The following is a 57,671-nucleotide window of genomic DNA, read 5'->3' as shown; positions in this document are numbered from 1 at the left end:
GCGGGCGATCATCCTCGAGGCAGCAAAGCTGGAGATGATGTCCGAGGCCGAACTGCGGGCGGCGCTCGAACTCGAGGCCGCCGTGAATGCGAGCATCCTGTCGGAGCGCGAAGGATGATCGCCAAGCGCGTGAAGCGCGGCGTTGCGTCGAGCTATACGGGCCTTGCGACCTACATCCTCGGTCCGAAGGGCGCGCGCCGGAAAGAGGTGATCGAGCGATTGTCCGATTACATCCTCGACAAGGCAGGCGCCGGCGGCCGCGTCGGCGGCATCAGGATCACAAATTGCGGCACCGACGAACCCGACTGGGCGCTGTCCGACATTATCGCGACGCAAAAGCGGAACACGCGCGCCAGCGCCGACAAGACCTATCACCTCGTCGTCAGCTTCGCCGACAATGAGCGGCCCAGCGATGAGGTGCTGGAAAAGGTCGAGCAGCGGCTCGTTTCCGCCATCGGGCTCGAAGCGCATCAACGCATGTCGGCGGTCCACATCGATACCGACCACCTCCACATGCACACCGCCATCAACAAGATCCACCCGACGACGTTTCGGATGCACGAGCCCTATTTCGATCAGCGAAAGCTCATGACGGAGTGCGAACGGCTGGAAAAAGAGTTCGGTCTCCTTCGCACGAACCATGGCAGATCGACCGATCCGCAGCCGATCGAGGTTACGCGCGCCTTCCGGGCGGACCTTCAGAAATCGGGCGTCGGGATCGCGATGCTCGAGGGCGCGGCGGACTGGCTGGAGGTGCATCGTCGCTTCGAGGCGAGAAAGCTCGCCCTCAGGCAGCGCGGCGCGGGCTTATGCATCGAAGATGAAAACGGTCGCCGCGTCCGCGCCAGCACCGTCGACCGCGCCTTCGGCATCGGCCAGTTCGTGAAACGCTTCGGGCCATTTCAGGGCGACGGGCAGACCGTGGCTCAGACCTTCACGCGTTCAACCTCCAGGCGCGATCCGGTCTACGACCGCCTCTGGACGCAATACCACCTCGACCGCATCAGGAAGCGCAGGGCGCGCGAGAAGGAACTCCAGCGCATCAGAAAGGAAGCCAACGGCGCCTTTCAGCCGGTGATCGACACCTACAAGCGCTTGCGATCAAGGAGCGCCAACAAGAAACCGCCGAAAGGTCGGCTCGACCATCAAAAAAGACTTCGCGAGGAGATGACGCGACGGGCGAGAGAGATCGCGCACCAGATGTCCGACAAGCAGGATGCCGTCAGCCGCGCCTGGCCGCGCTGGAGCTTCGACCAGTATCTGGCGCACGTTGCGCAGCAGGGCGACGGGCAGGCGCTCGCGCTTCTTCAGCGCCGCAACAGGGAGCAGGACGCGCTGAATGCCGCATTCATCTCGGCCCCGAGCGGCGCGGATGCGCGGCGGATCGTCTACAGCCACCTGAAGCCCTATGTGCTGAAGAACGGGTCATCGATCTACTACCTGCGCGACGGCGGCAAGGCGATCGACAGTGCCGACAGGATTTATGTGCCCGAGGTTTCGCTTCAGGCGGCCTATCTCGCCATCGATCTTGGGGCGACGCGGTTCGGAGGCCAACCGCTCAGGATCGATGGATCTGCGGAATTCAAGGCGGCGGTCGTCAAGGCGGCGGCAGTTTCCGGCCTTCAAATTACGCTCGAAGACAGGAGTCTGGAGGCGCAGAGGCAGGCGGCGCTTGCTGAGCGAGAGGACATTCTTAACGACTACGTCGTGCGGCGCAACGAGCGGGCCGCGCGCAACCCGGGCTTTCCGCCGCATCGGCTTTTTTCGCCGACAGATCGCGGTCCCTTCGTCTATCGCGGCCGGAGAACGCTGAGGGACGGTCGCCCGGTGGTCGTGCTCGAACAGGGCGATTGCTATATCGTTAAGACCGTCACCCTGCAGGACGCAGAGGTGTTCGCGAACGTTGCGCGCAGAACTACTTTGCACACGCTCGAACACGTGGCCGACAGGGAACGAGGAAGGGGGCGATCATGATGGTGGCCTCGCCTTGTCATTTTCGTAGCCTCGCGCTATGTATATCCCAATTGCATATCACGCACGGGATAAGCCATGACAAGTTCGACCGTCTTTACCAGCAACCGCAGCCAGGCTGTTCGCCTTCCCAAGGCCGTCGCCTTTCCCGAGGACGTGCATCATGTCGATATTCTCAAGATCGGCCGCAGCCGCGTGATCGTGCCACAAGGCAAGAGATGGGACGATCTATTCCAGAGCGGCCCGCGTGTCAGCGAGGATTTCATGGTCGAGCGCGAGCAGCCGACCGCGGAAGAGCGCGAGGCATTCTGATGCTTGCCTACATGCTCGATACCAATATCTGCATCTACGTGATGAAGATTTACCCGCCTGCTGTGCGGGACAAATTCAATGCGCTGGCCGAACAGCTTTGCATATCGAGCATCACCCTTGGCGAATTGCATTATGGGGCGCAGAAGTCAGCCCGCCGTGTCGAGAACCTGACCGCGATCGAACATTTCGTGGCGCGGCTGGAGGTGCTGCCGTTCGGCAACAAGGGCGCCGCTCATTATGGGCAGGTCCGGGCTGAACTGGAGCGAGCGGGAACGCCTTGCGGCCCCCACGATATGCAGATCGGCGGTCACGCCCGCAGCGAAGGATTGATCGTTGTGACGAATAACATGCGCGAGTTTGCCAGGATGCCCGGCGTCAGAGCCGAGAACTGGCTTTAGTAGTTCTCGGAGGTCGGTTGAATAGCCCGAGCGATCATCATTTATTCGATGAAAGTCGTAAGCGCACTTAACGAGGTGCTCTCAATTATTTCTACCGTAATCCACGCACAGGCGCGGCGGGTTTCCACGACTTCTTCTCGTCCGGTATGATGGTTGTCGGCCGAAGCGGGGAGCGATCAGCAAAGCGACATGCGCAAGTTAGACGATATTTGCCTACCTAACTGTACAAAATTTTTGGTGCTTTTGAAATCAAGCGTTATACCTTGAAGAGGTGATAAGCTTTGCCGGTCTGTTGCTGGTCTGCTCGGTGCAGTGCGCAATCCATTGCGCTGCACCCAAGATGTATCAGCCCATCGGAAGAAGACACGTTGGTGCCACTGCTTCACCGCAAGGTTGTGGCATCATTGAAGATGTTGCAATATTGCCGCAAAAGCGGGGCAAGAATGGACGAGGCGATCATAGTCTTCTCTCGAAAAGGGGTCTTTCGAACTACAATCGCCGCGCGCGATGTTCGCAGCCGGGAACATGCGCGCAAGCTGTGGCCCTTGGTGTCGCCCGGCCCATCCCGGCAAATGGTTACATGGGTCAGCCCCACCTTCGAGAGCGGGAAATTGCGTCGGCGATCCCATTTCCGACTGCTTCCTGCCCAGCACACCTTGAATCCTAAAGCGCTCTTTGATGATGAAGAAGCCAGCCGGTGGCGCACCGTGCAAGAAAGCCCCGAACACCGGCGCGCGAAAGAACTTGTCGCGGCCGAAATCTCCCGACGCTTGAATGCCGGGCTTGCGATGCCGTGGGCGTTCAAGGATATGGATGCGTCGGACTACGCGCTGGAAGGCAACTTGTTGCTTGGCGCCGACCAGGTGTCAACCGAGCATCCGCTTGAGACGCCTTTTGGCTGCAAATTCCGGCTCGACGTTGCCGTGCTTGGGCCGCCAGTCCAAGCCGAGCCGATGGTGCTGGGCGGTGTTGAAATCGAACTCGGCCACGCCTTCGACGGACGCAAGGCGCTGATTGGAAAGTCGCTCGGATTTCCGCTCATTTCGATCGACATCACCGAGATGACGCTGGCCGAACTCACACCGGAGTGGGCAAAGTTGGTTTTGACCGCAACCACGCGGAGCCACGAGCAAGGGCGCCGGCAGACCTACATTTATCTTCATAGTCTGCTGTACCCCCTCTATGCGCAATTGCCGGCATTTCTTGACGATGAGCAGCGGCATCAGTTTCTTTTGTTTGCCGACGATAAGACACTGAACAAGCTAGTGCTCTGGATGACCCTCTTGTCCGAAAAGCTGGAGTACAGAAAGGGTACCGTCGCCGTTGCCCTGGTCAACGGCAGGAGCGAACAATCGCGCAAGGTGCTGGAACGTGCGGGACAGGTCGTTGGCCCCGACTGGAGGGAGTTCAACGGCCAGCGATGCCTACGGCTGACGCTACCGCGTCCCAAAGGCCCGGCGGACCTCCAGGCCCATCGCTTCCACATGACGATGGCGCGCATATTGCTTTCGCACACAGACACGCTCGTTGGATATAAGTATTGCAACGCCTTGGACAACTACCACCCGGAAGAAGACGTGTGGGTTGCGCGTTGCTGGAGCGTCGACCTGAAAACTTATGCCCAGCACCGCGTATTGCCGAAACGGCTTGCTGAACCGATCAACAGGTTGTTTGCGGTGATTTCGGACCTGCATCGCAATCATGCGACAACAAACCAAGAAACGTGACCAACTTGACTCCTTGTGCGGTCTTGGCGGACCGATCGCAGCAGGCGACGAGGCGAGAGCACTTACAGAGCAGCGCGATGACTTATCTGGCTAATGCACTCGTTTCGTTGGATCCGGCTGGTGCACCTTGCACGCCCGATCCTGCGGCAAGCCCGGCCTTGCGTTTCTTGGCTGTCTCTTCTGATCGTTTTTGAACCCGCGCACGCCAGTTTTCCAGTGCACAGATGTCTGTGAGCAATTCGTCCGGTTCAGGGACAGCAACGCCACCCATCATCGCTTTGTCATGGGCGTAGTTGGAGCACTTGCTCATCCCGGCATTGACCTCTGCGTAGTCGTCATTGTCCACACTCACACCGATGAGCCGCTGTGTCTCCACGCCCTTGCGGAAGCGGAGAATAACTTCGCGCAGGAGGACTTCTTCCACAGCTCGTTCCCATGCCATACGTAGGCGGAAGTAGGCATCAACCGTCTGCCTGTGATGCTCCTGCTCGTTGCCTTCTTTGTGCAATTTGGCAATGGTCTGTTGCTGCGCTTTCAGCGCACCGATCCGCTTGCTGGCGTTCTTTCCCTCGAATGGCAATTCCGGGTCCGCTATGCCGAAGCCTTCGGCGCGCCGTGTCAGGCTTTGCGTGACTACCGCGGCGCCCACTTGCTTCGCCTCCTCGGCTAACAAGCAGAGGAAATAGATGTCGTGGGTGAAGATGATGACCTGCCGCTGCACAGCCTCAGAGGCAAGACGCTTGGCCACGCGTTCGCGGCGACGGTGATCGAGAGATGACACCGGATCGTCAAAGACAATCCCTCCTTTGCCACCGCTCAATCCCACTTCAGCGAGGAACGAACTGATCGCAATGGCGCGTTGCTCACCTTCGCTCAAAATTTCGCCGGGGCTACGGAGTTGCGGTAGCTGTAGCTTCAGCTTGTGCAGCGCTTTTCCTTTGTCGGCACGGCTTTGCAGGGAAACGCTCAGGCTTCCTACTCCAAGGGCCCTGAATTCCCGGTTTAGCGCATCAGCCAGCTCCTTGGAGACGACTTTTTCCGCCAATTCCGACGCCTTGAGGGATATGGCGTTTGTCCTCACGGCGGCCAGGCAGTTCTTTAGCTTCCCTTGGTGTTCCAGCTTCGCTACCGCCGCAACCACAGCGTCCTTGACTTGGCTAAGTCTTACGCGGGCATCCAATTCGCCAAGTTGCTTCTGCAACGCAGCGCGAGCCTCTGCATTCGAGGCTTTCTCCAGAGCCTCCGCTTCGGCGCTTAGGTTGTCAGCGAGCGCCTGCAACCGTTTGGCCGGGCTGACCAGCGCCTGATCCAATCCAGTCCAGTCATTGGATACGATCGCAGCCTTGATTGCTTCATGCCGAACGGTTAGTGCGGCCTCGAAAGTCTTGGCGTCGGCCGCCAGAGATGGGTCGATTTCTTCTATCTCTGCCTGCGTCGCCTCATCGAGGTTCAACGCCATGACCGAGCCAGCAAATGGACGGTACTCGGCAGCGAGGGCCTGGCGCCTCGCTTGGGCCGTCTTTTCCGCTTCCGCTTGTATGAACGCTTCGAATCGCTGCAACCGTCCCGCGCCTGCAGCCAGCGGCTGCTGACAGAGCGGGCATGCGGTGTCTGCTCCTAAATCCGGGAACTGTTTGCCTGGATAAGCTTCTAGCGCGAACTTCCGGGCTGCGTCGAACAGTTCCCGCCACGCTTCTCCGCCAGTCTCTGGCAGCAGGTTTTCCCCTTCTTTGAAATTCTTCGCCGCGAGGGCTGCAGCAGCCTGCGCGGCCCGAAAACCATCGGCCAGCAACTTTAACTTGGCGATGGCCTCCGGGCCAACCACGAGCTCTTTGTCGACAGAATTTTTGGCGATTGCCGTGACACGGCGCGCGCGCAAGCGCAAGAGATTTGCCTTTTCCTTCGGGTTGTTCTCTTTGAGGCTCTTCTCCAGTGTTTCCCGCTGTTCAAGTTCTTCTGGCTTGAGCGCGGCGAGTGTTTCAATCTGTGCAGTGCTGGTTTTCGCAGAGAGCGCCGTGATCAGCTTGCCAACGGCGGTATCCCCCTGCAAGTGCGCAAATGCAGAGCGATCCACCGCCGACTGCTTTTGCTCGGTTTCAATGTCCGTTTTTAGCCGTTGGCAAACCTTAGCGAGTGCCTCGAATACGTCTAGACCATACGGCACGTAGGAGAAGTCATCCTCGGTGTCCAGGTAGGCGCGCGCGCAATGCGCATCGAAGATGGCGAAGGACGAAAGCTCTGGAGGCGCCTCTTTCCCTTGCTGCCACACCACCTCTTGGGCTGCGCCGTCAATCGCTATCTCAAAGGACGCTTGAGCATTGCCGGCCTCGGCTCCCGGCAAATTCGCATTGGGGTAAATGGGTTCTGATTGATCGCGCGCCCGACAGGCACGCTTGAGAACCCGCGAGTACCCCGATTTGCCAGAGCCGTTGTCACCGTAGATGACAGTCATCCCCACCGTACCGACCGCCAGTTGCTGGTTTTCGGCAATTGCATTGACGTTGCGCAGATTCTTTATGGCGCGAAGCTCGATATGCGTAGTCGCCTTGACCTGTGCTGGAATTTGATTGGCAGTTAGCGGTCGGGGCTGGCGATTCTTGGGGTCTGGAATTCCGTGGGCCATCTTGAGCAAGGCATATAAATCCTCATGATCCTGCAGCGTCAGCGCTTGTTTCGCCAGCAAGCGAGAAACCGCATCACTCTGCCACGCCGGAAGTCCCTGCGCCCAACCCAAGATTTCCTGCAATATCGCCATGAGCCGCTCTATCCCTATTGGTTCCTTTGATGAGTTAGTTAACTATATTCATCGAGGGGTGAATTCAAAGCAAGGAAGCCTCGGCATTCCGCTCTGCGTCTCACCGCTCATGCGCTGAAGTCGAGGTCACCTCGCGAAGCGGCGAGAGCACGTAATCGAGGGCGCGGCGCTGCCCGGTCAGCACTTCGACGGTGACCGCCATGCCGGGCGAGAGCGGGATTTCCTTGCCATCGACATTGATGGTCTTCTTCGCAAGAGCAACCGTTGCCGGAAACACGAGGTTCTGGTTTTTCGACAGATCGTTCGAGGCGGTCGAGGACTGAGGCTTGCTCGTCGATTTCGGATCGGCAAGCGCGCTCGCCTCACGCTCATCGACGGCATCGCGGCTGACCTTGATTACGGTGCCGTCGACCGTGCCGTAGCGCGTGAAGGGGAACGATTCGATCTTGATGACCGCGGGCTGTCCCGGTTCCACAAAGCCAATGTCCTGGTTCTGAATCAGCGCCTCGATCTCGATCGGCGATTCGAAAGGCACGATCGTCATCAGCGACTGGCCGGGGCTCACCACTTGGCCGACGGTGGTGACAGCCAGTTGCTGTACCGTTCCTGCGATCGGCGCGGTGAGGCGCGTCCGCTCGTTCTTGGTGGCGGCCTTGATGAGCTCACCTTGGAGATGGTCGGCTTTGCGCTCCGCCTCGGCGCGTTTTTGCGTCTGATCGGCGACGAATTGAGTTGTGGTTTCTTCGAGCTTCTTCTCAAGCGTGACGAGCGCCGCTTCGTTCTCGGCAAACTGGCCATCTTCGCCGGCCTGCGTGGTGACCTGCGCCTCATACTGCTGGAGCGTTTCGATAACCTGGGCGCGCGACGCGGCTTTCGTCTGGTTCAGGGTTTCGCGCATGTCGACATGCTCCTTGTCGACCGCGATGAGTCTTGCGCGGGCGGTGAGGCTTGCCTTCAGGCGCTCGCGGGTCGCGAGCTTCTCGGCGCGTTGGGCAAGGATGCTCGCGCGATTTGCGGAAAGCTGTGCCAGATCCGCAGCAAGGACGCCGTTTTCGCGCGTTCGGATGTCTTCCGTGGTTCCTTGGGGATAAGCAACGGGCGGAATATCATTGTCGCCTGATCGCGCGGCGGCTATCGCAACAGTGCGCCTCGCCGTCTCGGCCATGGCCGATTCCAGGTCCCGTTCCTGTTCTTCGCGATCTGCCCTTGTTTCGCGGGGATCGAGTTCTATGAGAAGGTCGCCCGCCGAAACCTTGCTGCCGTTCTCGACGGCAATGGCGACGACCTTGCCGGGGTCTAGCGGCTGCACGACTTTGGAGCGCCCGCTCGGCTGAATGCGCCCCTGCGCGACCGCATAGATTTCGAGCCAGCCGAAATAGGACCAGGCAAGCGCGCTTCCAAAAATGAGGCAAATGATCCAGATCGCGATGATGCTGATGGGAGAGGGGGGCGTCTCGTAAAGTTCGAGCGCCGCGGGCAGGAATTCGCGGTCAACGTCGTCCATACGCACCGCGGGCACGGGCGCAGTTCTGGATGTCCCTCTCGCCCTGATGCGCCAGATTGCGACGGCGACCAGACCAAGGACAAGAGCCGTCACCCCAAGGCTTATCAGCGTTTCTCTCGTTAGCGCGGCTCCGGATGGCGCTGCGAGAGCCGATAGTGGTGAGAAAGCCACCGACGAGAGCGCAAGCGGCATGACATGCATTCTTCGCAACATCGGTCTACCCTACGTTTTCGGACTGCATGCGCCAAAGCCTCGCATAGAGGCCCTCGGGGTTCGACAGGAGCGTATTGTGGGAACCGTCTTCGACGATGCGCCCGTCCTTGATTGAAATGATGCGGTCGCAATTGCGCACGGCCGCCAGACGGTGAGCGATGATAATCACCGTCCGGCCCTTGCATATGCTGCGCATGTTGGTCTGGATGATGCGCTCGCTTTCATAATCGAGCGCGCTCGTCGCCTCGTCGAAGATAAGGATGCGAGGCCGCGTGGCGAGCGCGCGTGCGATCGCGATGCGCTGGCGCTGCCCGCCCGAAAGGTTCGCGCCTCGTTCCTCGATCATCGTGTCGTAGCCAAGCGGCATGCGGGAGATGAATTCGTCGGCGCCGGCAAGACGCGCGGCGGCGAGCACGACCGCTCGCGGCATGGCAGGGTCGGCAAGGGCGATGTTGTCATGAATGGTGCGATTGAAGAGCATATTCTCTTGCAGAACGACGCCGATCTGCCGCCGAAGCCAAGCCGTGTCGACCTGAGAAATATCGATGCCGTCGAGAAGGATTTGGCCGCGTTCGGGGCGATAGAGCCGCTGAATGAGTTTGGTCAGCGTCGATTTGCCGGAGCCCGACGGCCCGACGATGCCGATCACTTGGCCTTCGGGAATGTCGAGAGAAATGCCTTTCAAAATCTCCGGCTCGTCGATCCGGTAGCGGAAGTCGAGATTGACGATCTTGATGCGTCCTTTCGCCGGTGGCAGGGCGGCGGTGCCGAGTTGGCGGGTTTCCGGCGGCGCATTTAAAATATCGCCGAGGCGGTCGACGGAGATCTGGACCTGCTGAAAATCCTGCCAAAGCTGGGAAAGCCTCAGGATCGGCGCCGTGGCCTGCCCCATGATCATGTTGAACGCGATGAGGGCTCCGACCGAAAGCTCCCCGTCGATCACAGCCAAAGCCCCGAAATAGAGCACGAGCGCCGTCGTCGCCTTGCTCACATACTGGATGGCGTTCTGACCGAGCGTCGCCAGCATCACAGCGTGGAACGAGGTCTTCACGTAGGAAGCAAGTTTCTCCTCCCACTGGTTCTTCAACATCGGTTCGACCGCGGCAGCCTTGAGAGTCTGGACGCCGACCACCGATTCCACGAGAAACTGCTGGCTCAAGGCGCTTCGGTTGAAGCGTTCATTGATGCGTGTCCGAAGCGCGGGTCGGATCAGCGCTGCGATCAAGATATAGCAAGGGATCGAAATCAGCACGATGAGCGTCAGCGTCGTGGAATACAGGAACAGGACGCCGATAGCGATGATCGCGAAGACGAGATCGATAACCGCTGAAAGCCCCTGGCCGGTGAGAAAGGCGCGCACCGTTTCGAGTTCGCGGATGCGGGCCACGGTCTGTCCCGTGGCTCGCATCTCGAAATAGGACAAGGGCAGCCGCAAGAGATGGTCGAACAGGCGGCTGCCGAGTTCGACGTCGATGCGGCTTGTCGTGTGGTTGAGCGTGTACGAGCGAAGATACTGGAGCGTCACATCGAACAGCCCGATCAGGAGAAGACCGACGACGATGACGACAAGCGTTGAGCCGCCCTTATGGACGAGCACCTTGTCAACGACGACCTGGAAAAAAAGCGGCGTGACGAGCGCGAACAGCTGAATGAAGAGCGACGCGAACAGAAGGTGGCCGAAGGGCTTTCTGTAGCGCCACAAGGACGGGAGAAACCAGGCGAAGTCGAACCGGACCTGATCGACACCGGCACCGCCAAGACGGCGTGTGACGAGCACGATTTCTCCCGCCCATGCGTCGGAAAGAGCCTCCGGCCTTTCGAGTGACTGCGACCGTTCCATCGGCGAAACGATCCTGAGCCGCCCGTCTTCGAGACGGTGGGTCAGAATGACAAAACTCCCGTCACGCATGCGAAGAATGGCAGGGAGCGGGGCCGATAACAGCCTTTGCAAAGGCTGATCGCTCAATTCTCGCGCCTTCAGGCCCAGCCGACGGGCGCCGCGAACGATATCCTCGGGCGTAGCTGCTCGATGACCGAGCCCCAATTCATGGGCAATTTGCGCGGGATCGCAAGCGATGCGGTAATGAGCGGCGACGAGAGCCAGCGAAACAAGCCCGCCGTCGAGTGCCGACATGCCGTCGGCATCGCGTGCGGGCTGCCTCTCTTCCATCACGGGAGCGGAAGGGTGCGCCAAGAGCGAACTCCAAAAACTTTACGTGCCCCGGCGATGCAAGGCGCTTTGAAACGACGTTTTTCGAAAAGGAAGGAAGACAGCGCCAAAGGGCGCTGTCCTCTTGGCCGGCTACTGCACTCTGAAATCCGCCGCAGACAAGCTCGACAGGGCCACATTGTTCAGGGTGACGCTGTTGGCGCCGTTCGCAATGACGACATTCGCGCCCACCTGCTGGGATGCTGCGAGCGCCGCGGACGGCGTCGCGAACGCTCCGACATCAAATTGAAGGACGTCGTGGTTCGCGCCCGTTGCCTTGAAGTCGGTGACGGTATCGTTGCCGAACGCGCCGTGGAAGATGAAGCTGTTCGTTCCGCCGCCTCCCGTCAGCACGTTGTTCGCGGAATTGCCGGCGATGTTGTCGTTGCCGATGCCACCAACCGCGTTCTGGATGTTGGCGATGTGATCGACATTGCCGTTCGCAAGCGTCGCCAAACCCGTCGAGAGGTCGACGCTGACGCCGGGCTGCGAAAGCAGACTGAAGTCGAGCGTATTGATGCCCGCGCCGCCGTCAATCGTGTCGACACGGTCCGGCGCGTAGATGATGTCGTTACCAGCGCCGCCGGTCGAATAACCGGTTCCCATGATCGCCAGATGATCGCTGCTTTCGGCGATGCCGACAACGAAATCGGCGCGAGACACCGACCCGGCGTTGAGAGCATTGGTCCAGAAGGTCGATTCGGCCGATGTCGGCGCGCGCCCAACGGCGTTCTGAAACATCTGGGTGACGAAGGCGCTGTTCGAGAGAGAGCCGTATTTCGATGTGAATTCGCTCGATGTAATGAGCGCATTCGCGACCTGAACTTCCGTCTTCGACCCGTTAAGAATGGCGGTGGAGTATGTCGACAGCCCCGAGGCGTCCGCCGAGCGAGCCAGCGTCGTATCGTAGAGACGCCGCACCATGTCGCTGGCCGTCTGGCTGTCGGCCGTATGATCGAGCGCATAGGCACCGGTTGCACCGATGTCGGTGTTGTTCGTCACCTGATGGACATTCCCGACGAGCACATGTTCTTCGCCTTGCGACACCGCAATCAAAACGGCTGCTCGGGTGGCGGTGTTCGCATTCAACTGGCCGACCCAAGTGTTGAGTTCGGCAAGCGTCGGCGCACGATTGAGGGCATTTTCGTAGATGCGCTCGACGAATTCAAGGTTCGTCAGCGTGCCGTATTTCGTGGTGAACTCCGACGACGCCGTGATCTTGTTGGCGAGTGTCGTCGTATCGAGCACCCCGTTGGTGATGTATTCTGCGAGAAGCTGGACTTCGGCTGTCTGCATCGTCCGGTCGAGCGCCGTGTCGTAAAGCCTCTGGGCGATGTCGATATCCTTCTGCTCCGTGGCGAGGTCGATGACCGTGGTGTGGTAGACGGGGGTGGTGGCCGATGCCGGCAAATCCACCCACACCCAATTGTCGATGCCGTTGAGATCGATCGTGTGCGTCGCCGTCTGCGAGACGGAACTCGTGTAATTGTACCATTCATAGCTGCCGTTGGCGTTCGGCATGTAGTAGATCATATCCTCTGGGTCGTAGGAGTTTTGTGACAACCAGATATTGACGATTGCGCCATCCGGACTTGTTGTTGTCCCGCTTCCAGCCTTCGTGCTGCCGTTGGTATTATAGTAGGTCGTGGATTCGGTCTTGTACCCATCCTGATCGACCCAGACACCTGCCTCCTTGTCGATGATGCCGTCCCCATTGGTATCGAAATCGGTGACGATCCCCGAATTATAACGAGCCGTGTCGTTATAGACCGTGGTCTGATCCTTCAGCGTCCCGCTCGCATAGGAATTCGTAATCGTGCGGGTGGTCATCCCATCGGCGCCAACAACCGTGACATCAGTCTGTGTTTCGTCGACGACGCCGTCTCCGTTCATGTCGATCCGGGTCGTCTTCGAAAGGCCGTTCGCACTCGTCGTGACCACGGTGCGGTCCTTCACGGCGCCGTTGGCGTAAGTGTCGGTCACCACCGCCGTCCGGCTGCCGTCGGCGTTGAGCGTCGTCGCCGCTTTCTGCGTGAAATCGGCGGCTCCATCGCCGTTCACGTCCGACGTCGTCGTTTTAGATAGGCCGTTTCCGGAAGTCGTCGTCACGAATTTGTCGAGAAGCGTACCGCTGGCATTCGTGTCCCAAACGGTTCCGGTGACGCTGCCATCGTTGTTGGTGGCGGTGCTCTCGAAATGATCGAACACCCCGTCGCCGTTGCTGTCGCGCTGAAGCGACTGCGTCAGCCCGTCGGCGCTCGTTGTGATGACATCCTTCTGCAGAAGAGCAGACGAACCGGGATTGTTGATGACAATCGTCTCGGTCTTGCTTCCGTCGACAGCGGTCGAGATCGTGTCGGTCCGGTCGAACTTCCCGTCGTTGTTGACGTCGAGCTGGGTCGTTTTCGAAAGGCCGTTCGCGCTCGTCGTGATGACCGCCTTGTCCTTCACCGAAGTCGAATTCGAGGTCGTCTGCGTAATCGTGTCGGTGATCGTTTCCGTCCGCGATCCATCCGCGTTCAGCACGGTCACATCGCTTCCGGTGAGCGTGAGCTTGGGATCGGGAGCCGTGGCGCCTGTATAAGCGCCTGAAGTCATCGAGACCGTCGTGCTGAGGCCGTTGGCGCTCGTCGTGATGGCGGAGTTGTATCCCCAGCCATCCTTGTCCGTGAACGTCTCTGTCCGGCTGCCGTCGCTGTTCAATGTGACAGCGTCGGTAACATTGAGGTAGTCGCCATACCGGTCCTTGATGACGATGGAGCTCGACAGCCCCGTTGCGCTCGTGGTCCTCGTGTCCGATTCCGATCCCCAGTCGTGATCTGCTTCGTTGGGATAGGTGACTGTCGTCTTCACGCTGCCATCGGTTTGCACGGCAACGGTCTTCTGCATCTGGATGGGGCCGTTATCGGCGACGCTCGTAGCCACGCTGATGGTCTTCCTGTCGGAGCTCGTCGTCGTGGTGCTTTGATCCCGCCGCGTGCCATTGGCGCTTGTGTCGGTCAAGGTTTCGGTCGTCGACCCGTCGGTGTTGAGCACGATCACATCCGTGGTCGTGAGATCCACCGTGCCGTTCCCATCAAGGTCGTAGGCCGTCGTAACCGATCGCCCATCGGCGCTCGTGGTCGTCGCGGTTTGGCTGACGAGAGACGTGCCGCTATAGGCCGCGACCGTTTTCGTCACGCTGCCGTCGGCATTCAGGACCGTCGACGTGGACGTCGTCTTGTCCGCGACGCCATCGCCGTTCAGGTCCCTTGCCTGCGTCGCAACAAGTCCATTCGCACTTGTGGTGGTCGTGGTGCCGTTCTTTACCGAGCCATCGGGATTTAGGTTTGTGACCTGATCGGTCACGGCTCCACTCGACGCCTTGGTTATGGTTTCCGTCTGGTCGAGCTTGCCGTCGCCATTCAGGTCGCGGGTGATTATGACGGTCGCGCCGTCGGCGCTCGTTGTGGTGATCGATTGCGACCTGAGGCTGCCATTGGCGTTCTGCGCTGTGACCGTTTCCCTTGTGCCGCCATCCGCGTTGAGGCTTATCGCGTCGGTAACGGTCTGGTCGAAAGTGCCGTTGCCGTCGAGGTCGACCTGGGTCGTCTTCGAGAGACCGCTCGCGCTCACCGTCGTGACGCTTTGATCGCGAAGCGACGCGTTCGCATTCGTATCCTTGACCGTGGTCGTTTGGCTGCCATCGGCGTTCAGCACCGTCGTACTGGTCGTCGTCAGATCGAAAACGCCGTCGCCGTTTAGGTCGGTCTTGACGGTCGAGGCGAGCCCGTTGGCGCTCGTCGTCGCGACTTCCTGATCGCGTACCGACGCATTCGCATTCTTGTCGATGACGGTTTCGGTGCGGCTGCCGTCCCCATTGAGAACCGTCACATCCGTTCGCGTCAGATCGTATGTGCCATCGCCATTCACGTCGATTTGCGAGGTGACCGACAGGCCATTGGCGCTCGTCGTGGAGATGGTCTTGTTGATGAGCGCTCCGCCCGGCGCGTAGTTGGCGACGGTGTCGACTGTGCTGCCATCCGTCTGGAGGGCGATCGTCTCGGTCTGATCGTTGGCGCCGTCGCCATTCAGATCCCGGGTGTATGTGATGGTCTTCTGATCGGCAGTGACCGTCTCCACCGTCTTGCTGAGCAATTTACCGGTGTTGCTCGTCCGTGAGATAGTCTCTGTTGTGCTGCCCTCGGTGTTAAGCGTTGTGACATCAGAAACCGTCACATCATTGACGCCGTCGCCGTTCAGATCCTCCAGAGCCGTCGTCGAAAGCCCGCTTGCGCTCTTCGTCGTTGTCGTCTTGTCGATGAGTTTTCCGTTAGCCGAGGTATCGGCCTGTGTCAGCGTCGTGCTGCCGTCGGCGTTATAGGCGAGCGTCGAGGTTTTCGTCCGGTCAGTTGTACCATCGCCGTCCAAATCCAGGGCAACCGTTGAAAGTGTTCCGCTGGCGCTCGTCGTCGAGGTCACGCTGTCCTGAATCGAGCCGTCCGGATTGAGGTCGACGACCTTGTCTGTCACCGTTCCGTTCGCGGCTCGCGTGACGGTTTCCGTCTGATCGGTCTTCCCGTCCCCGTTGAGGTCCCGAGCACTTGTCACAGTCCAGCCGTCGGCGCTCGTCGTCGTGACTGATTTCGCGAGCAAGGCGCCGTTGGAAGCCGTGCTCGTCGCCGTTTCGGTGCGGCTGCCATCCGCGTTGAGTGCGATGGTGTCGGTGATGGTCCGGTCGTTCACCCCGTCGCCGTCGAGATCCGACTGGACGGTCGTCGAAAGCCCCGAGGCGTTGACCGTCGTCACCGTCTGATCGCGGAGCGTTCCGTTCGCGGTCGTATCCCTCACCGTGGTTGTGATACTGCCATCGGCGTTTAGCACCGTCACGCTGGCCGTCGTAAGGTCGAAGACGCCATCGCCATTGATGTCGAGCTGCTTCGTGGTTAAGAGCCCGGTCGCACTCACCGTGATGACCGCTTGATCGCGCAGCGTGCCGTTCGCAACCGCGTCCTTTATCGTCTCGGTGTGGCTTCCATCGGTATTCAGGACCGTAACGTCTGTCGTCGTCAGGTCGTAGGCGCCGTCGCCGTTCCGGTCGAGTTGACTTGTGACGGAAAGCCCGTTGGCGCTGGTCGTGACGACGCTCTTGGTGATGAGCGCGCCGCTTGGCGCGAAAGTAGAGACCGTATCGGCGACGCTGCCGTTGGCACCGGTGACGACACTTTCCGTGCGGTCGGTTTTGCCGTCGCCATTCAAATCCTGAGTGATCGTCGTCGTCTTGCGGTCGGCGCTGACGGCCGCAACCGTCTGCGAAAGAAGCGTGCCATTGTTGCTCTTCGCGGCGACTGTCTCTGTGCGACTGTTGTCCGAATTGATGACCGTCACATCCGTGAACGTGCGATCGACGACGCCGTCACCGTTCACGTCCTTCTGCGTCGTGACCGACAAGCCATTCGCCGAAGTGGTGACGATCGTCTTGTCGAGGAGCGTGCCGTTCGACGAGGTATCCGTCGCGGTGAACGTCGAGCTTCCGTCGGTGTTCTTTACGGTCGATGTCGTTTGCGTTCGGTCGACGGTTCCATCGCCGTTCAGGTCGCTTTGCGTGGTGACGGTGAGACCGTTCACGCTCGTTGTGGTCGTCAATTTCGCCTTGATGGACCCATCCGGATTATAGAGCGAAAGCGTGTCCGTCGTCCCCGACCCGCTGACCGCTACTGTCTCCACCCTGTCCCATACGCCATCGCCATTGGCGTCGATTTGTGTCGTCCGCGTGACGCCGTCGGTACCCTTTGTGATGACTGTCTTGCCACGTAAAGAGCCGTTGGCATTCGTGTCACTTATGGTCTCGGTGAGGCTGCCGTCGCCATTGACGACGGTCGCATCCGAATCCGTCACATCGAAAACGCCGTCGCCGTTAAGATCGCTTTGCGTGATGCGCGTCAACCCATCGGCGCTGAGCGAGACGACCGACTTGTCGCGCAGCGACCCGTCGGGATTCGTGTCGGTCCTCGTCGAGGTCGAGCTGTGGTCTGCGGCGATGGCGATGACCAGCGCCGTCGTGAGGTCGAAAACGCCGTCGCCATTATAGTCAGTCCGAGTTGTCTTGGTCGTGCCGTCGGCGCTCGTCGCCGTAACGGTTTTGGCCTCGACCGTGCCGTTATTACTTGTATCGGTGACGGTCTCGGTCCGGCTTCCGTCGCCGTTGACCGTCGTGGCATCGGTCTCGGTCAGGTCCGTCGTACCATTGCCCTCGAGATCGGACGTGACGGTCCGCGTCAGCCCATCGGCGCTGAGGGAACTCGTTGTCTTGTTTTTGACCGATCCATCTGGATTAAGGTTCGAGACCGTTACCGAGGAACTGCCATCGGCATTCTTGACGCGGGTTTCGGACTGCTCTGTCAGCCCGTCGCCGTTGACATCGCGCGTGATGGCGATCGTCTTTCCGTCCGCGCTGGTGTTCGTGACCGTCTGGTCTACCAGGACGCCAGCCGCCGTCTTGTCGGATAGCGTCTCGGTGGTCGAGCCGTTTGCGTTCGAGATCGTGGCATCCGACTGGGTGCGGTCGATGACGCCATCGCCGTCGTCGTCGAAGGACAGCGTGCGGCTCTTCCCGTCAGCGCTCGTCAACTGGATCGTTTCGCTCGCGACGCTGCCGTCTGCCGCGAGAAGCTTGTTGTCGATGGTGGTGGAGCCGTCCCCGTTATGCGTGGTGACCGTCTTGAGGCCATAGCCCGCAGTTTCGCTCACGAAAGTCGCCGTCGCCGCCGTCCCCGTGGTCCCGTCGGTGCGCGTGAATGTCGTCTGGCCGTCGATGCTGGAGCCATCCGGGAGCACGATCTTCCTAGCGTCCGGCGTCAGATTGATGGACGCGACGCCGGCCTGCGCAAGCGTTTCAAGAGTCGTCGTGCCATCGGCATTCGTGACCATGATTTTGAAGTTCGCGAACTGCGCGTCGCCTGCGTCGAGCAGGCCATCATGGTTCGTGTCGAACACGTCCTTCAGCGCCTGCATGTCGCTCGACGCCGTCGGGTCCCACAGCGTGAACTCGACCTGATTCTGCTGGGTGATCTGGCCGGAATTGTTCGGATCGTACACGAGCACGCCGTTGCCTGCCCCCGCCCAGGCCGTGCGGTGCTCGCGCCCGTCCCCCGTCATGTCGAAGAAGGTATTCGACGAGGACAGAGGCGTTATGTTAATGCCTTTGCCGGAAAGATCGAGAACGACGGGGGACCACCCTCCCGAGCCCCAGCCGCCTGAGCCCCAGCCGCCTGAGCCCCAGCCGCCGGAACCGTAGCCGCCCGAGCCGTAGCCACCAGATCCGTAGCCACCGGAACCATAACCACCGGAGCCGTAGCCACCGGAGCCATAACCGCCATCGCTGCCGTAGTAATCACCGTAATCGCCGTAACCATCGCCGTAATCGTCGGCGGCGAGCTGGTTGCTCGTTTCGCCTGGCTGGTCGCTATAGTTGATGTAGGTGACGTAGCCGCCCGTTTCCGTGGCGATGACGCTTCGGTCGTCGAGGCCGGCGACAAGCGCAGCGTCCACGCCCTGTGAGCTCGGAAGATCGCCGAAGCCGTTCAATCCGTTCACGGTTACCGCATTCAGGCCGGGATCCACGGTGCCGATAATGGTCTCCGGGTTCTGGATGTCGGTGTTGGTGAAGGCGTTGGTAGCCCCCGACGAGGCGTAGATGTCCGGGCTCTCGCCCTGCGTGAGCATGAAACTCGTGGGATCGGTCGCGCCGGTTCGCGCTTCCGCGCTCACATAGGTGTCGCCGACCGACGACGCATTGCCGTAATCGCCAAGCTGACCGCCGGACGCCGATGGGCTCGACGAGCCCGCGAACGGATCGCTGCCGTTCGACTGATATCCGGCGCCGTACATCTGAAGGATGCCGGCGTTCTCGCCGTATGAGCCGAGATCCGCATAGGACGCGCCGCTCGGGTTTTCGTTCGAAGCGGAGACGGTTTCATTAAGCGGACCCGCATCGATCGGTTGAACGTCGTATCGGCCCAAAGATGCATATTGGGTGTAGCCATCTAGACTGCTTGAAGATCCGGGAGCTGCCTGATTTTGATCTCCGCTGCTGCTTGATCTATTTTCCAACCAGGTACCGGCCAAGGGGTCTTCGAATGACCCCCCAAGTGCCTTGTCCATCTGTCCATTGGACCAGGCATCGAAGCCATTACCGGAGGTCTCACCACCTGCCTCTTCCCCCTGATCAGGGTGAGAAACGACAATTGACATACGATCATTTTGACCAGATTGCGAACCCGAGTAATCAGAGTCATTGCCGATGTTTGAATACGGATCCGAATAATTCCCTAACCCTTCGCTCTGCTGCTGGACAAAATTATCGAAATCGAATGAGCTTTCGTATGATGCGAGCCTGACCGGGCTTTCACCCAAGGGGCCGTAGTCGCCGCTGTCAAATCGATTGTTGTCAAAATTATAACCTTGAGGGCCAATTACCTGCGCTGGCCAATCTGGAAATTGAACAGGCGGCGAAACAGCATTCTGATCTTGAGAAGAGGGAGAATTGGGTTGGGTCTGACTTGATCCCGGGCCAACACTTGGCTGCTGAGCCCAATTGTTGAACTTAGTCGGATCAACCTCGTGCGGATGATATCCCTCCGGTATCGAAAATACGTTTTTACCTGAGCTATTATTGATTATATTGGCGTCTATTACCTCGAAGTGAAGAACACCGTTACCTTCTCGGACGCCTGACTCGCTTCCTGTTTTCCCTATAAAGCCGATTGTGTCACCTTTATTAACCGCAATTTCGTGACCGCCAGTGCTCACATTGGGCATACCCTTACCATCCAAGTGGGCATATAATGTGTAATAATTAGAACCATCCACTCCAACAGATTTAATTATTACTGTATTACCAAAGGTTGCATTGAATCCAGAATACCACACTATACCACTCGACGCTGTCGGAACTGGTGTTCCCAATGGCGCAGACCAATCTATGCCGTAATGGGTATGCCCAGGTCTATCCTCACCGAAAATGCCTGTCACCTCAAACTGAGAACCTGGATTATAAGGCATATTACCAAGTACATCGTGGCTATAAGGCATATCTGCTCCCCCGCTTTAGAGATCATTCGCAAGACTAATACGATCGACGTGGTCACCTATACAACGTATTGTTATCGTATCGTAGTCTACCTTAATAGTTATTTCGTTCGAGTAAGATACATAATTTTCTATTTTTAGAGTTATCAAAAAGAAATTTTTGTTTACCATTTCTTTGGGAAGCGCTTTAGATGGGAGGTCAATCTTAGATATTGTGGACGGATCAAAATCGTCGTTTGATTCGACTTTGATGTCGCCCGATTCATACAGCTTGCTTTTAATGTATGATTTATCGTCACTGAATACGGTGGTCGTGCGTTGCTGGCGCGCGGTATCATTTAATACAATCTTACTTGCCAATATTCTTAAAGAGACACTCAAATCATAGGCCGCCCCTAGATTGTAATGTAATAATATATTGTTACTATTTTGTGCCTTAACGGGTACAATAAATGAGTTGTATCCGAATCGCTTCGACGTGGAGATGAGCGATATAGCAACGACTACGCAGCAAAGCGTATACAATATTGTTTTCTTTATCATAATGTTATCTTTAAATTCTGCATTTACTTGCTCTCGTGCGACTCTGCCTTGATTCGGAATTAGGACTATCCGACATATATATATTGATTTGTAGTGTCCCACTGGCTTATCGTCGACTGGATTCGAAATGCTCTGAATTCCTATCGAAAGCCGTCTTGTTTGTAGGTTGTTCCCCACATTCCGGTAACCCAATCTACGGAAACCCAATGCTTCTCTACAAAATTACGAAACTTAAGTTTATAAAAGCTAACATCTCTTCTACTCCATCATCGCGGTCAATAGAGTCGTCAATAAATTCATTTTCTATATAAGAATTAATTATTCCAGCCTCGTTTATTTTCTTTATTAATTCTTAAAACTCCGTTCCAATGGATTTTTCGACAAGAATATCGAATAGATTTCTTATATTATTCTCTTTTTTCAATGTAAGTCTATCTTTTTGCTTTAGAAGATGCGCATTTGAGTATTTTGACATCTTCTCCACAGAGCATACGTGCCTCGCCTTCTTTCAACTCATGGCAAGACAACACTCGAAGTTTTTTTCACCTACATTGAAAAGCTCATTGGCGATTATAGTCAAGAGCTTCGCGGGCAAGCGCGATATCGTTGGGGTGGAATTGGATAAGCGCTACCTAAGGAGGTATGCTATCTATTTCATATAGATATCGGCCTTATCTCGTTTTCAGGTGCCGTTTATGCCAACATGGAAACACCTTCTTGCCACAAGAGAGATACATCTTGATACAAATATGAAATGGTTTGTCATCGTTGACGCATAAATTCAGCGCTAACGTGTACACAATAGAGGGTGATCGCGCTCGCGGGACGGGAAAGATGTCGACATCAAGCTCCGAAAATCGAAGCCATGTCCAAACCGCGATATGGCTCGCTTCCTATCCAAAGTCCGGAAACACGTGGGTCCGGATCTTCCTTCATAATCTGATGCGGGAGTTGCGGGAGCAAGGAGAGGGCGCTCAGAGCATCAACGCGCTTCATGAGCTGACGGCGCGCGATGCGCTGGCGGCTGGCTTCGCGCGCAGGCTCGGGAAGCCAGTGGCTGAAGCAACGCTGCGCGAGATTGCGCAAGCTCGAACAGAGGTTCAAGCCGATCTCGCGCACGGCCGGAAAGGCCCCGTTTACGTCAAGACCCATAACGCCGTCGCCACGATCGAGGGCTTCCCGACCATCAATTTCGATATCACGCTGGCGGCGGTTTACATCGTGCGCAATCCGCTCGATGTGGCGGTGTCGTATGCGCACTATTCGAGCCTGCCAGCAGCCAAGGTGATCGCCTTCATGGCGAACGCCGACGCGAATATCGATGTCGATCCGAGGCGCGTTTATGAGTTTCTGGGGTCTTGGAGTTTCCACGCGGCAAGCTGGATGTCGGTTCCGCACCGCCCCGTTCTGCTCGTGCGCTACGAAGATATGTTGGCATCGCCGGAGCGTACTTTCGGGCGGCTCGCGTCTTTTCTGCGGCTGAAGCCCAACGCGAAGCAGCTCAGCCGCGCGATCGAAAAATCCTCCTTCGCCGAAGCGGCGAGCCAGGAAGAAAGAAGCGGCTTCACAGAGCGGCCACCGACGGCAGGCAGGTTCTTCCGTTCAGGAAAGGCGGGTCAGTGGCGCGAGGTGCTATCCCAGAGCGAGATTGAAGCGGTCGTTCGCGCGCACGCTCCCATGATGATGCGCTTCGGCTATCTTACCGAAGATTGTGGCTGGAGAGGCTAGGGGCGCCACAGCAACGTTTCCGGTTATATTCGGTAATGTGCATTTTGGAGGGAGCATGCAGCGGAAAATCCTCATCATGGGCTTGCCTGGGGCCGGAAAAACGACTTTGGCCCGCGAATTGGCTCCGCTCTTGAACGCCGTGCTTTTCAACGCCGACGAGGTGAGAGCGAACGTCAATCGCGATCTCGGCTTCTCGGTTAAGGATCGCATCGAACAAGCTCGAAGGATGGGTTGGCTATGCGATCAAGTGGTCAAGGCCGGCGGGACGGCCATCGCGGACTTTATTTGTCCGACAGCCGAAACGAGGGATGCTTTCGGACCGGCCCTTACGATTTGGCTCGATCGCATCCGGGAAGGCCGGTTTCAGGATACAAACAAGCTTTTCGCCGCGCCTGAGAAATACGATATGCGCGTTACTGCGGAAGGCTCACCACGCCATTGGGCTGAGCGTATCCTTCAAGAGCTCCGCCCCGTGTTCGACCCGAAAAAGCCCACAGCCTTGTTTCTCGGGCGCTACCAGCCTTTTCACGACGGTCACCGCCGCCTTATCGAAGAAGGTATCCGCCGTGTTGGTCAGGCCTGCGTTGCGGTTCGCGATACACAGGGTACCAACGAAAAAAACCCTTTTTCCTTCTTCGATGTCAAGCAGCGCATCGAAGCCGGGCTCAGCGCTTTCGCGGGACGCTACGTTATTGTGCCTCTTCCTAATATTTCCCACGTTTTTTACGGTCGCGACGTCGGTTATGCCGTGGAAAGAATATATCTCGATGATGTTATAGAAGCGGTCTCAGCCACCAAAATTCGGGATGAAGCTGGGGCATGAAAAGTCGGTACAATGTTCTCGACGACGATAGCTATTGAGGCGATCAAATGGTGACGGCAAGCGCAAGTCGGCAACAGTCGGCGAAATCCTAACCGAAGAATTCATGCAGCGCCTCTCGGCCTGACGTAGGCTGTTGCGTGGCGATGGGTGTTTCAGCGGCGACGGCGCTTAGTCTGGCGCGGGTGTTCGGCAATGCCTGGCTCTCTGGCTAAACGTGAAGCCGCCGCAGCGATCTGTGGAGACGATTGCCGGACGTTTTTTAGCACCGGATACCTTGCCGGAATGTCGCGCATTACGGACGGCGCTTTTAGCATCTCAGCATGCTCAGTCGCCGACATGCGGAGACAGATATCGCAAAACTCGAAAACTGGACCCAGAAAGAGTGGGAGCGCTCGATGGAGCGACCGCAGTTAGGCGTAAAACCGCGTCACTGGCTTACAGAGATGCACAAAGCGCGTGACGAGTTGGAGCTACGCGTCGGTTCAGCGAAAACCAATTCCCTTACTCACGAAGGCCGACAAGTCGCTCATACCAGAGCTAAAATAGCTGAAACAAAATTAGGGAGAATACAAAGAATCTGAGTGAGGGGCCGGAAACTTTTTCTGCTGCAAGGATGTCACGGTCTGCCTAGCCACCAGTCGGCGCCATGAGAAGCCGACAAGGCAACGGCGACCAGCCGGCCGGGACACGTTCTTGCATGAAAACACCGAACAGGCGGGCGACGCCTACTCAAGCGACCGCAGGCGTCAGCTCGAATTTGTCAGAAGCGCGTCGTATTGGTTAGACAATCACACTTGCAACTCACCTCCTCCTATATAATATCGATTATGTATAAGAGAGGTGAGGTTATGGTCACACTCAAGATAACGACAGTCGGCGCGTCATCCGGGTTCATCCTGCCGAAGGAAGCGATAGCGCGCATGAAACTCAAGAAAGGCGATTCCGTCTATCTGACCGAAGCGCCGGACGGCTATCGCCTGACACCCTACGATCCGGATTTTGAGCGCCAGATGAAGATCGCCGAGGCGGTTATGCACGATGATCGGGAGATCTTGCGGGCGCTGTCGAAATGACGGAATTGCGCTGGATAGGAGGAGCTGTTGCTCACGCCATACATGACCGACAGATCGCAGAACACGGCGGCGCTCGCGGCGTGACGAATAATAGCGCGATCGAATTGGCGCTCGCGAAGCGTTACATCTGGTGTCCTACGGCTCGCCAGATGTAGCGGACCCAGCCGGTGCCTATGCTTATGAGCTGGCGCGTAATCACGGCTTTGTCAATGGCAATAAACGCACCGCGTGGGTGGTTGCGCGCGTCTTTCTGGCTGAAAGCGGCGCCAAGCTACACTTCAACCCGCTTGACGCCATCCGGGTAATGGAAGCCGTTGCCAACGGCAGCATGGGAAAACGCGAACTGGCCGCTTGGTTCCGGCAACACACGACGACAACCTAAACCAGAGCGAGAACAAAAGCCCAGCCTTGCGCCGCGAGCGGGCGCACGATAGACAGCGATGAACCAGAGCGATTGCTTTTTAAAGCGAGTAAGGGAGAACCCCGAAGCGGTGGCGACGACATCATTTCGGGCATGCCAGCACCGCCGAAACCCGACAGGCTCGGATTAAAACTCGGGCTTTCAATCTTCGGCATCTCAATCCTGTTCGAGAATCGGGACCTAGATCGTCGCAGCGAAATACCACCTCCATCCGGCGCTCGGCGCGAGAGATAGGCACGGGCTTAGCTCCTGTCGTGACAAGCGTCACCAACAAGAGCCGTCTCCTAACTCCCCCGCAACGCGCCTTCACCGGGCGGATAGCCTCAAGTTCAGCGTCCAGCGATCAAAGCACTCGGCAATCCTGCGAATTTAGGGCGGCAATTGCCGCGAGGCGACTTATTGCTTGCGAAGAATGTCCAAAGCAGCGGCCAAATCCGGATCGTACTGCCCTTTGGCCGGCAATTCGGAGGCCGCGTCCACGACGACGTCCGGCTCCACGCCCTTGCCGTCCAAGGATTGACCGTTCGCTCTCAACAGCCGATGGGTGGTGAGCCTGATCGCTCTCTCGTCGTCGAGCCGGAACAAAGTTTGTACTGTGCCGGCACCAAAAGTGCGCCTGCCCACAAGCGTGGCCCGGTGCTCGTCCTGAAGGTTGCTCGCAACGATTTCCGCTCCAGAAGCGGTGTTCTTATTGATCAGAACAACAATTGGTCTGCCTTCCGCAAGGTCGCCACCAGATGCTTCCTTCCTTTCGGTTGAAGAGCGTCCCTGCTCCAGTACGACGGTGCCACTTTCGATAAAGGCGCCCGCGACTTTCACCGCCTGATCCAGAAGACCGCCGGAATTATTACGGAGGTCTATGACATAGCCTTTTAGTTTCGGACCGGCTGTTCTCTTAAGATCGTCTATTGCTTGCTTCAGGTATTCATAGATGTTCGCACTCTGAAATGTGTTTATATTGATGTAAGCGACATCCCCCTCGATCCTGTACCGAACTGGATGTATGCGGACAATGTCCCGGGAGATGCTTAATTGAATGGGGTCGAGAGAACCGTTTCGCGCGATTGTCAGCAGCACAGTACTGCCGACAGGTCCACGCATCTTTTCAACCGCCTCGACAAGCGTCAACCCTCGAAGCGATGCGCCATCGATATGGGTGATAGTGTCGCCCGCCAGAACACCGGCCCTGTCCGCGGGAGCGTTTTCGACAGGGGTAATCACTTTTGGAATACCGTCTTCTATCTTAAGCTCAATCCCCAAACCGCCAGTGCTCCCACCGGCCCGAACCTGCATATCCTGCATTTCTTTCGGCGTTACGTACTTCGAACGGGAATCGAGGCCTTTCAGCATTCCTTCGATGGCGGCGGCTGAGAGTTTATCCAAGGTCTCACTGGTCGCCCCTCTCGCCGCAACGAGAAAATCGCCGAATACCTGGAGCTTGGATTTAGTATCCTGCGTGCCGTCGTCGAGGCGGCGTAAGGCTTTCTTTGTTGCAGGATGCTCTTGCATTACAGGGGATGCGGCGGTCACGCCCAATACTGCGTTCTTCAGGAGCAAGCTGTCGTCGACCTTATCGACGTAGGCCGTTCTGATCCGCTGAAGGGCAATGCCAAAAAGTTCGAGCGGCCGGAGGTCCACGGCTCGGGTACCGTTCCTGGCTACGCCGGCGACTTCCCCAGAAGCAGTGGCGGTCGCGGCAAAAAGAAAAAGCGCTGCCATGAAGAGGCGCAAAGGCCGGCGCGATCTATTAGTCATAAATTATCCCTACGCAGCAGGTGGGCGCAACCATTCTACGTGTCGGGAAACGCAAGTCCCCCGCGCCCGACTTTCGATTTCTCTAGTTGCAAAAAGAGCCGAAACGAAGGACATTCCCGACGCAGAAGGCGGCGTGAGCGTAGGTTTATGAGCAAGGGCCAACGAATTCCCCGGTTGCCTGCGGACGAGGTCAATGACGTTCGTCGCGGCCTCTGGTCCAGGTCGCCAGCGTGGCGAAAAACGCTGATGGCGGCGAGCATCCTCACGCTTCTCGCGATCGCGCTTCCGAGCGTAGCCCGTCACTCTCCTTCCGACATCGGCACGAAATGTCGGCCTGACGAGGCTGCGTGGTGCAGCCTCCCGCTTGGCAGGCTCAGCCTTGACGGCTCCGGTCGTGTTCTCAGAACAATGCAAGCGGAGGAGACCGCACGGTACTTGAGTTCCACAGCTAACTGCCTCAAGGAAGACATAAGCGCCGACTATATCGCCTTGACGAGAGTTGTCGTCGGGCAGGAGAGAAAAGAATCGGCGGTTGTCGCTGTGCCGAACGGGATGACAGCGCCAGTGGTCGGAGATATCGTGCAATATCAGGGCGCATTCACCGATCTTAAGCTGCCATGTCATTACACGCCGCCGTTGATAACGCGTCTTGAACGGTCGGTCAGGTCTCCCGGGGCGCATTGAGTTCAGTTAGACGGTCAATAGCAGCTTCGCTCTTGTCGGAAAGCGCCAGACATGATCCGCAGCCATAATCAAATCCCGGAGCATGTTACAGAATATCAACCGTCGCCCGAAGGGGCGGGCGGGGCGCTGGGAAGCTTCCTGATCGGTGTCGGCGGATTTGCCGGCTTTCTCCTGATCGCTTTAATCTATGCCAGCGGCTTGCCGCAGGAATCCGAGCAGGTGGCGTGCAACTTGCAACGCGTCGGAGCGGGCGAAGTCAAAAGCGACTATGTCAATCAAGTCCTGACGCCCCAAGAGTCGCTCGTGGTGATCCAGAAGAGCCAGGCGTTTGCACAAGGCACCCTGCATCCGGACTATATCGATCGCACGCGCGTGCGCGTTTCAAAACACAGCTATGTGGTGTTACCGCCCGATATGACAGTGAAGGCGGGAGATTACATCACCTATGTCCAAGGATATCGTGCCCCTAATTTGCCATGTCACTACATTCCCAATCTCGCGACCGGAGTTTTACCCCGCCGCGGCACCGGCGAATAGGCGGCTTCACCGGGTGAATGACTTTTGCGAGCATCCGGGTTTTAATTGGACAGGGGCTGTTGCGGGGTATCCGATGAGCATAAAGGCAGCGGCCATTTCTGACGGATCAGACCGATGAATGGCGTTCTCGAAAGAATGAACCGTTGGATGCCCTTATTCATGGGCATCATGGCTCTCGCCGCGGTCGTCCAGGTCCTGAATTTCCTTGGCGTGTCGTTTCGGGGAACGGCGCCGCTCGACTGGGTCGAAGTTCATGCGGGGCCGATCGCTGGCGTTCTCGGGGTAGCCGCCGGAGTATGCTGGCTTCTCGCCTTGCTTTCCTATCTCCGATTCCGCGAAAAGTTGCCGCGCGCGTTCAACCGGTGGAGCTGGCTTATGGACATTCTGGATCGTCTTACGAACCGCGAAGAACTTGAGCGGAGCCTGCAATCGAGAACGGAGCCTGTTTTTGTCGACGTCCAAGCGTTGACGGAGGCTCTTCGGTCCAAAGTTGTCGGACAAAATGCGATCTGTGAAGATCTGGCGGCGCAGATACGCAGGCGTCTTGCTCTCCAGCAGCGCGGCAAGCCAGTCGGCGTCTTTCTCTTTGCCGGTCCTCCCGGCTCCGGAAAAACATATCTTGGAAAGACCCTCGCTAACGCGCTGGGCCGCAAGCTGCTGCATTTCGACATGACGCAATATGGAGGCGCGGGGTTTGCAGCGACGTCACTTTTCGGCGCTTCGAAGGGCTATGTCGGATCGAGTTCCTACGGGAAATTGACGGGTTCGCTGCGCGAAACCCCCGACGCGGTTGTGCTTCTGGACGAAATTGAAAAAGCGCACGGCGACATCCACAAGAACTTTCTTACCGCCTGGAATGACGGCTTCATCACCGAGGCGTCCGATGGGCGCCAGATCTCGACCACTTCGGCGATTTTCGTGTTGACGACGAACGCCGCTGTAGAGGCGCTTGCCGATCTGAGCCGACAATACGCACGCGAACCCGATGAATTGCGGCGCGCCGCCGTCTCCGCCCTTCGCGCTGCGGGCTTCGCGCCCGAAGTGCTCAACCGGATCGACCGCATCTTTGTGTTCGAGCCACTTGCCGACCTCGACATCGCGCGCGTTGCAGCCCTCGAGATCGAGCAGATGATTTTGAGCTACGGACTCTCAATCAGGCAGGGCGGGATCGACCCGCACATCCTCATCGATTTGATGGGGCGCCAGAAGAAAATGGGCCTCGGTGCTTCTGCGCGTGACCTCGTGCGGGCCATAGAGGAGTCTGTTGCAGACGTGCTCATTGAAGCCCGGCAGCGGGGCATTTCGAGCATCGCTCTGCAGATCCAGGATGGCAAGGTCGTTACTATGGCTGGCGAGGAGGCGAGAGGAGCGCCTGAGCGTCCTCGTACTTCCCGCACACTTCCTTCCACATGAAGCCTCCCTTTACAACGCGTTAAGTAGACAATCGCCATCGGGAAACGAGATAGTAATCAAAGTTTATCGCCCAACCTGAAAGCTTATTGGCAATTATAGTCAAGAGCTTCGCCGAGCGGCGCGTAGTCAGAGGTGGAGGAATCGCGACGCTGTATCCCCCTGCCCGGAACAAAAAGCGGCCTCATGCCGCCATAGTGAAAGCCTCGCGGTTCATGCGCGCGTTCGTCCGGCTATTCATCGCCTCCTTCAGATCGCTGCGGCGCTGGACGTTTAGCCAGAACGAAACCAAGGAAGCACGCACCGACAAGGGAGCCTCCGGATACTGAGGCGCTCCCTTGTCCTTTTTTTCGCCGCTTCCCTCCTGGCTACCGCTCCAACCCCATGCTGCGGCCGCTGTGGATGACCGACTGGGCCTCGCGCCTTTCGAGGACACCGGCCTGCCGCGCTTCCATCTTTGCTTCGATGCGCCGTTCGATCATTTTCAGCCGATCCTTGTCCGACGCATCGAGGGGCATGGCGATTTCGCGCCGAAAGGCCGCGCCTGCATCCCGTCCTTCGATTTCTCCTGTCGCATGCAGGAGCACACCTTTCCGGTCGAAAAGACGGATATGCGCAAGGCCCCGATTCTCGATGGCCGTGAGCGTCTTGGCCAAGGTCTGCACATCTTCGTCGTGGGACTGGGCGGAAACCCAAGTACCCCAGCCGAGCACTTCCTTTCCGGCTTCATAGATGTCGACGATCCGCGCCCGTGAGATCCGCTCCGGGACGGCGACGGCCTGAACCTCGGTCCCGTAGCCGCCCTCGCGCGCCTGACGAACGACGTTGAGCGTCGCTTCCTGCCGCTTGAAAAGCCCGTCGAGCACGATGTTGCGGCGGCCCTCGATGGCCGCGAGAACAAGCCCTTCAGCCCATTTTTCCGCGTCGGCCTCCGTTGCTTGCAAGAAAGATTTTTCGTCCCTGGCGAGTAGGTCGACCGCGTGAGGATGAAAGTGTCGCGCCTCCGCCGCACTGACGATGACAGGGGCTGGAGCTACGCCTTCGACGGCTGCGGCGCGAAGCTTCGCCCGCAAGGAACCCGGCTGGCCGCCGATGATGGAAAGCACGGGCACTTCCGCGGCCTCGGCGCCCGCGAGCATGTCCTCCCTCATGGTCTCGAAGATCTCGCCCTGGTTTTCAGGAGCAAACTTGTAAGAACGGCTGTTCATGCATCCCTCCCCGGCAGCCTGACGAGAGGCGCGTATTCGGCGATGCAGCGCTCGCGCGCTTTTCGGTTACCGGCATAGAGGCTTGTCTGCAGCGCTCTTGCCTTGTGTCGTTTTGCTATAAGAAGGGCGATCCGGTCCTGATCGCCGGCGCGCCGCGCCTCGATAAGCTCACGGGATGTGTTGCCCAGGAATGAAGCCATGACGGTCAAAGCTACTTCCATCTCCAATATGTCCTCCCTGCTATAATCCCCATCCGAGCAGTCGGGCTCGCTCATGTTGGTTCCCTTTCTCAGTGCCCATATCTTCTGCCTACGTTCTTTATCGCCCCGGAATGTTCATAACATGTTCCTCCGAAGCGTCAATATAATTACTTACATGTAAACGGCTTTTTCAGAACCGGTTCCGGGGAGCGGCCGGTGGCGCTCAAGCGAGCCGTTACTTTTGCCTTCACAAGTCCGCCCCGCCGTCGAGGCATCTGATCTGGGTCCGCAGCCGTTCCATCAGGCTGGCGACCGCCTCAGCCCCTGACGGGTCCGCCCGCCGTATCGCAAGCCTTGCCTCGTCGAGATGCACGAGCGCCTGTTTGAGATGGCGCAGCGCGGCTGCGATTGACGTCTGCATGGCGGCCCCTCCAAGATAATCCACTAATAGCATATATTGCACATTATAAGCAACATGGTGGTGATGACGTTGTCTTTCCGCGTGGATTTCCCGATGAAGGGCGAATGGAGATTTCGCCTGCACAATGTCGCGCCGCGCGCGGCCTTCTTGACTGGACGCAAGGCGAACTTGCGCGACGGGTCGGCGTCGCGCTGCGCACCGTTCAGGATTTCGAGAATAGCCGACGGACGCCGCTCGCCATCGTGCGCAGCTCCATCAGGCAGGCTTTCGAACAGGCCGGGATCGAGTTCATCGACAACGAGGGGTTGCGGCTGAGGGGGTGAGGGCTGCGCCAGTCGCGGGAGGCAAAGCGCGCGTCGAGCACGAGGCTTTGCCAAGCTTGAGGGCGCCTTCGTTCGAGCCCATACGTGCCCATTTACCCACTCTGTGAGCCGGTTTATCGCGCCAGATACCTGCCCGAACGTCGCGAATTGCCGGACGTCATATTTTCATCTGCGGATGCTCAGTCGCCGACATGCAGACGCATGGCTTGCGCGTCAATTCTGCGTCGTTTGCGGCGTCCGCGTCGATCCGAAGGAGAGTAAGCGCGGCTGAAAGCGGCCCCTCCTAGTGGGCCCGCTTTCACACATCTTGCCATCACTTTTGGAGGGGGGATGAGCCTTATCGCGGCCACCCGTTTCGGGCGGAGAAAGGTGCTAGAACGCGTCTAGCATGTTGCTAGAACATACAGGCATTTCGTTCTAGCAACATGCTAGAAAATCGCTAGAACGGATCTATCACTTGGTCTAACTTCCTTCTAGCAACATGCTAGAAGGAATGGTATCCAAGGTGCTAGAACGAACACGGTGTGAGGTGATAGAAGGACGCGGCCGTTTGCGGATCGCAAATGATGCTGGAATGAGGTCGACCTGCGGGCCGGGATTTCTCTAAAAGGGGGATTGGTTCGGGCAAGCAAACTTGCGGATTCAGCTACTGGTTGCAGGTGGATTGCGCGGTCGGCCTCACCGAACAAGCAAGAGAAGAGGCGAAGCAAAGCCTGCCGCCACGGTAAGGCGTCTCCGGATAAAGCTTTGGAGCGGTCTTGCGGGCGTGGGTCGACGCGCAGGTGGTGCCGGGCTTTCGCGATCGCCTCATGCCGGTCGATGGGGCCGTCGCACAGCGCTGCGCCGCGCTGCATGTGCCAGATCCGCGCTCACAGCGCGACAGCCTGATTGCGGCGACCGCACTGGTGCATCGGTTGATCGTGGTCACGCGCAATGTCCACCACTTCGAGCCGATGGGCGTTCAATTGCTCAACCCTGGAGCGATGGATGACGCGGCGTCGTTAAGTGGCCCGCCAGGCAGCGCGGCTGCAGGAAGAAACGGTCGAGGGAAATAAGGTGGGCTCCGCCGCGTCAGCCGGACGCTTCTTCACCGGCATCGAGCGAGGCCCGGAAGCTCCGTTCGACCCATTCGACGAGGGACACGCCCTCTCGTTCGGCGGCCTTCATCACGGCTTCCTTGAGGTCGAGCTCAATCCGCACATTGAACTGCGACAGCGGCCCCTTCGGCTTGGCGTCGCCCGCGCGCCGGATGAGACGGCCGGTTGCTCTCAGCGGCGTTTGCGCAGGCCTTCTCGGTGTCCCGAAGCCCTTGGCCAGCGTGATCTGCATCGCGTCGCTCATCGTGCGGCCGCTTTCACCCTCGCTCATTCCCCGCCTCCCTCGGCCGAAGCCGCAAGTTCCTTGACCTCGCGCCAGAGCGCGGTCATTTCGGCTTGCGCCTTCGCATTCATTTCATGCCCGGCCTTGCCGTGGATCGGCGCTTCCATGAAGCAGCGGTCGAACGTGATTTTCGTCCTGAAAGCCGTCCCGAACGCAGATAGCGCGTCTTCGGTTTGCCGCGCGAGGTCGTCGAGGCTCTTGTGGTAGCCGACGAAGACGAAGCCGAACGGCTTTTTATGCTCGCGGCACAGATCGGACACCTGCTTTGCCGCCATCGCGTCGAAGAAACTCGTCCGCGTCGGGATCACGACGGCATCGGCGATTTTGATCGCCTCTTCGATGACGCCGAGGTCGTAGGGCGAGGTATCGATGAAGATCCAGTCAAAGATCGCCGCATAGCGCCTGACGTCGTCCGCGAGCGCGCCTTCACGGCGAATGAGATAGGGGGCCGCCGGCTCGCCGCGAAGCGCCCACCACTGGCTCAGGGATCCGAGGCTTTCGTCGAGATCGACGATCCCGACCTGGCGCGTTTCCTGGGCGGCAAGCACCGATAGCCCCGCCGCTAGCGAGCTTTTTCCGACCCCTCCCTTTGTCGATGTAATCGTGATCGTCGTCATGGGTCTTTCCGGATCGCCGCACCGCAGATCGCACTCTTGCATCTGCTAGCAGATTTGATGCCTCTTGACCAGCGCCGGGCTTGTTCAACGGCGGGGCTTAACGTTAAAGCTCGAATTGCAATCGGGGTTGCCGAGGTTCTTGCCCTCGGCCGAGGTCGTCACCCGAAAAAGTAGGTGCTAGACAAGAAAGTGCTTGGCGCGCCATGAGTGAACGCTATAATGCAGTTGATAGCAATACTATGCTAGCTATTAACGACGTATCACTCGGGGGCACCCATGTCTCGGATCGGCGATGTTGCATCACCACTGGCGCTTCGAGCCAGCCAGGCAGCGGCGAGGCTTGGCGTGAGCGAAAGCCAGCTTCGCCAATGGGTGAGCGAAGGCAAGGTGCACAGGCCATACCGTCTCCGCAAAAATGTGGTTCTCTTCGACGCGGCGACCCTCGCGACCGATTGGGACCGGATGAAGGAAGAGGCGGAAGGCTCGTTTACGTCGAACCCTGCGCCGGAAATCGAGCGCAATCCGTGGGATGAGGCGCTCGGATAAGGTGTCGGGAGCGGGAACAGGGCATATTTCGAGGTTAGATAATTATGGCCTTTGTGAAATTCAGATATATTACGCGGGATCGCGACCGACACGGCACCGTGCGCTTTTACTTTCGCCGCCCCGGAAAGCCGAAAATCCGACTTCGCGGGCTTCCCGGCTCGGAAGAGTTTCTGGCGGCGTACAAGGCTGCTCTCGGCGATCAAGGCCCCGCCTCCAAGGCCGAGAAGAGTTTCGAGTGGCTGTGCGAGCGCTACTATAAATCGGCTGCTTTCCAGTCGCTCGAGGACTACACCAAGCGACGCAAGCGCACGGCCCTCACCGAAATCTGCGCCATCGTTGGCGGCAACGGCCAGAAACTCGGGGACGCCCCCTTCGCCGCAATGAAGAGAGCGCATGTCCGCAAGCTTCGGGACATGAAGGCCGATCTGCCGGAGGCGGCGAATTTCCGCCTAAAGCAGCTCTCGGCCTTGTTCGCCTGGGCGCTGAAGAACGATCTCGTCGCGACCAACCCGGCTGAAAAAGTGGAAAAGCTGAGAAGCGGGTCGGACGGCTTTTACACCTGGACCGACGACGATGTGGACGCCTTCGAGGCGCATTGGCCCGTTGGCTCGAAGCCACGGCTCGCGATGGCGATCATGCTTTATCTCGGCGTGCGCCGCTCGGATGCCGTGCGGATTGGCAAGAAGCACGAGAGCAGGGACGGATTGTTTGTCACCTTCTCTCAGTTCAAGGGCCGGAAGAACGGCGCGAAAGTTCTGACGTTGCCGATCCTGCCGCCGCTTCGCGCCGTCCTCGATGCGAGCGCGCTTGGGGCTGAGACGTGGCTTGAAACGGCCTACGGAAAGCCGCACAGCGCGGCGGGCTTCGGTAATATCTTCCGCGAATGGAGCAGGAAGGCCGGGCTCCCGCAATGTTCGCCGCATGGGCTGAGGAAGATCGGTGCGGTGCGCGCGGCCGAAGCCGGCGCAAGCGAGCACGAGTTGATGGCGATGTTCGGCTGGGACGACGCCAATATGGCGCGGATCTACACCCGCAAGGCCGCGCAAAAGAAGCTCGCAGCAAGCGGCGCGGCAAAGCTCAGCCTGGAGAGCATTGTCCCACCCTTTGTCTCACTGGATAGAAAGGGCAACAAAAACAATAACTTGGAGAGGTGTTGGCGCCCCCTAGGGGAGTCGAACCCCTCTTTCAAGATTGAAAATCTTGCGTCCTAACCGATAGACGAAGGGGGCGCTCAGCGGCCTTGCGGCCGGTCCGGGATATAAAGCGGGTTTTGCACGGCTTGGCAAGGGCCAAGACGCATCGAAAAGCGATTCCATGCGGGCAAGAATGACGAGACCGTGCACCATTTTTCAAATTCGCATGTTGCTCAACCATTTTTCAAATCGGGCGCTTGATCTCATGCAGCAAGGTGCTTGCGACAATAATCCCGATCAACCTCGTCGTTGGGGCGCGCCGCCGTCGCCCTGCACACCGACGATTGTCTTGATTTCCGACATCACCAGCTCATACAGCGTGATTTCAATCGAAACGGCGTTCTCCGGTCTCAGGGTCATGTTCCGCAAGGCGGGCGATCGCATCGTCAACGGCACTGTGTCCCGCAAGCAGGCTCGCCGGCCTGTTCAAGCCAGACGAGTGCGCCAATTACTTCATTTCACGCGGCCAAAAGGAATGGAAACCGCCCTAAACGCCATCGTGCCGCGTGCCCTCTTCATCGAGGATCGCCACGCTTCGCATGTAGGACTGATAGGCTTTTTCCTGCGTGTCGCCGATGGCGAGCACGCCGAGCTTGCCGAACTCCGACAGCGCGCCGACGAGATGAAACACGACGCCTTCCTGCTTCGCGGCGTCGAAATGCAGCCCCTGTGTGGCGGCGATGTCGATGAGGTCGGTCGGCGTCAGCCCGCGGTAATGGTCCGCGTGAAGATTGTCCGACGCGTAGTAGAAGCACGGCTTGCCCGCCGCGCTGTAGAACAGGCCGGTTTCCGGCTCGTAGCGGCCGGCCGTGAGATATTGCAGCATGAGGAAAGGGTGCGTGGTGCCGCCCTTGCGGAGGTTGATCTCGATCGCGTAATGGCGCCACGGCTCATCCTCGTCGTCCTTCACCGACATGAAATCGATGGCGAAACGGCCGAGCGCGCCTTTTGACGCGAGCACCTCGCCCGCGCGGCGTCCGAGTTCCTGAATGTCGAGGCGATAGCTTTCATCTGCGGGGAATTTGCACCCCAGAAACACCTGCTCGTTCGCCCCGCCGAGCACCTGATCGTGCGTTGAGATGGTCTCGAGCGTGCCCACGGGATCGACACGGAACTGCGATGAGGGCGAACGCTTGATCTTGCCCTCGATGAATTCCTCCACGATGCCGCCCATAAGCTCGAACTTTTCCATGAAGGCGTCGAACGTCATTTCAGCCGATTCGAAGCCGATATGCGGGAGCCGGTCGCGCACCCAGTCGGAAAGGCCCGTTTCAGGCGCACCCTCGAAGCGAAACAGCGCATTGCCTTCGCCGGAAAACCCGTCGTTCAGCTTGACCACTGCGCGCCGCAGCGCCGGGTTGCGTTCCTTCAGCGCAACGAGCGCGTTCACGATGTCGTCCGCGTTCTTCAGGTCTTCGAAGCCCGCGGGCATGGCGATGCCCGCTTCGCGGAATATCTTGCGCGAGCCGCTCTTGGAGCCCCAGCAGGAAACGTCGGGATCCGAGCCGTAAATCGGCAGGTCGAGCTTCAGGGCAAGCTTCTTTTCGAGCGGCGTCACGGTGAAGAAGGTCACATGAGCCGCGTGCGGATCGGGGATCGCGGCCTTGATCCGCTCGATGAGGCGCGGGCGCGCAAGGATCTTGGCGGAGAGCGGCGCGTCGGAACTGTCGTAGCAGGAGAGAAGCACGAGCCTCTTTTTGGCGTGCTGGGCCGGGATGCCCGGCAGAAGATGGAGGTAATAGTCGATGATCGGCGTCGCGATGGGCGTGCTCGTAACGTAGATGACGCGCGTGCGGGGAAAACGGAGCAGCAGAAGCAGGCAAAGCAGCCGCTCTTCATAATGGTGAACGCCCGCGATGCGCGCCATCACTTCGCGGTCGAAGGTAATGCTTGGCACGATCACCACGGTTCGCGGCGTATTCGGGTCGGCGAAAATCTTCGCGTAGGTCTCGCGGAAGTGATCCTGCAAGACTTTCGACCTTGCCAGTTCGACCGGCTCGAAAGTTACGGCATTAGCCCCGCTCAAGCGCGTTTCCCGTGGTTCTTCCGCTCTTTACCGAGCGTTCCAATATTATAGTGAAAAGGTACCGACATTGCTTCCAGTCGACAAGCGAAGCGGATGCGGCACATTCCCTGCTCGTTAAGGAAAAATCGATGACTTCAGTTCCCGAGACCGGCTCCCTTCCCCGCGATGTCAGCGCGCTCCTCGGAGATTTAGGTGTTTCGAGCGCGGCTCACTCGAGCGGCGCGTTCGAGGCGAAGACGCCGATCACGGGCGAGGTCATCGGGCGCGTGCGGCTCGGCGGTGCGTCCGACATGAACGCGGCGGTCGATGCGGCGCACGCGGCGTTTCTCGTCTGGCGCAGCGTTCCGGCGCCCGTGCGTGGCGAACTCGTGCGGCTGTTCGGCGAGGAACTCCGCACCAACAAGCAAGCTCTCGGCCGCCTCGTGACCATCGAAACAGGCAAGATCGCGTCCGAGGGCCTCGGCGAAGTGCAGGAGATGATCGACATCTGCGATTTCGCGGTGGGCCTCTCGCGGCAGCTTTACGGCCTCACCATCGCGAGCGAGCGCGCGGACCATCGCATGATGGAGACGTGGCATCCGCTGGGCGTGGTCGGCATCATCTCGGCGTTCAACTTCCCGGTGGCGGTATGGGCCTGGAACGCGGCGCTCGCGCTCGTTTGCGGCAACGCGTGTGTGTGGAAGCCGTCGGAGAAGACGCCGCTGACGGCGCTTGCCACGCAAGCGCTGTTCGAGCGGGCGGCGGCGCGATACCGCAAGGCGGGCCACGTCGCGCCGGAAGGGCTTTCGGCTGTCGTTATCGGCGCACGCGAGGCTGGCGCAGCGCTTGTCGATAACCGCCTCGTGCCGCTCGTCTCCGCCACCGGCTCGACGGCAATGGGCCGCGCGGTCGGCCCGCGCCTTGCCTCGCGCTTCGCCCGCGCCATCCTCGAACTCGGCGGCAACAACGCGGCCATCGTCTGCCCGACCGCCGACATCGATCTGAGCCTTCGCGCGGTCGCCTTCGCCGCGATGGGTACGGCAGGGCAGCGCTGCACCTCGCTCAGGCGGCTGTTCGTGCATAATTCCGTCTATCACAAGCTCGTGCCGCGCCTGAAGCAGGCGTTCGTGAGCGTGAAGATCGGCAATCCGCTGGACGACGGCACGCTTGTCGGCCCGCTGATCGACGAGGCGGCCTACGCGGCGATGTACAAGGCGTTCGAGGAGGCGAAGGCGTCCGGCGGCAGCCTGTTCACCGGCGGCGAGCGCATCCGCGCGGGCGTGCCCGAGGGCGGCGTCTATGTCCAGCCCACGCTGATCGAGATGCCCGAGCAGGTCGGCCCCGTTCTCAAGGAAACCTTCGCGCCGATCCTCTACGTGATCCGCTATAACGACTTCGAGGAAGCCATTCGGCTTAACAATGAAGTGCCGCAGGGGCTTTCATCCTCGATCTTCACGAACGATCTGCGCGAGGCGGAACTGTTCCTCTCCGCGCGCGGCTCGGATTGCGGTATCGCGAATGTCAACATCGGCCCATCGGGCGCGGAGATCGGCGGCGCGTTCGGCGGCGAGAAGGAAACGGGCGGCGGTCGCGAAGCAGGCTCCGACTCGTGGAAGGCCTACATGCGCCGCACCACCAACACCATCAACTACGGCTCGACGCTTCCTCTCGCGCAGGGCGTGAAGTTCGAGGTTGGGCGGTAGCAGATAGCAGCCGACACGGGCGGGCAGAGGCACGCCCGCTTTCGCTCACGCCATTTCGCGCGCTCAGCTTCGCCAGTCGATATAGACGTTGCCGCGCGCATCGGCGCCGATGACGACATCGTCGAACTTGGCGAGGCGCAGCTTGCGGACTTCGCCCGTTGCGGTTCGTTCGGTCGTGACTTCCTCGATGAAGGGAAAATCCTTCAGGCTGCGCCAATCGACCTGTTCTTCGAGCGGGCCGCGCGGCGTGGAGATCGTCAGCGCGCCCGCCTCATCTTCGCTTGCGACGATGGAAACACTCGTCTCGTTGCGCGAGATGGTGATGGCCGCACCCTGCGTCTGGGGAGCCTCGCTGACATTGATGTGCGACGGCCAGACGCTCCGATGAAACGGGATGACTTCTCCTGCGCGCATGGTTCTATCCTCCGGGATTCGCTGGAGGACAGTCTTTCCCAGGAACCCTGCGCGGGGCTTTTTCCGTTATCGGCAATTCGATTAATAATTGAATCACTGGGTGCGGGACCGTTGCTCCTTCACCCGCGCGATCAGCTTTTCCACGTCCGGCAGAATGTTGCGCACGATGACCGCGACGCCGTCGGCTGTCGGATGCAGGCCGTCCGGCTGGTTGAGCGCGGGCACGGTTGCGACGCCCTTCAGGAAAAACGGATAGAGGATCGCGTGGTGTTTCTCCGCGAGGCGGGGCCACATCGCGCGGAAGCTCGCGGCGTAGTCCTCGCCCCAATTGCGCAAGGGCTCCATGCCGGCGGCCAGAAGCTCGATCCGCTTCTCTGAGAGCGCCTTCAGGATCGCATCGAGCGAAGCTTCCGTCTGCTTCAGATCGAGACCGCGCAGCATGTCGTTCGCGCCGAGTTCGACGATCGCCGCGTCGACGGGCTCGGACAGGCTCCAGTCGAGCCGCGCCGCGCCGTCCGCTGCCGTGTCGCCCGAGACGCCCGCATTCAGGACGCGCACGGGATATCCTTTCGCGCGGAGCGCCGCCTGCAACTGCGCCGGAAAAGACTTATCGGGTGGAAGCTGGAAGCCCGCCGTCAGGCTGTCGCCGAACGCGAGGATCACGATTTCCTTCTCCGGCTCGGAGGCATGCGCGGGCGGCATGACGAAAGCGGTTACAAAAATCGCGGCGAACGCAGTCGAAATTGCCGACAATCCTTTCCATATGAAGCGCGGCAACGAAGTCTCGAAACGGTGTCTCATTTGCAATTTCCCTCGGTTTCCGAAGCGCCGCACGCTGGCGCGCCTCGCCGGGCCGCTCCGGTCATTGATCTGAAAGGCGTCACGCTCACGCTGAAAAGCCGCGCGGGCGCAGTCGACATCCTGCGCGGCATCGATCTTTCCGTATCGGAAAGACAGTCCGTCGCGCTGGTCGGTCCGAGCGGTTCCGGCAAGTCGTCGCTGCTCATGGTGATGACCGGCCTCGAAGCCGCCACCTCGGGCCGCGTCATCGTCGCGGGCGAGGATTTCACGACCCTTGGCGAGGATGCGCTCGCCGCGATACGGGGCCGCTCGATCGGCATCGTGTTCCAGTCCTTCCACCTGATCCCGACCATGACGGCCATCGAGAATGTGGCTCTGCCGCTCGAATTTCTCAATCGCGCCGACGCGTTCGAACGCGCGGAGGCAGCGCTTTCCGAGGTTGGACTATCGGGCCGCTTTCATCACGTTCCGGGGCAGCTTTCCGGCGGCGAACAGCAGCGCGTTGCGCTGGCCCGGGCGCTCGTCGCGGAGCCGAGGATCCTGTTCGCGGACGAGCCGACCGGCAATCTCGACGGAGAAACGGGACGCCAGATCATGGACCTGATCTTTTCGCTGCATCGCCGCTTCGGCACGACGCTCGTGCTTGTGACGCACGACCCCGCGCTGGCGAAACGCTGCGAGCGTGTCGTCGCCATGCATGACGGGCGGATCGCGGCGTCGATCCAGGAGACGGCGTCGGCATGACGGTTGCCACCGAAACGGAAGCGCCGCGCACGCGGAGCCGTGCCCTGCCGCTCGCCCTTCGCCTTGCGCTGCGCGACCTTCGCGGCGGCGTGGCGGGCTTCTGGATCTTCCTCGTCTGCATCGCACTCGGCACGGGCGCCATCGGCGCGATCAACGGCCTTTCAGGCGCCATCCGCGATGCGCTGGCGCGCGACGCAACGCTGCTGCTCGGCGGCGACGTCGAGGCGACGCTCATCCATCGGCAGGCAAACGCCGACGAGCGCGCCTTCCTCGAAAGCGTCGGCCGCGTCAGCGAGGTCGCGACCATGCGCGCGATGGCGCGTCGCCCCGACGCGAACGCGCAGACGCTCGTCGATTTGAAAGCCGTGGACGGCGCATATCCGCTTTACGGCGCGGTGACGATGGAGGAAGGCAAGAACCTCGATGCCGTCCGGCGCGGCGGGCTCGCGGTGGATCGCACCATACTGGACCAGCTTGGCCTCAAGCTCGGCGACGAGATCACGCTCGGCAAGGCATCGTTCCCGGTCGTCGCGGTGCTCGGACAGGAGCCGGATCGTTTCGCGGCGGGGCCGGCCTTCGGCGCGCGCATCCTGATGTCGTCCGAAGCGCTCAGGGCGACGGGGATCGCCGAACCTGGCGCGCTCGTGCGCTGGGCGTATCGTATCAAGATTGAAGGCGGCGCGCCGCCCACGTTCAAAGCCGCGCTGTCCACGGCGTTTCCCGAGGCGGGCTTTCTCCTGCGCGACACATCGGACCCCACGCCCGGCATCCGCAACACGCTGGACCGGCTCGCCGAGTTCCTGACGCTCGTGGGGCTGACGGCGATGCTCACCGGCGGCATCGGCGTGGCGAACGCGGTTTCGGCCTTCGTCGAGCGGCGGCGGCGGACCATCGCAACGTTCAAGGCGCTCGGCGCATCGCAGCGGACGATCTTTCATGTCTTTCTCATCGAGATGGCGTTGTTTGCCGCGCTCGGTATCCTCATCGGCTTCGGAATCGCCCTCGCCGTGCCGTGGCTTGTCGCGGGGCTGGCGAGCGCCCTCCTGCCGGTGAGCCTTGAGCCGGGGTTCCAGCCTGAAGCGCTCGGGCTCGCGGCGCTGTTCGGTGCGCTGACGGCGCTGCCCTTCATCCTGTGGCCGCTCGGGCGCGCGCAACAGGTGCGGGCTGCCGAACTGTTCCGCAACGGCAGCGAGGACGCGGCATGGCTTCCGCCGCGCGCCTATCGCTACGCCTCGCTCGGCGCGGTGGCGCTGCTCGCCGCCTCAGGCATTCTTCTGTCGCAGAACCAGAAGATCGCCGCCGTTACGGCTGCCGCCCTGTTCGCGGTTTTCGTGTTGTTTTGGTTTATCGGCGCGGGTATACGCCGGTTTGCCGCGCGGCTTCCGAGGCCGAAGCGGCCTGAAGTGGCGCTCGCGCTCGCGAATATCGCGGGGCCGGCCAGTCTCGCGCGCACCATCGCGCTTTCGCTCGGCGCGGGGCTGACGCTGCTGACCGCCGTCTCGCTTGTCGATGCATCGCTCACGAACGAACTCAAGACGCGGCTGCCGGAGCACGCGCCGAGCTATTTCTTCATCGGCATCCCGAAGCAAAGCCTCGCCGCGTTCGAGGATCTGCTGGAGGAAAAGACGCCAGACGCGCGCATCGCCACAGCGCCGATGCTGCGAGGGCGGCTCGTTGCGCTGAAGGGGGTGCCGGTCGAGCAGATCAAGGCTCCATCGTCTGCCGAGTGGGTGCTGAACGGCGACCGCGGCATCACCTATTCTGACGCTGTGCCGTCGGGTTCGCAAATCACCGAAGGCGCCTGGTGGCCCGCCGACCATAATGGCGAGGCGCTCGTTTCCTTCGAGGCGGAGATCGGCAAGGCGCTCGGGCTTGCGATCGGCGACATGGTGACGGTCAACGTGCTCGGCCGCAACTTGCAGGCGAAGATCGCCAACTTCCGCAGTGTGAAGTGGGGTTCGATCGACATCAACTTCGTCATGATCTTCTCGCCGAACGCGCTCAAGGCCGCGCCGTTCACCTGGCTCGCGACGCTTTCATGGCCGGAAGGCAAAACGCCCGACGCCAAGGGCGAAGCCGAGGTGATGAAGGCCGTCGCGGGCGCTTATCCTTCAGTCTCCGCCGTCCGCGTGCGCGACGCCCTCGCCGCCTTCAACGGCGTATTCGAGAAAATCATGACGGCGGTGCGTGCCGCTGGCAGCATCACGCTCATCATGGGCGCGCTGGTGGTCGCGGGCGCTCTTCTCACGGCCCAACGGCGGCGGATCTACGAAGCGGTCGTGCTGCGCACGCTCGGGGCCAGTAAACGCCGCGTCATAACGGCGCATCTTCTTGAATACCTGATGCTTGCGGCCTGCCTTTCGGCGGTCGCAGCCGCGCTTGGGCTTTTGGCAGCGTGGGTTATCGTGAAATATGTCATGGGATTAACTTTTGTTGTGTCGCTATCGGCGCTATTGCAGCCATCGGCGATTGAAACCATATTCGTCACTGCGCTGGGTGCGTTGGGGACATTCAAAGTCCTTTCAGCGAAACCGGCGCAATATCTGCGTTCCGAGTGAACGTCTGGATGGCGACGACAGGGCAGGCCGCCTGACAATGAGGCCGTGCTCCAGGCCGTCCGGGGTGAAACCTGGAAGACCTTCTGCGCAGACCTTTTTAGAAAAGATGTCAGGGACCAAAGAGGACAATGGCAGACTACGACACGTCTCGAGCATATAACGTGAATGCTCGCGCGCGCACGGACGCCTTCGCGATTGACGAAGGTCTGCGCGCGTACATGATCCGCGTTTTCAATTACATGGGTATCGGACTGGTCGTGACGGGTGTCATGGCCTACGCGATCTACAGCCAGTCCGTGATTACCAACGATGCCGGCAAGATCGTCGGCTTGACTTCGCTCGGCACGGTCATCTTCAAAAGCTGGGTGAAGTGGCTCGTGATGTTTGCGCCGCTGATCGTGGTTTTCGCCTTCTCGGCGACGATCAACAGGATGAGCGCGGCAACCGCGCAAGCCGTGTTCTGGCTGTTCGCAGCGCTGATGGGGCTGTCGCTTTCGAGTATCTTCATCGCCTACACCGGTAACTCGATCGCACGCATCTTTTTCATCACTGCCGCGACCTTCGGCGCCGTGAGCTTCTGGGGCTACACGACGAAGCGCGACCTGACGAAGTTCGGCTCGTTCCTGTTCATGGGCCTGATCGGCATCGTTATCGCGAGCCTTGTGAACATCTTCGTGGGGTCGACTGCGGTTCAGTTCGCAATCTCGGTCCTCGCCGTGCTGATCTTCACGGGCCTTACCGCCTACGACACGCAGCAGCTGAAGGATAATTACTACGCTCAGGCGCAGTATGGAGAAGAGACGCTGGGCCGTGCCGCCATCCTTGGCGCGCTGAGCCTTTATCTCAACTTCATCAACATCTTCGTGGCGCTGCTGCAGCTCTTCGGCGACCGCCGCGAGTAGCTTTCTCCGCAAGTGCAGCAAAAGGCTCCGCGAGGGGCCGTCACACTGCTGACAAAGCTCCCGCCTCGGCGGGAGCTTTTTTGATTCAGCGGGTCATGCTGAAGAAGCCGGTTCCCTCAACAGCGCGTGCTCGCGATGGTGAGCATCGAGGGACTGGTGCAGATCGCGGGCTACCGCCATTACAAAGGCGATCCGGCGCGGTCATTACGATTGGCCGCAATGGCGGCGATACATGACGCCTCGCCGGTTTTTCCTGTCAGCCGCAGGAATTCAGAGACGCGATTGCGGAAATCCCTTTTGCGTCAAGATGCACGCTCAAAAAGAGGGCGTCCGCTCTTTTATTATTCGTTTTCAGGAGGAGTAGGCCTCCACTCATACGGCCCGTATTTATTCAAAATATCTTTGGCCAATGCTTGAAGGTGGGATCTCTCAATAGGAATTAAACGATTTCCGATAGCGGGATGATTTATAAGCAATCCAGGACCATCAGTTAGTTCGCACCAAATCGCAACTTCGTGCTCTGGAATTAAATCGTGGATTTTGTGTATCAAGGAATTTCTCCATCTCTTGCGGCTTCCGTCGATTCGAATCGCCCGCGTTGTTTGCAGTATATGCTGAATTTTAATAAAAATTGTGAGCGGCAACGCTGGTCGTGAAGAAACGCATCTGCCGGGTTATCGGTCGCCCGCTCACACAGACGCCGCGCGCGTTTCTCCCGATCGATCAGTGCTTGATCGTATGCGCCAGCGCTTCGTCGGGCTTGATCGCGATGAGCCGCTGCATGGCCTTGATCTTGCGGTCCGCGAAGAGGACATTCGGAATGTCGATCTCCTCCTTGCGCGCGCCGGTCGTGATCAGGAGCAGGTCCGCCGATCCAAGTCCGAGGATCTTGTGGCGGAAGAAGTCGTCGCTCCGCTGTTCGAACAGCATGCCGCGGGTGTCGAAGCTTTGCTCGCCACCGCCGATCACGCGCTCCGTGGTGAGCTGACCGGGACGGACGCGCCAGAACACGAGCTTGTCGAACATCAGGAAACGCGCCAGCCATATGGCGAGAAGCAGCGTCGAGAAAATGAAATAGAAGCCGAAATTCATGAAGACCGTGAGCTGCGGAATGAATGAGAAGATCCGGTCCCACCACCCAAGCCATCCCAACAGCACCGTGATGAACGCGCCCGACAATATGAATACCACGGAATAGATGCCGCGCAGCTTGACGTTCGTCAGCATCATGACTAGCGCAAGGATCACCATGAAGGTCAGGCCGAGCCCGGTGTTGGGGTGAATGTAGATCTCGGTGCCGTTTGCAAGCGCAACCTTTTCTCCTCCGAGATAGGTGGTCGCCGCTGCGATGTAACCGCTGAGCCAGATCGGCCACCAATAGAATATGGTCGACCGGCTGTAGATGCGAAGCTCAGGCAAAGCTTCAGGGTCCGGCAATTTCGTAGTGTCCAGCTCCCTAGGCGGCTGAACGTGTCCGCCATCGGCGTCTTTGCCCTCCAATATGACATCGGTCATGATTCACTCTCCCAGTAACGCCGGAGCGGATGCATTCTGCACCTTTAACTCGTTGTTCAGCTGTTTGTGAGTTGCAACACGACGCGATAGATGATCGTTCCGGTAGTACCGGTGACGGCAAAGCCGGTGCCTTACTTTCTTAACACTCGGCACCTATATCTGTTGAAGGTCGAAGAAACGCTTGTTCCCGATGCCCGAAAATCGCGACGCTACCGCAGAGACCATCGCAGCGATGAAGGCAGAGATCCCGCGCCTGCGCCGTTTTGCGCGCTACATGACGCGCGATGCCGACTATTCGGACGATCTTGTTCAGGAGTGTCTCGCCCGCGCCATCGCCAACATCGGTTCGTGGCAGCCGGGGACGAATTTGCGCGCCTGGCTCTTTGTCATTCTGAAAAACGCATTTCGAAACGACAAGCGGCGCGCTCAGCACGATATCGCCTATCGCAACGGGCTTGAGAGGGATACGCCGCTTTACTGCGCTCCCCAGCAGCATAACCTCCTCGTCCTGTCCGAAGTGCAAAACGCGGTTCTCCAACTCTCCGAGGATCATCGCGAGGTTCTGATGCTCATCGCCGTGGAAGGGCTGCGCTACGAGGAAGCGGCGTCGGTGCTGAATATCTCCGTCGGAACGGTGAAATCGCGATTGTCGCGCGCCCGGACGGCGTTACGCGCAGCGATCGACATTCCGGTGAGCGAGCACCAGGAATAGGGACTATCTTCGCCTTGTCGTGGATTGTGTCGGGGTCCGGTTCCGACAATCCGCATCCGTTTGCAGCACGCTTGCAGCCAAGATTCAGATGTCGTTCCGCCAACCCGCCGAGACTCAGCCTGTCATTTTCTGTCTTCCGGCGCGTGCCCTCGTTTGAAGGCCAGGTTTTTGGTCGTCAGAACCTGTACGGCTTCGCCTTTCTGATTTGTCGTCTCCATGCGAAAGGTGATTATGGCCTGGTTCGGCTTCGAGGCCGAGGGCGTGATGTCGATTACCTCGCAGGCAACGGACAGTTCATCCCCGGGGCGGACCGGCCTCGTCCAGGAAACCTCCGCGCCGAAGCCGACCCAGCCGCCCGCCATCGTGGGGCCGTGCTCCACGAGCAGGCGCATGGTGAGCCCCAGCGTATGCCATCCGCTGGCGGCAAGCCCTTTGAAAATGGTGTGCTTCGCCGCTTCCGGGTCCGTATGAAAGGGCTGCGGATCGAATTCCTTCGCGAAGGCGATGATCGCCTCCTCGCTCACCCGGATCGGCCCGGCGGCGAACCGCCTTCCGATGTGAAAGTCTTCCAGATAAAGCAGAGTCTCTGCCATCGATATTTCCTCCCGCCCCTCGTCAGCTCAGGAAAATAAGCCGCCGTTTCGCGCACGACAATTGGCGGGATGGATGACGCGCCCGCCTGTGTCCAAAGCGCGGAACCGGGGCGCCGACGGACCGGGACTGGCCGCGCCGATGAGAGGCGGCCGGTTCAGCCACCCGCGCCCTTGGGCGCTGCGGCGCGCCGGAGACGGTCGTTGATCGCCTCTCCGAGCCCGGTTTCGGGGATCGGCATGACGGCGATGCGGCCGGGATTTGCCGCGTCGAGCGCGCGAAGGCACGCGAAGAGGTTCGCCGCCGCTTCGCGAAGGTCGCCCGCGCGGCTGAGATTGAGCGCGCCCTCCGGCGCGGTGGGGCCGAACGCCAGCAGTGCTTCGCCCGGTCGCGCTTCAGCCGCGTTGAGGCGCACGCTCGCATTCGGCGCGTAGTGGCTTGCGAGTTGCCCCGGCGCGGTGACGCCGTCTCCTTCGTGCCGGTCCGCGAGCGGCGCGCCGAGCGCGGCCTCGACATCCTCCCGTGCGACGGCACCGGGGCGCAGCAAGGTCGGGCGCGGCTGAAGCGCGACAATGGTCGATTCGAGCCCGGCGTCCGCCGCGCCGCCGTCGAGTATCATGTCGACCCGCCCGTCGAGGTCTTCGGCGACATGAGCCGCGCGCGTGGGGCTGATGCGCCCGGAAATATTGGCGCTCGGCGCGGCGACCGGTACGCCCGCTGCTTCGAGAAGTGCGCGCGCCACCCGATGGCGCGGCACGCGGATCGCCACTGTGTCGAGGCCGGCTGTCACGAGATCGCTCAAACGATGCTCCGCATCGCGCTTCAACGGCAGCACAAGGGTCAGCGGCCCCGGCCAGAACCGCGCCGCCAGCGAGGCCGCCTCGGCATCGAACACCGCGAAGCGCCGCGCCGCATCCGCGTCCGGGACGTGCACGATCAGCGGATTGAAACGCGGGCGCCCCTTCGCCTCGAAGATGCGCGCGACCGCCACGCCGTTCGTTGCATCCGCGCCGAGGCCGTAAACCGTCTCGGTCGGGAAGGCGACGAGCCCGCCTGAGCGCAGGATCCGCGCGGCCTTTTCGATCGCCGTTCTGTCGGCGTTCTCGATCATCAGTGTTACCTTCTTCGGGAGCAAATCTGTTTAATGAGAGTGCTTTTCCGATTAAGGTATTCATCTTGCACCCCATGGAAAACAGCAAAAACGAATGGGCGTGCGGACCCCGACTTTCCAGCCTGGAGGCTCCATGACCTATCGCGTCCCCGTCGCGGACATCGCGTTCACGCTCGACCACATCGCCGGGTTTTCCCGGCTGATCGATGATGCGCTTTATGAAGACCTCGACTGGGACACGGCGCGAGCCATCCTCGAAGAAGCGGCGCGGTTCGCGAACGAGGAGCTGGCGCCGATCAACCGCGCGGGCGACACACAGGGCGCGCGGCTCGTGGATGGCCGGGTGGTGATGCCCGAAGGCTTCGCGGACGCCTACGCGAAGTGGGTGGAGGCCGGCTGGGGCAGCTTCACCGCGCCGAAAGAGCATGGAGGCCAGGGACTTCCCGTCTCACTCGGCATGGCGGTCGCGGAGATGTGGCACGGCGCCAACATGGCGTTCGGCCTCAATCCGCTGCTCACGCAGGCGGGCGTTCACGCGCTCATTGCGCACGGCGCGCCCGCGCTTCAGACGCAATACCTGCCGAAGCTCATCTCTGGCGAATGGACCGGTTCCATGCAGCTTACGGAGCCGCAGGCGGGATCCGACCTGCGCTTTCTGAAGACACGCGCCGTGCCGGCAGGCGACGGCACCTACAAGCTCACCGGCACGAAGATCTTCATCACCTACGGCGAGCATCCGATGACGGATAATATCATTCATCTCGTGCTCGCGCGCCTGCCGGACGCGCCTTTCGGCACCAAGGGCATTTCGCTTTTCGTCGTGCCGAAATTCATTCCGAACGCGGACGGGTCGCCCGGCGAGCGCAACGATGTCGTCGCCGCGAAACTCGAACACAAGCTCGGCATTCACGGCAGCCCCACCTGCGTCATGAACTTCGGCGACCGGGGCGGCGCCACTGGCTGGCTCGTCGGCGAGCCGAATGGCGGCCTGAAGGCCATGTTCACCATGATGAACGAGGCGCGGCTCGGTGTCGGCATCCAGGGCGTCGGCATCGGCGAGCGCGCGTTCCAGCAGGCGCTCGATTATGCGCGCGACCGCAGGCAGGGCGCTGCCGAGGGCGGCGCGGCGGATCAGTCCGTCGCCATCATCGATCATCCCGATGTTGCGCGCATGCTGCTCAACATGAAGGCGAAAACCTCCGCAGCCCGCGCCATCGCCTACACGACCTCGGTCGCCATCGACATCAGCCACGGCGCGGCGGACGCGACCGCCAGGAAACGTGCGGCTAACGAAGCCGCGCTGCTGACCCCCATTGCGAAAGCGGTCTCTACGGATTTCGGCGTCGAAACGGCATCCGAAGGCATTCAGGTCCATGGCGGCATGGGCTTCATCGAGGAGACGGGCGCGGCGCAGCACTATCGCGACGCCCGCATCGCGCCGATCTACGAAGGCACGAACGGCATTCAGGCCATCGACCTCGTCACGCGCAAACTCCCGCTCGCGGGCGGCGAAACCTTCCGCGACTTCCTCTCGGGGCTCAAAGAGACGGCACGCGGGGTTGCCGCCTCGAACGAGAGCGCGCTCGGCCACACAGGCGAATGTCTTTGGGAGAGCCTTTCCGCGCTCGAAGAAACAGGCGCATGGCTTTCGCGCCAACTCGCAGAGAACCGCGCCGCCGCGCTCGCGGGCGCGACGTCGTTCCAGCGCCTGTTCGGCTTCGCGGCGGGCGGTGCACTGCTCGCCAAAGGCGCGCTGGCGGCGACACGCGGCGCCGAAAGCCACGGACGCAACGCCGAGGCCGTCGTCCTCGAAGCGCGGCACTTCGCCGAAAGTCTGATGGGCGAAACAGGTGGATTGAAACATGCTGTCATCCACGCACATGAAACGGTAGCGCGCGGCGGCGCAGTGCTTGGGGAGCGCTAGGCCGATGTCAGAGCATGTGACTGTCGCACGCGACGGCCCGGTCCAGATCGTTCGCTTCAATCGCCCGGAAAAGAAGAACGCGCTCACGTCGGCGATGTATGCCGCGCTCGGCGATGCTCTCAAATCGGCGCGGGAAGACGCCGATGTCGGCGCGACGCTCCTGCTCGGCCACCCGGGCATCTTCTGTGCCGGCAATGACATGGCCGACTTCCTCGCCGCGAGTCAGGGCGGAGGCATGCTCGCGGCCTACGCGCTGATCGAGGCGCTCGCGGAACACGACAAGCCGCTGCTCGCGGCCGTCGACGGCCCGGCCATCGGTATCGGCACGACATTGATGTTCCATTGCGATCTCGTTTTCGCGAGCGCGCGCGCGACGTTCCACACACCGTTCACCGACCTCGGGCTTCTGCCGGAGGCCGGATCGAGCCTGCTCGGTCCGCACACCATGGGACACGCACGCGCTTTCGAACTCCTCGTTGCGGGCGTGCCGTTCAGCGCGGAGCGGGCCAGGGAAGCGGGCCTCGTCAATCATGTCGTCGCAGCGGAAGAACTCGAAGCCGCCGCGCGCGCATCCGCCGAGGCAATCGCCCGGAAGCCCCGCGAAGCCGTGCGTATCGCGAAACGGCTGCTTCGCGGCGACCCCGCGCCGCTCAAGACACGCATGCGGGAGGAAGGCGCACTTTTTCTGGAGCGCGTGAGATCGGATGAGGCGAGGGAGGCGTTCCTGGCGTTTTTGCAGAAGAGCGCGCGGTGAATGAAGCATTCGCCCGCCCGTTGCAAAGAGCGCGGCAGGTGGTGAAATATCCATCATGATACAAGAACGATAAACACAGGCACACGTCATGGGAACGCTCACGAAGAAAACCCTCTTCATCACCGGCGGCAGCCGCGGCATCGGGCTCGCGATTGCGCTTCGCGCTGCGAAGGACGGCGCGAATATCGTCATCGCAGCCAAGACCTCCGATCCGCATCCGAAGCTCCCCGGCACGATCTTCACCGCCGCCGCCGAGATCGAGCATGCGGGCGGCAAGGCCCTGCCGATCCAGTGCGATATCCGGCATGAAGATCAGGTGCAGGCCGCCATCGATCAGGCCGCCAAGCACTTCGGCGGCATCGACGTCGTCATCAACAACGCGAGCGCCATCAGCCTGACGCCGACCGAGCAGACGGACATGAAGCGCTACGACCTCATGCACCAGATCAACGGGCGCGGGACGTTTCTCGTCTCGAAGACCGCGATTCCCTATCTGAAAAAGGCAGAGAACCCGCACATTCTCATGCTATCGCCGCCGCTCGACCTGAACCCGCGCTGGTTCGGCGGGCATGTGGCTTACACTGTCGCCAAATACAACATGAGCCTTTACGTGCTGGGACTTGCCGAGGAACTGAAGCGCGAGGGGATCGCTGTCAACGCGCTGTGGCCCAGAACAACCATCGCCACCGCCGCCGTAGCCAATCTCCTCGGCGGGGACAGGCTAATCCGCGCGAGCCGCAAGGCAGACATCCTTGCCGACGCCGCGTGTCTCATCCTGACGAAGCCGTCGCGCGAGTTCACCGGAAATTTCTGCATCGATGACACTCTGCTGTGGGAGAACGGCAAGCGAGAATTCGATCATTATCGCATCGACCCGAGCGAAGACCTTGCGCCGGACTTCTTTATACCCGAAGACAGCGTGCCGCCTGTCTCGCTGAAGGCGCTAGTCGGCAAGAACCCCGGTTGACCCGAAGGCCATGTCCACTCTTCTCGTCACGCATAGCTCTTTCCTCCAACACGACACGGGGGAGTGGCACCCGGAGCGAGCCGATCGCATCCGTTCCATCGAGCGGGCGCTTTCGCACCCCTCGTTTCAGGATCTGTTGACGGTCGAAGCTCCGCTTGCCACGCCCGAGCAGATCGTGCGCTGCCACCCGCGCGCGTATTTCGACTTCCTCGAAACGCACCAGCCGAAGACGGAACTCGTGCCGCTCGACGACGGCGACACGATGCTTTCGCCGGGAAGCTGGGAGGCTGCGCTTCGCTCGGCGGGGGCGGCTGTTTATGCCGTGGATGAGGTGATGCAGAAGCGCGCCACGAACGCATTCTGTCTCGCGCGGCCGCCCGGTCATCACGCCGAGATCGCGAAGGCCATGGGCTTCTGCCTTTTCAATAACGCGGCTGTGGCGGCCTTCCACGCGAAGGCCGTGCACGGCGCGGAACGCGTCGCGGTGGTCGACTTCGACGTTCATCATGGCAACGGCACACAGGCGATCTTTTGGAAACACGCCGACATGTTCTATGCCTCGACGCATCAGATGCCGCTGTTTCCCGGTACGGGCGGCATCACCGAGCGCGGGGAAGCGGAAAACATCTGCAATGCGCCGCTTCGCGCCGGTGACGGAAGCGACGAATTCCGCGAAGCGTTCGAGTCCGTCGTGTTGCCTTCGTTGAGCCGGTTCTCTCCCGACCTCGTCATCATTTCGGCGGGTTTCGATGCCCATCGCTCCGATCCCCTGGGAAACCTGAACCTTACCGAAGCCGATTACGCCTGGGTGACACGTAAACTTGTGGACGTGGCGCGGGAACGGTGCGGCGGACGGGTCGTTTCGGTTCTCGAAGGGGGATACGATCTTTCCGCGCTCGGCCAATCTGCCGCGGCGCATGTCAAGATACTGCTGGAATCGTTTTGAGGAATGGCAATGCCAGGTGAACCGGCTTCGGCTCAGACGGAAGCAACCCGCCCCGCCTTTGCAGACATCAAGGCCATGAGCTTCGAGGCTGCCTTGAAGGAACTCGAACAGATCGTGACCCGTCTTGAGCGGGGCGATGTGGAACTGGAGCAATCGATCGACATCTATGAACGCGGCGAGGCGCTGCGCGCGCATTGCGACCAGCTCCTGAGGCGCGCCGAGATGAAGGTGGAGCGCATCACGCTTGGCGCCCAGGGGCAGCCGACGGGTACCGCGCCTTTGGATTCCGAGGTTTAATGCCGCAGAGGCATCATGCTGGCATGAAAACAGCTTTTCGTTATGCATCGTGGCGGCCGGTAAATTTTTCGCATGAGTGACGCGATTTTAAACAAAAAAGCAAAATACGTCCCGGCATATTGAATGCGCAATTCTGTTGCCGTGTTGCATCGGAGCAATTATGACGCCAGCTTCCATAATTGCGACGAAAAATTGCGTGGCTTTGTGGCCCAAACGGCATACGTTACCGGGCCAAGGACTCTGAAGGAAGTGTTTAAGTGACAATCAGCAACCGTACCCCGCTCCTTGACAAGATCAAGTTTCCGCAGGACCTTCGTCAACTAGATGCCGATCAACTTCAGCAGGTCGCGGATGAACTCCGCACCGAACTGATCGATGCTGTTTCGGTGACGGGTGGGCATCTGGGCGCTGGACTTGGCGTTGTCGAGCTGACGGTTGCGATTCATTATCTCTTCGATACGCCGCACGACCGCCTCATCTGGGATGTCGGTCACCAGGCTTATCCGCACAAGATCCTGACGGGCCGCCGCGACCGTATCCGCACGCTTCGCCAGCCGGGGGGCCTGTCAGGCTTCACCAAGCGCTCGGAAAGCGAATACGATCCCTTTGGAGCCGGCCATTCGTCCACCTCCATCTCGGCCGGTCTCGGCATGGCTGTCGCGAGCGATCTGAAAGGCGAGGATGGCGGTCGCAACGTCATCGCCGTCATCGGAGACGGCTCCATGAGCGCGGGCATGGCCTACGAAGCCATGAATAACGCGGGCGCGATGGACGCGCGGCTCATCATCATTCTGAACGACAACGACATGTCGATTGCGCCGCCGGTGGGCGCGCTCTCAAACTATCTCGCGCGGATGCACTCGTCCGAAACCTTCCTCAAGGTGCGAGACATCGCCAAGAACATGGCTCAGCGCCTGCCCAAAATCTGGGAGCGCCGTGCGGCCCGCGCGGAGGAATTCACGCGCCACCTGTTTACGGGCGGTTCGTTGTTCGAGGAGCTTGGCATCTATTACGTCGGCCCGATCGACGGCCACGACCTCGACATCCTGCTGCCCGTGCTGCGCAATGTTCGCGACTCCGCGCACAAGGGCCCCGTGCTGATTCATTGCGTGACGCAGAAGGGCAAGGGTTACGAGCCGGCCGAGAAGGCGCCGGACAAGTACCACGGCGTGACGAAGTTCAACGTCATCACGGGCGCTCAGGACAAGGTCAAGGCGAGCGCGCCGAGCTACACGAAGGTTTTCGCCGAGAGCCTGATCGAAGAAGCCCGCAAGGACGACACCATCGTGGCCATCTCCGCGGCGATGCCGTCGGGCACGGGCCTCGACCTTTTCGAGAAGGAATTTCCCGAGCGCACCTTCGACGTCGGCATCGCCGAGCAGCACGCGGTTACGTTCGCTGCGGGCATGGCGACCGAAGGGCTGAAGCCGTTCTGCGCGATCTACTCGACCTTCCTGCAGCGCGGTTACGACCAGCTCATCCACGACGTTTCCGTGCAGCACCTGCCGGTGCGCTTCGCGCTGGACCGCGCGGGCCTCGTCGGTGCCGATGGCGCGACTCACGCGGGCACGTTCGACCTCGCTTTCCTATGCTGCCTGCCCGACTTCGTGGTCATGGCGCCGTCGGACGAGGCGGAACTGAAGCACATGGTCACGACCTCGGTCGCCATCAACGACCGGCCGAGCGCGATCCGCTATCCGCGCGGCGAAGGCTATGGCGTCGAGATGCCGGCGCAAGGCTCGGTGCTGCCGCTCGGCAAGGGACGCGTCGTGCGCGAAGGATCGACGGTTGCGATCCTCTCTCTCGGCACGCGCCTGCATGAAAGCCTGAAGGCGGCGGACAAGCTCGCCGCGATGGGTCTCTCGACCACGGTTGCGGATGCGCGCTTCGCGAAGCCGCTCGATCTCGATCTCATCCGCCAGCTTGCGCGCCATCACGAGGTTCTCATCACAGTGGAGGAGGGCTCGTGTGGCGGGTTCGGCTCGCAGGTGCTCGAATTCCTCGCCCGCGACGGTCTGCTCGATCACGGCCTCAAGGTGCGCCCGCTGACGCTCCCCGACAGGTATATCGACCACGGCAAGCCGGAAGCGATGTACGAGGCGGCGGGGCTGAATGCCAGCGGCATCGTGGGCGCGGTCGTGGCGGCGCTTGGCACGTCGTCGGCGATCATCGTGGACGAGCGGGCTTAAGGCTGCGCGGGCGTTCGCCCATCACATCGCAATCATCTAAATGAGGGCCGGGCAGAACCGGCCCTTTCCGTGTCCGCCTTTGCGCTTGGCTTCCCGGCGTTCTAACCCGTCGCGCCGTTCGCAAGCTCGAACATCACTTCGTTGCGGCGCATGAAGGGCAGCGTCCACGGCGGATTGTAAAACGCCAGCACCGGCTCGCCCCTGATCGCAAGGCCATGCGTCTCGGCATAGCGGCGAAGCTCGTCGGTCTTCTCCCGAATGGCGTCGTCGCCCGCGAAGCCGGAAAAGCGGATCGCGAGAAAACGTCGCGGCGGGATCGGCTCCAGCCGGACGCGCGGATCGGACGGCGCGGGCAGCGTTTCCATCGTCCAGGCCTTCGGCATGATGAAGCGGACCGTCCAGCTCTCCCGCCCGTCCCCGTCGCGCGCGCTCCCGCCCTGCTGGGTGACCGGGGCCGTCATGGCGATCTTCTGCTTCTGCTGCTCCACCGGTGCGGTCATCTCGATCTTCGCTTTCGGCTGGTTGGCGCCGAAAATGTAAGCCGCGATCAGCCGGAAGCCCTCGTTTATGGCCTCACGGCGCGGGCCCCTCACCTCCGCCTCAGCCGCAATCAACGGCCCGTAGGCGCGAACTTCAACCGCGCCATCCTGCTTCTCGATGCGAAAGTCCGGCTGCTCCACGCGGCTCATTGCGGGACCGGCGACGACGGCCGCGACTGCCGCCGCACCCAGACCCAACGCCGCCAACACGATCACTCGATGCATGATACCCTCTCTTGCGGCTTTGCCATCCCGCACTGAGAATCCCGTACACCCCGATGTGTTCCGTGCCGCTTCCCCTGGCGCGTTGCTTCGCGCGAGCGCGCGGGCTAACATTCGCGCGCACCCGTCCCGCGAGGCTTCATGACAATCCTGACGCACCGGATCGAACTCGCCACGATCGAGCCGATCGAGTTCATCGACATCACCGACGAGATCCGCAAATGGGTCGCTTCCATCGGCGCGAAGAATGGCCTCGTCTCGATCACGTCGCTGCACACGACCGCACGCGTGAACGTGAACGAGAGCGAGCCTCAGCTTCAGCTCGACATGATCACGTTCCTCAAGCGGTTCGTGGCGCGCGACGGCAACTACCGTCACAATGATGTCGCGATCGACGGCCGCGATAACGCGCATTCTCATCTGCTCGGCCTGTTCATGACGGAGACGGAGACGGTGCCGGTGGCAGATGGCGCGCTCGTCTTCGGTCAGTGGCAAGCCATTTTCTTCGTCGAACTCGACGGCCCGCGCGAGAAGCGCACCATCCATCTGCAATTCATGGGAGAGACGGCGTGACGCCGGACGACATTCAGGGCTTTTACGCCCGTCGAGGCGAGCTTGACGCGGAAGCCTATATCGAACTCGACTTCACCTTTGAATGCGCGGGCGATCCGCGCGAGGCGGCGGCGCATCTCTGCTCCGAGCAATCGACGGCGCAATGGCGGCGCGTCGGGGTGGACGAGGATTTCCGCCCGCGCTTTGCCGCGAAGGTGCTGGAGCTCGACGCGACGCCTCGCCCCGGCGGCTTCTCCATTCAGATCGAACACGCGCCCAAGGGCGAGGTCTACGCCTGCCGCGCCACCATTGCGCACCCGCACGGCAATTTCGGCCCGAAGATCCCGAATCTTGTCTCCGCCGTGCTCGGCGAGGGCGTGTTCTTCTCGCCCGGCATCCCGTTGATCCGGCTCGAAGACATCCGCTTTCCGGCGAGCTACCTCGCGGACTTTCAGGGCCCGCAATTCGGCATCGCGGGTCTTCGCGAGCAATTGCAGGCCTTCGACCGGCCCATCTTCTTCGGCGTCATCAAGCCGAACATCGGACTGCCGCCGGAGCCGTTCGCGGAACTCGCCTATCAGGCGTGGCTCGGCGGCCTCGACATCGCCAAGGACGACGAGATGCTGGCGGATGTCGACTGGTGTCCGCTGGCCGACCGCGCCGCGCTGCTGGGCGCCGCGCGCGAGCGGGCCGAGCGCGAGACCGGCGTGCCGAAGATGTACCTCGCCAACATCACCGACGAGGTGGACCGGCTGGTGGAACTTCACGACCTCGCCGTCGCGCGCGGGGCGAACACGCTGCTCGTGAACGCGCTGCCGGTCGGCCTTTCCGGCGTGCGCATGTTGCGGAAGCACGCGCGCGTGCCGCTGATTGCCCATTTCCCGTTCATCGCAGCCTTCGCGCGCCTGCCGCAATACGGCGTGCACAGCCGCGTGTTCACACGGTTGCAGCGGCTCGCGGGCTTCGACGTGGTGATCATGCCGGGTTTCGGCGCGCGCATGATGATGCCTGAAAGCGAGGTGCTCGACTGCGTGCGCGCCTGCCTCGAACCGATGGGTGCGATAAAACCCGCGCTGCCCGTGCCCGGCGGCAGCGACAGCGCGGCGACGCTTGAAGGCGTGTATCGCAAGCTCGGCACGGTGGATTTCGGCTTCGTGCCCGGTCGCGGCGTGTTCGGCCATCCGATGGGGCCGAAGGGCGGCGCG

Annotated in this window: 44 protein-coding genes, 1 tRNA gene and 2 pseudogenes (2 of these 47 only partly in view); 28 read left to right on the top strand and 19 right to left on the bottom strand. The window is 60.4% G+C overall.

Translation table 11 applies throughout. From position 1 onward, the window contains the following. From EK416_RS08865 to EK416_RS08845, 5 genes are all read left to right on the top strand, one after another. A protein-coding gene (locus tag EK416_RS08865; protein ID WP_127077135.1) for a plasmid mobilization protein crosses the window boundary here: on the top strand, positions 1-118 show its final stretch. The gene continues 167 nt to the left of window position 1, outside the view; only the last 118 of its 285 coding nucleotides appear in the window; the start codon falls outside the window, past its left edge; it ends in the stop codon at positions 116-118. Then, positions 115-1,974: a TraI/MobA(P) family conjugative relaxase gene (gene traI, locus EK416_RS08860; RefSeq protein WP_127077134.1), complete on the top strand. Its 1,860-nt coding sequence runs from the start codon at positions 115-117 to the stop codon at positions 1,972-1,974. The genes EK416_RS08865 and traI overlap by 4 nt, the downstream gene beginning before the upstream one ends. A gap of 75 nt (positions 1,975-2,049) precedes the next feature. Next, positions 2,050-2,283, top strand: a complete 234-nt coding sequence (vapB, locus tag EK416_RS08855; protein WP_127077133.1) for a type II toxin-antitoxin system VapB family antitoxin — start codon at positions 2,050-2,052, stop codon at positions 2,281-2,283. Beyond that, the gene (gene vapC, locus EK416_RS08850) at positions 2,283-2,681 is read left to right on the top strand and encodes a type II toxin-antitoxin system tRNA(fMet)-specific endonuclease VapC (protein WP_127077132.1); all 399 of its coding nucleotides are present in this window, start codon (positions 2,283-2,285) and stop codon (positions 2,679-2,681) included. The genes vapB and vapC overlap by 1 nt, the downstream gene beginning before the upstream one ends. Before the next feature lie 443 nt (positions 2,682-3,124). Then, on the top strand, positions 3,125-4,408 hold the full coding sequence (locus tag EK416_RS08845) for a hypothetical protein (RefSeq protein ID WP_127077131.1): 1,284 nt from the start codon (positions 3,125-3,127) through the stop codon (positions 4,406-4,408). A gap of 82 nt (positions 4,409-4,490) precedes the next feature. Here the strand turns inward: EK416_RS08845 and EK416_RS08840 are convergent, their stop codons facing one another. The 5 genes and pseudogenes from EK416_RS08840 to EK416_RS18220 form a co-directional block, all read right to left on the bottom strand. Continuing rightward, positions 4,491-7,163 carry an AAA family ATPase gene (locus EK416_RS08840; RefSeq protein ID WP_127077130.1) on the bottom strand — a complete coding sequence of 891 codons (2,673 nt, stop codon included), beginning with the start codon at positions 7,161-7,163 and terminating at the stop codon, positions 4,491-4,493. Positions 7,164-7,263: 100 nt separating this feature from the next. Continuing rightward, entirely contained in the window at positions 7,264-8,667 is a 1,404-nt protein-coding gene (locus EK416_RS08835) for an HlyD family type I secretion periplasmic adaptor subunit (RefSeq protein ID WP_164729934.1), read from the bottom strand. A gap of 217 nt (positions 8,668-8,884) precedes the next feature. Then, a complete protein-coding gene (locus EK416_RS08830; protein WP_127077242.1) occupies positions 8,885-11,050 on the bottom strand; it encodes a type I secretion system permease/ATPase in 2,166 nt (721 codons plus the stop codon). Positions 11,051-11,182: 132 nt separating this feature from the next. After that, positions 11,183-19,090: a DUF4214 domain-containing protein gene (locus tag EK416_RS08825; protein WP_245434000.1), complete on the bottom strand. Its 7,908-nt coding sequence runs from the start codon at positions 19,088-19,090 to the stop codon at positions 11,183-11,185. A gap of 681 nt (positions 19,091-19,771) precedes the next feature. Beyond that, a pseudogene (locus EK416_RS18220) lies at positions 19,772-20,131 on the bottom strand (M23 family metallopeptidase); the annotation flags it as partial. Between the two features lie 1,404 nt (positions 20,132-21,535). Between EK416_RS18220 and EK416_RS08820 the strand changes: the two are divergent. From EK416_RS08820 to EK416_RS08805, 4 genes are all read left to right on the top strand, one after another. Beyond that, positions 21,536-22,429: a sulfotransferase domain-containing protein gene (locus EK416_RS08820; protein ID WP_127077127.1), complete on the top strand. Its 894-nt coding sequence runs from the start codon at positions 21,536-21,538 to the stop codon at positions 22,427-22,429. Between the two features lie 55 nt (positions 22,430-22,484). Continuing rightward, positions 22,485-23,252, top strand: a complete 768-nt coding sequence (locus EK416_RS08815) for an adenylyl-sulfate kinase (RefSeq protein WP_245433999.1) — start codon at positions 22,485-22,487, stop codon at positions 23,250-23,252. An 848-nt stretch (positions 23,253-24,100) separates the two neighbouring features. Next, positions 24,101-24,325, top strand: coding sequence for an AbrB/MazE/SpoVT family DNA-binding domain-containing protein (locus EK416_RS08810; protein ID WP_127077126.1), 225 nt, complete (start codon positions 24,101-24,103; stop codon positions 24,323-24,325). 130 nt (positions 24,326-24,455) lie between these two features. Beyond that, on the top strand, positions 24,456-24,707 hold the full coding sequence (locus EK416_RS08805; RefSeq protein WP_245433998.1) for a type II toxin-antitoxin system death-on-curing family toxin: 252 nt from the start codon (positions 24,456-24,458) through the stop codon (positions 24,705-24,707). A gap of 435 nt (positions 24,708-25,142) precedes the next feature. Here EK416_RS08805 and EK416_RS08800 read toward each other — a convergent pair whose 3' ends face one another. Next, positions 25,143-26,465, bottom strand: coding sequence for a S41 family peptidase (locus tag EK416_RS08800; RefSeq protein ID WP_164729932.1), 1,323 nt, complete (start codon positions 26,463-26,465; stop codon positions 25,143-25,145). 771 nt (positions 26,466-27,236) lie between these two features. Between EK416_RS08800 and EK416_RS08795 the strand changes: the two genes are divergently transcribed. Both EK416_RS08795 and EK416_RS08790 read left to right on the top strand, forming a co-directional pair. Continuing rightward, positions 27,237-27,722, top strand: a complete 486-nt coding sequence (locus tag EK416_RS08795) for a hypothetical protein (RefSeq protein ID WP_127077124.1) — start codon at positions 27,237-27,239, stop codon at positions 27,720-27,722. A gap of 342 nt (positions 27,723-28,064) precedes the next feature. Next, positions 28,065-29,135: an AAA family ATPase gene (locus EK416_RS08790; RefSeq protein WP_245433997.1), complete on the top strand. Its 1,071-nt coding sequence runs from the start codon at positions 28,065-28,067 to the stop codon at positions 29,133-29,135. 365 nt (positions 29,136-29,500) lie between these two features. On the opposite strand, the gene EK416_RS08785 is transcribed toward EK416_RS08790, so the two are convergent. The 3 genes from EK416_RS08785 to EK416_RS17730 form a co-directional block, all read right to left on the bottom strand. Continuing rightward, the gene (locus EK416_RS08785; protein WP_127077122.1) at positions 29,501-30,340 is read right to left on the bottom strand and encodes a zeta toxin family protein; all 840 of its coding nucleotides are present in this window, start codon (positions 30,338-30,340) and stop codon (positions 29,501-29,503) included. After that, the gene (locus EK416_RS08780) at positions 30,337-30,615 is read right to left on the bottom strand and encodes a hypothetical protein (protein WP_127077121.1); all 279 of its coding nucleotides are present in this window, start codon (positions 30,613-30,615) and stop codon (positions 30,337-30,339) included. The genes EK416_RS08785 and EK416_RS08780 overlap by 4 nt, the downstream gene beginning before the upstream one ends. Before the next feature lie 172 nt (positions 30,616-30,787). Next, positions 30,788-30,961, bottom strand: coding sequence for a hypothetical protein (locus tag EK416_RS17730; protein ID WP_164729931.1), 174 nt, complete (start codon positions 30,959-30,961; stop codon positions 30,788-30,790). Positions 30,962-31,065: 104 nt separating this feature from the next. On the opposite strand from EK416_RS17730, the gene EK416_RS08775 reads away from it, so the two are divergent. Next, positions 31,066-31,284 carry a helix-turn-helix domain-containing protein gene (locus EK416_RS08775; RefSeq protein ID WP_127077120.1) on the top strand — a complete coding sequence of 73 codons (219 nt, stop codon included), beginning with the start codon at positions 31,066-31,068 and terminating at the stop codon, positions 31,282-31,284. Between the two features lie 758 nt (positions 31,285-32,042). Further along, positions 32,043-32,339: a PIN domain-containing protein gene (locus EK416_RS08770; protein WP_181952132.1), complete on the top strand. Its 297-nt coding sequence runs from the start codon at positions 32,043-32,045 to the stop codon at positions 32,337-32,339. Positions 32,340-32,355: 16 nt separating this feature from the next. On the opposite strand, the gene EK416_RS08765 is transcribed toward EK416_RS08770, so the two are convergent. Continuing rightward, on the bottom strand, positions 32,356-32,652 hold the full coding sequence (locus tag EK416_RS08765) for a hypothetical protein (RefSeq protein WP_127077119.1): 297 nt from the start codon (positions 32,650-32,652) through the stop codon (positions 32,356-32,358). Next, a complete protein-coding gene (locus EK416_RS08760; protein WP_164729930.1) occupies positions 32,649-33,281 on the bottom strand; it encodes a ParA family protein in 633 nt (210 codons plus the stop codon). The genes EK416_RS08765 and EK416_RS08760 overlap by 4 nt, the downstream gene beginning before the upstream one ends. A gap of 276 nt (positions 33,282-33,557) precedes the next feature. On the opposite strand from EK416_RS08760, the gene EK416_RS08755 reads away from it, so the two are divergent. Together EK416_RS08755 and EK416_RS18215 are read left to right on the top strand one after the other, a co-directional pair. Further along, the gene (locus tag EK416_RS08755) at positions 33,558-33,827 is read left to right on the top strand and encodes a helix-turn-helix transcriptional regulator (protein WP_127077117.1); all 270 of its coding nucleotides are present in this window, start codon (positions 33,558-33,560) and stop codon (positions 33,825-33,827) included. A gap of 44 nt (positions 33,828-33,871) precedes the next feature. Beyond that, positions 33,872-34,861 (top strand): annotated as a pseudogene (locus tag EK416_RS18215) (tyrosine-type recombinase/integrase); the annotation flags it as partial. Positions 34,862-34,981: 120 nt separating this feature from the next. On the opposite strand, the gene EK416_RS08745 reads toward EK416_RS18215, so the two are convergent. Together EK416_RS08745 and EK416_RS08740 are read right to left on the bottom strand one after the other, a co-directional pair. Then, a tRNA-Glu gene (locus EK416_RS08745) sits at positions 34,982-35,056 on the bottom strand. Between the two features lie 451 nt (positions 35,057-35,507). After that, on the bottom strand, positions 35,508-37,046 hold the full coding sequence (locus EK416_RS08740) for a peptide ligase PGM1-related protein (RefSeq protein WP_127077116.1): 1,539 nt from the start codon (positions 37,044-37,046) through the stop codon (positions 35,508-35,510). Between the two features lie 128 nt (positions 37,047-37,174). On the opposite strand from EK416_RS08740, the gene amaB reads away from it, so the two are divergent. Next, a complete protein-coding gene (amaB, locus tag EK416_RS08735) occupies positions 37,175-38,728 on the top strand; it encodes an L-piperidine-6-carboxylate dehydrogenase (RefSeq protein WP_127077115.1) in 1,554 nt (517 codons plus the stop codon). A 63-nt stretch (positions 38,729-38,791) separates the two neighbouring features. Here amaB and EK416_RS08730 read toward each other — a convergent pair whose 3' ends face one another. Together EK416_RS08730 and EK416_RS08725 are read right to left on the bottom strand one after the other, a co-directional pair. Further along, on the bottom strand, positions 38,792-39,142 hold the full coding sequence (locus tag EK416_RS08730) for a hypothetical protein (RefSeq protein WP_127077114.1): 351 nt from the start codon (positions 39,140-39,142) through the stop codon (positions 38,792-38,794). Positions 39,143-39,235: 93 nt separating this feature from the next. Next, a complete protein-coding gene (locus EK416_RS08725; protein ID WP_127077113.1) occupies positions 39,236-39,943 on the bottom strand; it encodes an arylesterase in 708 nt (235 codons plus the stop codon). Between EK416_RS08725 and EK416_RS08720 the strand changes: the two genes are divergently transcribed. The 3 genes from EK416_RS08720 (at position 39,944) to EK416_RS08710 (ending at position 44,147) form a co-directional block, all read left to right on the top strand. Continuing rightward, positions 39,944-40,687 (top strand): ABC transporter ATP-binding protein, encoded by a 744-nt coding sequence (locus tag EK416_RS08720; RefSeq protein WP_127077240.1) that lies wholly within the window; start codon positions 39,944-39,946, stop codon positions 40,685-40,687. Then, positions 40,684-43,245, top strand: coding sequence for an ABC transporter permease (locus EK416_RS08715; protein WP_127077112.1), 2,562 nt, complete (start codon positions 40,684-40,686; stop codon positions 43,243-43,245). Before EK416_RS08720 ends, EK416_RS08715 begins: the two co-directional genes overlap by 4 nt. A gap of 128 nt (positions 43,246-43,373) precedes the next feature. Further along, positions 43,374-44,147: a Bax inhibitor-1/YccA family protein gene (locus EK416_RS08710; protein ID WP_127077111.1), complete on the top strand. Its 774-nt coding sequence runs from the start codon at positions 43,374-43,376 to the stop codon at positions 44,145-44,147. A 723-nt stretch (positions 44,148-44,870) separates the two neighbouring features. Here the strand turns inward: EK416_RS08710 and EK416_RS08705 are convergent. Then, the gene (locus tag EK416_RS08705; protein ID WP_127077110.1) at positions 44,871-45,662 is read right to left on the bottom strand and encodes a hypothetical protein; all 792 of its coding nucleotides are present in this window, start codon (positions 45,660-45,662) and stop codon (positions 44,871-44,873) included. 190 nt (positions 45,663-45,852) lie between these two features. On the opposite strand from EK416_RS08705, the gene EK416_RS08700 reads away from it, so the two are divergent. Next, the gene (locus EK416_RS08700; protein WP_210210990.1) at positions 45,853-46,374 is read left to right on the top strand and encodes a sigma-70 family RNA polymerase sigma factor; all 522 of its coding nucleotides are present in this window, start codon (positions 45,853-45,855) and stop codon (positions 46,372-46,374) included. A gap of 122 nt (positions 46,375-46,496) precedes the next feature. Here EK416_RS08700 and EK416_RS08695 read toward each other — a convergent pair whose 3' ends face one another. Continuing rightward, complete coding sequence (locus tag EK416_RS08695; protein ID WP_127077109.1) at positions 46,497-46,967, bottom strand: MaoC family dehydratase; 471 nt, start codon at positions 46,965-46,967, stop codon at positions 46,497-46,499. A gap of 155 nt (positions 46,968-47,122) precedes the next feature. Continuing rightward, positions 47,123-48,076: an L-threonylcarbamoyladenylate synthase gene (locus EK416_RS08690; RefSeq protein WP_127077108.1), complete on the bottom strand. Its 954-nt coding sequence runs from the start codon at positions 48,074-48,076 to the stop codon at positions 47,123-47,125. A 133-nt stretch (positions 48,077-48,209) separates the two neighbouring features. Between EK416_RS08690 and EK416_RS08685 the strand changes: the two genes are divergently transcribed. The 6 genes from EK416_RS08685 (at position 48,210) to dxs (ending at position 55,153) form a co-directional block, all read left to right on the top strand. Beyond that, on the top strand, positions 48,210-50,000 hold the full coding sequence (locus EK416_RS08685; protein ID WP_127077107.1) for an acyl-CoA dehydrogenase family protein: 1,791 nt from the start codon (positions 48,210-48,212) through the stop codon (positions 49,998-50,000). Between the two features lie 4 nt (positions 50,001-50,004). Further along, the gene (locus tag EK416_RS08680; protein ID WP_127077106.1) at positions 50,005-50,754 is read left to right on the top strand and encodes a crotonase/enoyl-CoA hydratase family protein; all 750 of its coding nucleotides are present in this window, start codon (positions 50,005-50,007) and stop codon (positions 50,752-50,754) included. Positions 50,755-50,842: 88 nt separating this feature from the next. After that, a complete protein-coding gene (locus EK416_RS08675; RefSeq protein ID WP_127077105.1) occupies positions 50,843-51,721 on the top strand; it encodes an SDR family oxidoreductase in 879 nt (292 codons plus the stop codon). A gap of 10 nt (positions 51,722-51,731) precedes the next feature. Then, entirely contained in the window at positions 51,732-52,667 is a 936-nt protein-coding gene (locus tag EK416_RS08670; RefSeq protein WP_127077104.1) for a histone deacetylase family protein, read from the top strand. A 9-nt stretch (positions 52,668-52,676) separates the two neighbouring features. After that, positions 52,677-52,964, top strand: coding sequence for an exodeoxyribonuclease VII small subunit (locus tag EK416_RS08665; protein WP_127077103.1), 288 nt, complete (start codon positions 52,677-52,679; stop codon positions 52,962-52,964). Between the two features lie 257 nt (positions 52,965-53,221). Next, the gene (dxs, locus tag EK416_RS08660; RefSeq protein ID WP_127077102.1) at positions 53,222-55,153 is read left to right on the top strand and encodes a 1-deoxy-D-xylulose-5-phosphate synthase; all 1,932 of its coding nucleotides are present in this window, start codon (positions 53,222-53,224) and stop codon (positions 55,151-55,153) included. A 101-nt stretch (positions 55,154-55,254) separates the two neighbouring features. Here dxs and EK416_RS08655 read toward each other — a convergent pair whose 3' ends face one another. Then, positions 55,255-55,917 carry an SOUL family heme-binding protein gene (locus EK416_RS08655; protein WP_127077101.1) on the bottom strand — a complete coding sequence of 221 codons (663 nt, stop codon included), beginning with the start codon at positions 55,915-55,917 and terminating at the stop codon, positions 55,255-55,257. Between the two features lie 138 nt (positions 55,918-56,055). Here EK416_RS08655 and EK416_RS08650 point away from each other — a divergent pair, with 138 nt between their 5' ends. Together EK416_RS08650 and EK416_RS08645 are read left to right on the top strand one after the other, a co-directional pair. Beyond that, a complete protein-coding gene (locus EK416_RS08650; RefSeq protein ID WP_127077100.1) occupies positions 56,056-56,487 on the top strand; it encodes a secondary thiamine-phosphate synthase enzyme YjbQ in 432 nt (143 codons plus the stop codon). Beyond that, positions 56,484-57,671, top strand: partial view of a RuBisCO large subunit C-terminal-like domain-containing protein gene (locus EK416_RS08645; RefSeq protein ID WP_127077099.1) — the 5' portion only. The gene runs 111 nt beyond the window's last position; the window shows 1,188 of its 1,299 coding nt (coding positions 1-1,188); its start codon is at positions 56,484-56,486; the stop codon falls past the right edge of the window. The genes EK416_RS08650 and EK416_RS08645 overlap by 4 nt, the downstream gene beginning before the upstream one ends.

Source organism: Rhodomicrobium lacus (assembly GCF_003992725.1).
Lineage (GTDB): Bacteria > Pseudomonadota > Alphaproteobacteria > Rhizobiales > Rhodomicrobiaceae > Rhodomicrobium > Rhodomicrobium lacus.
This window is presented reverse-complemented; position numbering and strand designations above follow the sequence as displayed.

Bases quoted from the DNA above. Each gene is read 5' to 3' on its own strand.
- EK416_RS08695 (WP_127077109.1), bottom strand. From the start codon at position 46,967: ATGGCAGAGACTCTGCTTTATCTGGAAGACTTTCACATCGGAAGGCGG.
- EK416_RS08650 (WP_127077100.1), top strand. From the start codon at position 56,056: ATGACAATCCTGACGCACCGGATCGAACTCGCCACGATCGAGCCGATC.
- EK416_RS08845 (WP_127077131.1), top strand. From the start codon at position 3,125: ATGGACGAGGCGATCATAGTCTTCTCTCGAAAAGGGGTCTTTCGAACT.
- EK416_RS08820 (WP_127077127.1), top strand. From the start codon at position 21,536: ATGTCGACATCAAGCTCCGAAAATCGAAGCCATGTCCAAACCGCGATA.
- EK416_RS08765 (WP_127077119.1), bottom strand. From the start codon at position 32,652: ATGAGCGAGGGTGAAAGCGGCCGCACGATGAGCGACGCGATGCAGATC.
- EK416_RS08775 (WP_127077120.1), top strand. From the start codon at position 31,066: ATGGAGATTTCGCCTGCACAATGTCGCGCCGCGCGCGGCCTTCTTGAC.
- EK416_RS08705 (WP_127077110.1), bottom strand. From the start codon at position 45,662: ATGACCGATGTCATATTGGAGGGCAAAGACGCCGATGGCGGACACGTT.
- vapC (WP_127077132.1), top strand. From the start codon at position 2,283: ATGCTTGCCTACATGCTCGATACCAATATCTGCATCTACGTGATGAAG.
- EK416_RS08725 (WP_127077113.1), bottom strand. From the start codon at position 39,943: ATGAGACACCGTTTCGAGACTTCGTTGCCGCGCTTCATATGGAAAGGA.
- EK416_RS08710 (WP_127077111.1), top strand. From the start codon at position 43,374: ATGGCAGACTACGACACGTCTCGAGCATATAACGTGAATGCTCGCGCG.
- EK416_RS08715 (WP_127077112.1), top strand. From the start codon at position 40,684: ATGACGGTTGCCACCGAAACGGAAGCGCCGCGCACGCGGAGCCGTGCC.
- EK416_RS17730 (WP_164729931.1), bottom strand. From the start codon at position 30,961: ATGCAGACGTCAATCGCAGCCGCGCTGCGCCATCTCAAACAGGCGCTC.
- EK416_RS08690 (WP_127077108.1), bottom strand. From the start codon at position 48,076: ATGATCGAGAACGCCGACAGAACGGCGATCGAAAAGGCCGCGCGGATC.
- EK416_RS08685 (WP_127077107.1), top strand. From the start codon at position 48,210: ATGACCTATCGCGTCCCCGTCGCGGACATCGCGTTCACGCTCGACCAC.
- EK416_RS08780 (WP_127077121.1), bottom strand. From the start codon at position 30,615: ATGAGCGAGCCCGACTGCTCGGATGGGGATTATAGCAGGGAGGACATA.
- EK416_RS08760 (WP_164729930.1), bottom strand. From the start codon at position 33,281: ATGACGACGATCACGATTACATCGACAAAGGGAGGGGTCGGAAAAAGC.
- vapB (WP_127077133.1), top strand. From the start codon at position 2,050: ATGACAAGTTCGACCGTCTTTACCAGCAACCGCAGCCAGGCTGTTCGC.
- EK416_RS08840 (WP_127077130.1), bottom strand. From the start codon at position 7,163: ATGGCGATATTGCAGGAAATCTTGGGTTGGGCGCAGGGACTTCCGGCG.
- EK416_RS08810 (WP_127077126.1), top strand. From the start codon at position 24,101: ATGGTCACACTCAAGATAACGACAGTCGGCGCGTCATCCGGGTTCATC.
- traI (WP_127077134.1), top strand. From the start codon at position 115: ATGATCGCCAAGCGCGTGAAGCGCGGCGTTGCGTCGAGCTATACGGGC.
- EK416_RS08700 (WP_210210990.1), top strand. From the start codon at position 45,853: ATGCCCGAAAATCGCGACGCTACCGCAGAGACCATCGCAGCGATGAAG.
- amaB (WP_127077115.1), top strand. From the start codon at position 37,175: ATGACTTCAGTTCCCGAGACCGGCTCCCTTCCCCGCGATGTCAGCGCG.
- EK416_RS08730 (WP_127077114.1), bottom strand. From the start codon at position 39,142: ATGCGCGCAGGAGAAGTCATCCCGTTTCATCGGAGCGTCTGGCCGTCG.
- EK416_RS08835 (WP_164729934.1), bottom strand. From the start codon at position 8,667: ATGGACGACGTTGACCGCGAATTCCTGCCCGCGGCGCTCGAACTTTAC.
- EK416_RS08665 (WP_127077103.1), top strand. From the start codon at position 52,677: ATGCCAGGTGAACCGGCTTCGGCTCAGACGGAAGCAACCCGCCCCGCC.
- EK416_RS08785 (WP_127077122.1), bottom strand. From the start codon at position 30,340: ATGAACAGCCGTTCTTACAAGTTTGCTCCTGAAAACCAGGGCGAGATC.
- EK416_RS08830 (WP_127077242.1), bottom strand. From the start codon at position 11,050: ATGGAAGAGAGGCAGCCCGCACGCGATGCCGACGGCATGTCGGCACTC.
- EK416_RS08795 (WP_127077124.1), top strand. From the start codon at position 27,237: ATGATCCGCAGCCATAATCAAATCCCGGAGCATGTTACAGAATATCAA.
- EK416_RS08675 (WP_127077105.1), top strand. From the start codon at position 50,843: ATGGGAACGCTCACGAAGAAAACCCTCTTCATCACCGGCGGCAGCCGC.
- EK416_RS08680 (WP_127077106.1), top strand. From the start codon at position 50,005: ATGTCAGAGCATGTGACTGTCGCACGCGACGGCCCGGTCCAGATCGTT.
- EK416_RS08670 (WP_127077104.1), top strand. From the start codon at position 51,732: ATGTCCACTCTTCTCGTCACGCATAGCTCTTTCCTCCAACACGACACG.
- EK416_RS08655 (WP_127077101.1), bottom strand. From the start codon at position 55,917: ATGCATCGAGTGATCGTGTTGGCGGCGTTGGGTCTGGGTGCGGCGGCA.
- EK416_RS08800 (WP_164729932.1), bottom strand. From the start codon at position 26,465: ATGGCAGCGCTTTTTCTTTTTGCCGCGACCGCCACTGCTTCTGGGGAA.
- EK416_RS08755 (WP_127077117.1), top strand. From the start codon at position 33,558: ATGTCTCGGATCGGCGATGTTGCATCACCACTGGCGCTTCGAGCCAGC.
- EK416_RS08815 (WP_245433999.1), top strand. From the start codon at position 22,485: ATGCAGCGGAAAATCCTCATCATGGGCTTGCCTGGGGCCGGAAAAACG.